This window comes from Nostoc sp. CALU 546, from assembly GCF_048836525.1.
The window spans coordinates 57,672-115,342 of the sequence record NZ_JAWJTF010000003.1 but is presented as its reverse complement, the minus strand read 5'-3'; the positions used below and the strand labels follow the sequence as shown (position 1 = coordinate 115,342).

Genomic DNA, 57,671 nt, shown 5'->3' with positions numbered 1-57,671 from the left:
ATTTAAATCTTAATGTAAATTCTCATGAGGCAAGTGCTGAAAATTTAGTTAAGAAGACAGAATCTTCTCTTGAAGAGATTGCTAAAAGGCTATCGAAGCTTCAAACAAATGATCCTCAGATTGTCATTGCAGTACATGGATTTAATAATAATTTTGAGAGTGTACAAGCTTGGTATAAAGATATTCAAAATTATATTAATGCTGATCCTACTATTATTGAGGAAAGGGATGTTATTTTTATTGGCTATCGTTGGCCTTCAGAGAACTTTATAGATGATTTAAAACTTAGTATAGCTCATGCATTTGAAGCTTTACCTATTTTGCCAAGAAATATTTTTTTTGCTGGTCTATTAATTAGTTTACTGTTGTTAACTCTTTTGATCATTTTTTTTCAAAATTTTCTAATTTTTGCCTTCGGATTAACTATTATTATAACCTCACTCATCCTTGCACTAATTATATTGAGGTTGGTAGTCTACTTCCGAGATTCTTATCGAGCGGCTTATTTTGGAACTCCTGACTTAGTAGAGCTAGTCAGGCAACTTGATCGTGTTATCTCACAGCATAACCCAAATAATAGAGTAAAATTGAGTTTTCTAGGGCATAGTCTAGGCTGCTCAGTAATAACTAATGCCATTCGCATTCTCTCCGATGCCTTTGACCCTCAATCAATTGGTACTCTTAACACTTATCAAACTGGGAAACGACCAACCAATCAGATTGGGCGGATTTTCCAACTTGAAAGGCTTGTTTTTGTTGCTCCCGACATTCCTGTAGAGTCAGTTATTCCTCGACGTTCAAACTTTTTGCGTTCAGCAATCCGACGTGTTGCAGAGGCGCACGTATTTACTAATGAAGGAGATCTTGCACTGAGACTAGCGTCTACTGCCGCGAACTACTTTAGTTTTCCAGCCAAGACTCGCTTTAGCGGCTATCGTCTCGGTAATTTGACAGTGAAACACTTCAGAGACTTTACAGATAAGTTAGGTTCCTCTCCACAATATGGAATCATCAATAACCCGGATTTAAGAAACAACCTTCCATTCAAGCATCTTGAAATCCGCTCTTCAAACGCTGAACATAGAAACTTAGAAGAGAAGCCTTTCTATCCTTGGGTTGCCAATAATCCAAGACATGTAACTAACCGCTTTAGCTACTATGACTGCACTGACTATTTTGACAGGAGGAACGGAATAAATAGGCATACAGGTATTGTTAGCCTAGCAGTTCGTAAACCTTCTCTCAACTTGCTTGATTATGGCAAACTTTTCTTTGCTTACGTCCTAAATACCTTTAATTCTAAGGTTGGTGTGGATACTCATGGTGGTTATTTTCAAGGGAGATTTGGTAAAGACCTAATCTATCGTCTTGCTTTTGCCGGATTTACTAAACTATGCACATCACTACAACCACAAACCCTTGATCAAGAATGTAACAACAACAGAATTCAAGTTGTCCTAGGGCAAACGCATCTAAATATTGAAGGCGAATGATCAAGATGGAATTCCTCAAAGTTTTACCACATAAGACTTCCAAAAAAGGAAGCGTCGATTAAATAATAATAATCTTTTTTATGAGGTAGATTTGTGGCAGCCGACGGCCAATACGGCAATACGGTTCGGTTAAGTTCTAAGCGGTGTTAAGTACAGAGAAAGTGAGTGTTTGTAATTTAGCTGTTTGGGTTCTATGTATGGGTTTTTTGGTCGGAAATTTGGCCCTAGTCTTTTTGACAACACGAGGATTGCTTCGACCTTCAGGCTCTGGGATCTGCTCATCCAAAATTTCGCGCTTCAGCCAAGGGAAAAAAAGGGAAATTCGTCAATTTGGAGCCGTTGGAATTTAGGAACAGCCCGACGAACAATATTCAGCGTGCCAGTAAAACTCAATCGTAAAGGGGAGATGTGAGCAGATTCGGCAACTTGAAACATGAGGGAACGTATGGCCCAATGCTTGAGGGGAGACAAAATACCCTGAAATAGATATATGGCAAGTAGTGTAGCAATTTATGGTAAAAGAAAAAGAGTATTAATTTGCATTAAGCCCTATTAATGATAATGTTACCAGAATTCTACGAAACAAACCTCAAGCGAGAATTGGGACGTGCAGAATATTTATTACTAAAGATCCTGATAAATTTATTACAATCTATTAAAACTGTTAGCATTGAAGCATTGGCTACTGCTTTACCTATCCCCATATTTTTTGAAAGTAGGAGAAAGAAAGTCCAAAGATTTTTGTCTTTAAATTACATAAATATTGAAGAAATTTGGTTCCCAATTATTAAAAGCTGGTTAGAGATATATTTCCCCTTAAATGAAGTTATTTATTTAGTAATTGACCGGACTAATTGGGGGTATATTAATCTGTTAATGATTAGTGTAGTTTGGGATAAAAGGTCTATCCCAATATATTTTAAGCTATTAGACAAATTAGGTTCAAGCAATTTTGATGAACAAGAAGCAGTATTCAAAAAAGCATTGCCGCTTTTTAATAATTATAAAACTGTAGTGTTAGGAGACCGTGAATTTTGCTCGATAAGGCTGGCTAACTGGCTAACAGAGCAGAAAGTATATTTCTGTTTACGCTTAAAAAAAGATGCATTTATAGAAATAGAACCGGAAATTTGGCTGCAATTAAGAGATTTAGGTTTAGCGCCTGGTCTTTCCTTCTTTTACCAAGGCATTAAATATACAAAATCCCTTGGGTTTGTTAGCTTTAATCTTGCTGCTAAATGGAAGCGTAAACGTTTGGGAGTTGCGCCGGAGGAGGGCTGGTTTATCCTTACCAACTTAGATGATTTAGATTCAGCGATTATTGCTTATAAACAACGTTTTGATATTGAAGAGATGTTTAGAGATTTTAAGAGCGGTGGTTATAACTTGGAAGATACTAATGTATCAGGACAAAGACTAATTTCCCTAATATTATTAATCTCACTTGCCTATACAGCTGCAACTATATCTGGTCAAAAAATTAAACGCATGGGTGTTCAAAAATATGTTGGACGAATTAAAGAATCCTTAAGGATTGTTCGACGACATAGTAGTTTTTATATTGGTCTTTATGGCGACAATTGGATCAATTTCATGGAAAATTCTTATGAGTTAGTCACTGAATTATTGAGATTAAGTCCTAATAAGCGTAAGTACTACCAACAAGGAGAGAGGGCTATGAGGCTTATTCTATCTGCATCCTAGCCCTTTTTGTAGCCCCGCAAGGGCCCAATGACCAAGTAGCCAGCCATATATTTCCTGAACAACTTCACGGGGATTGAGAGAACGAATCAGAGTTTTACGCCCTAAAAGATGGACTTTAAGTTCATCAATAGTACTCTCAACTTCCCAACGCCGATGGTATTCTGTAGCTAGCAATAAAGCGGGAAAGCACTCAACGTCAGTCAAACTGTTAATTAAACGGTAAGTTTGCCCTTGGGCATCAGTATCAATGGTGTACTCAATTACCCGAACCAGAATTTTTGTGCCACCTTTTTTCTTAGATTTACCGTCCGGGGCAATCCAAGACAGATAAGAACCATCGGGCAAGACTTTCTCTACGGTAAATTTGACATTCTTTGGTATTCTTCCCAAATAATCACATTTTTGTTTTAGGGTTGCCTGTACCATTTTGTAAGAATGTAGCCCTCTATCCCACATCAACAACATTCCTTTTTCTACAGAGCGTAAGAGCTTTTTTGCCCTGACTCGTTCGCCAATGCGGTACGGACACATCAGTGCGTCAACGATTAAATGTGTTCCGGCTTCAATCAACAGTACCAAACGAACCTTGGGGAAAGCAGCTACCGTACCGTATTGCGTGTTGCTGGGTAGCCAAATACTCTTGCATTTGCCACTGTATCTGGAACATCAAATACTGTCCCGTCTAGTGCCATCAACCGCAGTCCCCCCAAAAAAGCCCCTGGGGTTTGGACTGTGGCGCAAGGATGCACTACCAAATGAAATAAGCGGCTCATCACTCTACACCCTACACGCTGTCTGGCTTCAGTTATTGACGACTTGCTAGGTACGCGCCAATATAGGCATTGTAAGAGTGATAGGATATCGAACATGGGCGAATTGTAGCTTTTGAGTTGTCGTTGTGGTAGACAATAACTCTACTACAGAGCGCCCTATATCTTCACCGTCTTCTTTTGGCTAAGGTATTGCTTGCCTTAAAGCAATTTGCATCCTCAAGCAATCCACAAGAGAAGAAGCAGGCTGTCAGCGCTTTATCAGGCATTGCCATCTCAGGGGTAGAGCAAACTAAAGCTAGTGCCTTAGGTGCTTTAGGATCAATATTCGACGATTTCAAGTCTGCCGTAGTGAGAATCAGGAGCGTGTCGAATTCAGGGCAGACTGTGGTCGCCTCAGGAATTATTGTAACCAAAGAAGGTCATATACTAACAGCTGGGTACGTTGTTTCAGATGTTGGTAATGGTGACAAATATACATACTCGGTGGAGATGTGGGATGGCAGCACCAAAACAGCAATACTTCAAGATTTTAATTCTACTGACAATCTAGCAATACTGAAGATTGAAAGTGGCAACTATAGAAGTATTAATCTTGCTGCTAACATTCCGCCGAGCAACACAAGAGTTGTTACAATTGGCGCTATTTCAGGAGGACCCATTCAACCTGCTGTCGGAACTATAAGGGCTGTATCCGAGCAGTTTCTTGAAATTGAGTTTGACACTCCTGGAGGAATGGCTGGCATCGCCGGGGGACCCGTCCTCAATGCTTCTGGGGAAGTTGTTGGAATCTCATATTATTTCAAGCCACCTTTGAGGCAAAGTATACGAAGCGACATCGCTAAGAAATACTTACAATCTAAAGGTATAAGCGTATAGCAACATAACGCTATCCCTAATGCCCGACATCATCCGCGCCCCCCATTCAACTTGGATGATAACCCTGATTCCGCACCAAAAACTGTCACAAAAGAAATGACAGGGAATTTGGGAGTTAGTTTTTGATAAAAAACCAAAGTCATGAGGGATGGAAAGTTAAAAATTAAGCTGGAGTTGGAAAAAAATGGATGGTTATAAAAAAATACTGCATGAAAAAGTAGAGTTACTGAAAATAGAGTGAGTAACTCAAAAAAGTTGATAAAAGCAAAGCTTGAGTGAAATGACAATCAAACTAATAAATAGTAGCGACGACAAGCATTAGGGAAGAATTGTAATATCCCTAATCTTTCATCAGAGAGGTTTGATATTTGTGAAACACCATTAACAATTAATAAATGGATACCTTGGAAACATTGAAGTATCCATCTGAGAGTGGGGCGGGGTGTTAGTTTACCTAATTGATTTTTGATTTTTTGATTTTGAGCCAATAAAGTTTTACGTAATTGTCGTTGCCCTAAAGTATAAACTAACAAACATAAACCCATAATCATGGATAATGCTTCAATGCGCTCCGGTGATTTGAGAAATATGCTGTCTGTCAAGAATAAAGGGTCTTTGAGAAACGCAAATCCTCTTTCACATGATTGTTGAGCTTTATATTCTTTAATCATGTCTGAGTGGCTCAGTTGGAATTCATGAATAACATTAGTTGCTAAAATAAATTTTCCCGAAGCGCGATTTTCTTTTTCGATTGCCTCTTTATCCTGTTCTAGCTGCGCTGAAATCTGATAGCAATATTTCCAATCAGTCTGAGAGTTATTTTTGCTTTTACCCTCTGGCTTTAACTGTTTTTTAAATATTTTAATTTCAGTCAAACGATGATATTTTAATTGCTCTGATAGATGTAATGCCGCTTTTTTGGCATCTCGATGACAAGCAAATTCTTCAGTTTTAAATCTGGTCTATGATCTCTTGAATAACCATAGGTTATATTTATTGGTTGTGGTGCTAACTCTAGGAGCTTATCTTCATTCTCTGTGGGAGCATTTTTTTCAAATGCTACTTCGGGTAAGCCAGTTTTATATTCTCCGTGTAGGTGCAATGAAGAAGAATCTAAGTGTAGCAATGATAAATCCACTCCATATTTTTTTACTGCTGCTAATGCTATCAAAGTGAATATTCCACTTAATCCTTTTAAATATAATTGGTCTAATACTCTTTCTAGTCTGTCGTCATTTAAATGTTCTGGTAATACTCCTTCTCCTATCAAGTGTTCACAGGCATAGCTATCCATATATTTAGGAAACATATATAATGTTCCAGATACAAACCCTAACCCGTTTAGTATCATTGCTTTGACCGCCTGACCCGCGCTTACTTTGGACTGCGGGTGCTGTCCAAGTATTTTATTTATTTGGTCTACCAACCCTATTTCATCAATAATTCCTGCTATTATCCCCAGGTGATTTAGATTTTTTACTTCAATGCTCAAGGGCGAATTCATTTTCACACTATCTCCCATCAACTATTTTTAGCTTTTCATGATGGAAGCTTATAGAGTGCTAATTTTATTTATTTTTTGACTTTTAACCTAATTCTGGCTATTAACTTTAATTCTGTGGTTTTATTGTCTCAATTTTTACCAGTGTTCTTAATTTTCTTACTGCTTTCTCTGTGTGCCAGTTTTGGGTGCGGAATGTAGGTTGTATTACTATGTCACTTCAAGCATAATGTGGTTCTTGTCAGCTTTTGATACTGGTGGCGAAATATTGCTTAATCTAGCGACTGAGCCATAAGCTTTGCAAATTGCAAAGTTCGCGTGGTCGCTTGTGGGACACCGGACAGCCAGTGAAAGATGCGCTTGAAGTTAATTGCCGTTGCTATCATCAAATGTTGCAGATGAGTTTTCGCTAATCCAATGTATCGAGCATGGCGGAGTCCATGAGCGCGAATGCTTTCAGAGAGAGTTGCTTCAATTCCAGCCCGTCGAGCATAGTCTGCTTTATAGTCGTCGGTCGTTGCTTGTTTTCGTGCGGCTTGCAATGCTTTGTACTGTGCTTCTGGACGAAGTGTAACCAACCGTCGCTTTTCTTTGGTGCGAGTACATAGATGCAGGCTGGGACAAGTGGCGCAGTCAGCTCGTGCAAACTTAATTTTAATTACCTCATTGTCTCGACCATCAATTGCAGGTGTCCAAGATGTACTCGTCTTACCTTCGGGGCAAATGGCAACCTGTTGAAGCCAATCGACTTTGAAATCGCTCGCTGCAAATCCTTTACCTGCTCTGGATTGCCAGCGTAGGTCTCTTGCGGGTCGGTCCCAGCAATTGGATCTGATGCTGTTGTTGAGCAGTTACCAACAATTCGGCATCTAGATATCCCGTATCAACGATATGCTTACTGGGAAGCAAATCCTTCTTAGCAAGTGAAGTATGGATTGCTTCAGTCACATCACCATCGGCGATGGGTGCTGCCGTCGTTTCAACATTTGTAATCAGATGTAACGAATTGGGTTCGCAAGTCTCACTCAAATGAACTTTGTATCCTACCCATGATGTTGTATTCTTTTTTGAATAATGAGCATCTAAATCATAGGGTGAACTAATCATTAATGTAGCTGGCGGTATTCCTTGCTCTGTTCGCCAATAAATCTCGTTATTACATACATAGTATTGCTGTACCCATACTCGTCGTAGTGTTTCGACTGCTGGAACCTGTCGTAACCATTCTGGACTATGACCATCAAAGATGGCATCGAGCAGTTGTTTTCCATCTTCGCCATACACATGGGCTTGTTCCTCTCGCGCTGCTTTTGAAGTCGGTAGATGATAATCTTCCATGCGCTCGCTATAACGTTCTATCCATTCTGGCTGGCTTTGAGCTTGCAACCAAGTAGGTGCAACAACGGCCAGCACATTCAATGCAGCCCGCAGAGTTTCTCCAGCACACTCCAGTCGTGTCACTGCCCGAATAGTTGCGACAACATGAGTGGAGTCTGTCCGTTGGCGACCTCTTGCTTGCAGCCAGCCTTGTTGTTGACACCAGCTAAGGAGTTGAGCAAACACTATATTTTCAGCTTGTTGAGCGATCAAGCGAGTGCGAAATTCGCTCAAAACAGTATGGTCAAACCCCTTATCTGTTAGTTCTAAACACAGGAGGTACTTCCAATTCCCTTCGGCTTCGGACAGCATCAGCGGCTTGACGATCTGTGAGTCCTTCAATGTACTGCAATATTGTCACCAGAGCTAATCGCATCGGTGATACTCCAGGTTGTCCCTGGTGAGAAAACAATGTACTAAAATCTTGGTCACTCACAAAGGAGTCAAGGCGATCTGCCATCGTGATGCAGAGATTACCCTTTGGAAAAATGGCTTTGGCAACTTTAGCAGTTTCTGCTGGTACAGTATAGCCCGGTTGTGGATTCAGTGACATCGAACGATACCTCTTGCGATCGCTTTTTAGATCCTAAATAACTCTTGATGGCAGCAACTTATTTGTTAAGCAATATTTCGCCAGCAGTATCAAAAGTTGCCAAGAACCATTTTATCCTTACAGTGACAGGTGCTGACTTTTCACGGGATGTGGAAAGTCAGAAGCGTAGCCATGCCGTCAGGCTTATTGCCTAGCTCACAGGTCGCAAAATTTTTATCCCACCAGTCCAGCATTGTTTGTCACCTTTAACACCCAATTTCGATTACTGCACCGTATATGCTGTGCTTTTTCCTAAATCCTTTGTAGACAAGCTTTTCGAGACTTAACGGGAAAAGTCAGAACTTCAGAAAATCGCGTTGCTCCCCTGCGCTAATTGCACTCAGGCTAAATTTCAGATGCTAGAAGGCAAGCTGCCATCTGTCAGTTTTTGATAAAGTTAGAAGTTACGATATTTTTCAGGAAACTAATGCTGGGAGTAAAAAAGTATTCGCCGCCCTTCATGTTTACCCACAGCTTAAAGTTGTATTCTTTAGTTTCGGATTCGCCCCACTTTTTTGGCCATTTTTGAGTTCCCTCTGGTTGGCCAATAAGTGGATCTGATCCGACGTTTACTTGAACAAAGTTATTAGCATTTGCCCATCTGGATTGTAGAAAATTAAACTGATTTTCAATACTAGATTGAAAGCAGAGAAATAGCAATCCTGAGCCGGCTTCGGGTTCTTTTGTGGGATCATTATTCCCATAACTGACTGACCGACGGGCAATGCGATGTTTTTTCTCCACCTCTAAAGATTGGGTAAAATCGGGTGAAGACTCCACTCTGCCTGTATCTCCGCGGGGATTCATTTTGCGAATGTGGGAGTGAAATGGGCACTTAGTCGCTACTCTATCAGTGTCATAATTGAAGTTGTTGGTTGGGGTGACTGCGTAAGTCGGTATATCTGATAAAGTCAGTGGGGTTCCGTCGTAGAAGCGACCTACGATCATTGCCCCTGCTAAGTCATCTTTGACGTTTAGCACCTGAGCTAGTTGTCGCTGATCCTCACGAAATGCTTTGACATTTTGTTCGAGTTTTCGGTAAAGCAAATAACTGCCGTAGCTATCCTCAGTTTGCCCATTAGGGTCTTTGACTAAAATGATATCTAGAGAAGCTCTCGGATTCCATGTGTTGAAGTCACAGTTATTTGTCCGGGCGCTGATAACATCTCGTTTCAAAAATAGAGGCTGACTAATATTATCAACAAAGCCAAAATGTTCAATAATTTGTCCTGCTTTATTTCTGAGGATGAAGCCGTCTTCTCTGTGAACAATATCAGTTACTTGGCGCAGTAGTTGCATTATTCTATTGACCGCTTGCAATAAGTTTATAATGTCGTCATCTGCCATCAGCACTAAGGCGTGAATTTGGCTTTGAAATCTGTTTTCCCACTCGGTAACTAGTGGATCGTTTAAAGAACTTCTGACATCATCGTTTTTCATTCCAAGGCGGAATGGCTGATCTGACGGAATTTGAAACGGCTCAAATCCTAAATATTCATAACCCTTACAGGATAAAAAGAAATTAGCAAACAAACCACCTGAAACTCCTTCTTGTCGATAGCGTACTGCCTGATCAGACTGTTGTTTGGCGGATTTTAAATAGTCTTGGGCAAAGGTTTGAATCCACTGCTTGACTGCATCAGTTCTATCTGGTTTGAATTTTAAAAACAGATGCACGCTATAGTCCCGTCCATGGCCCTTAAGAATGTCACCTTGTAAATCTTCGAGTAAAGCCTGGTATTTGCCGGGATTTTCTGGGTCAATTCCATCTTCTGGTATGGTTTTCAAGTCTTCTGCTGTAAGAGCCATTAATTTACTCCTGTTCTAAGGTTAGGATTGAACCGTTGCCGCATCAAATAAAGACAAAAGTAAATCTGCTAAAGCAGCTTTGCGCTTTGTTTGTTGGTTTCGCTAACAGCATCTCAAATCTTTGATTTAGATGGGGTTAGCTGGGTGCCTAAGCCAGGAAGTCACCCTCCTGACTTAGGCACCCAGTTAGCAAGACATTTTATTCAACGCCCTACAATGTCTGAAGCCAAAGGTTTCAAACGCAAAATATAATAGGGCGGCACAGAAACATCTTTCCCTGCATTAAGGGGAGCAGAACGGTGTAATTGATTGCAATCTAAATATAGATAACCATCTGAACCAAAGCTAAACGAATCTGTCCAAGACAACTTCTCGTCAGTGATTAGCATTTGGTAGGAGCGATCTGGTGTAATTACCCCAATCCCGTTATTGGCTAAGTCTCCCAGGTAGATATTGTTGTCTTGGTCAATGGAAATGCCGTCACAAATTGGCTTTTCGCTGTATCGTTCAATTTTGCTGCCCAGTTCAGCTTCACTCAAATTAGCATTACTAAGGTCTGCACTGCGTATACGGTAAATACTGGTGCTGTGCATAGCGCCGAAGTAGACCCATTCATTTTCTGCATCTAAGGCGATGGGATTGGCACCCAAGTGGGGTCGAATTACAGTCTCATCAGGCTGCTTAATCCGCACCGGTACGCCGTCAATGACTAAATCAATGTCCTCTGGCACTACGCTTTGGTGTCCTTGTAAAATGCGAGAGGCCAATCCTGTGTTCAAATCAACCCTGATCAGAGCCGCCTTGTTTCCCTCAGTCGGATCAGAAATATAGACAACATTACGGGTCAAATCCACTGCCAAATCATTAACAAAGGAACTATCTAGCGTCACAGGCGGTGGTAAGTAAATTACCCGTGCCAATTGATTACTGTTGGTGTCCCATGCCACCAGTTTGGGGATTGACTCACCTCGATTGCCGTTGTCTAGCATCCAGACAGTCCCTTTGTCATCCGACTTGATGCCTAGCACAGTATCGAGGGTAATGATTCCCTCCCCAGACTGATTAGGAAACGGTACTATACCGTCTTGGGTAAGTTCCGCTACTGGAATTTCAGGGGTATAAAACTGGTGGAGGCTAAGAATGACCCGACCTTCTGGTGTCAGGGTGATGTTGCCAGGAGGGATGGACAATTTTGCCACAACCTCTAAGCGATTAGATAAATTTTCCATAATATTATCGATTTCACAAACAGTTGAGCAAATCCCAAAATCGGTAGTGATAAATGCGATTAAGAATTCAGCACTCAAAACTCAACTAGGCTGTTCGTTGTTTTCACTAAAAATCACTACATCTACACCACTACCCTATTTTTTTAAGCTCCAAGCTTGACAAGCTTGGCATAGGAAGGCTTGCCTAATTCATTGAGGTAAAACATCATGTAGTAGCCTGGTGGGTAAAGATTCGCGTTTTTTGGAGCTTTAAATTTGATGGAAGACTCATCCCCTAAAGCAACATTTTCTAAGGGCAAATCTGCCAGTCGTTGTCCATAATCGAAAGAATGAGTGACTGAACCCAGCTTAATCAAGACAACAGAACCTTCGTTAGTTGCATTCTTCACGAATATTGTTCCAAATTGACCGTATCCAATCTTTTCAGGAGCTTTTACAATTTCAGGGCGAGAACCAGGTTTGAATAAATAGGGCGGACTGAAAATCTCCGCTTGCCAAATTTCAGAGGGAACGAAGGGTTCAGGATCGCCCTCAGCAAAATAACTTTGAGGAGATTTGTAATACTCTTGAAGATCAAACTCTTTAGCCTGACCTGATTTGTCCTTCAGCTTGGCTAATTTATAATATTGCTTGGGATCTCGCAGAATATCAACATGAACTGTTCCATCTTCTTCTCGTGCTGTCCGGTTGGCATTGCCACCAATAATTAAAACACGAGCATCCGGTAACAGCAGCGCCCCATTATGATAGAGCCTGGGTAGTTTAGCGGGATTCATGGACTTGGTTTTATAGCCTCCAGGGGCATCTTGATCGGCAGTCATCAGCAGAGGCTCATAGACAGGCCTATATTCTGGATATTCACCGCCATTGATAATCAAAACTTCTTTGTTGGGCAGAATCACTGCTTGAACATTAGCCCGTGGCTTGTTGAGGAAATTCTTGATAGTTTCCCATTTGCCGTTCTTTTCTCCACTCTTTTCAGAAGACACCCAACGCTGTAGGCTAGAGACAACGCTAGCCCCTGAAATATTTTCTCTACCCCCTCGTCCAAAGTTGATGTCGTTAGTACCAATAAGACCGCCTATCAGCAAGACATCTTTAGAGTTAGGATCGGCCAGAGCAGTTCCGTAAGCTTTAGAAGTCTCCCCCCTTTCAGGCCCAACCTCAAAACTGACAGAAAATTTACCCTGTGCGTTCTCATGGATAGACATTAAATAGCTTTTTTTGCTGGCGTGCAGTACTAAAACGTTGCCAATACCAGCCTCATCCCCAGTAATCAAAAGTCTGCCATCAACAGTTGGAAAGACCCTAGGGTATAGGTCTATGCTATCGTAGGCATCAACATTTTGGAGTTTGGTGTTGAAAGGACTGTTCTTGATCCCTGTGAGGTCGATGTAGTGAAATTTTTGTGTTTTGGGGTCGTAGATTTCCAAGCTCGGATTAATCTGGTTGGGAGCTTCTAATTTTAGACCCGAAAAAATGACTATTTTTCCATCGGCTAGTGGAATTAAACTAGGATACCAACGTCCATCTTTGAGTTGGCCTGAAGTAGACCACTCGCCTGTTTGCCAGTTATAAAGGTTGACTTGCTTGGAGCCTGTAAATGCTCCTCCGGGGTAATAGCGTCCAGTCCCACCAACAAAAAGGACGTTACCATCGGCTAGTTGCAAATGACCGGAGCAAAATAAATCGTTGCTCTCTCCATATTGGAGTGCTCGTGGGGAAGCAATGCGCTCAAATTTCTCAGTTTTAGGATCGAAAAGGGAGGTATTGTTAACGACGTTATAGTCCGTAACTTTGACTCCCTCTATAAAGCTAATTTTCCCATTGTCATTAACTAAGGTGGAGCGAAAGCTACTACCGTTGAGGCTCAACACCTTTCCATTGGGAAGAAGTATGGTATGGATAGACTGCATCAGGTTTTCTTTAGAAGCCATAGGGATGGTTTCCCATGCTCCCATTTCTTCTTTTGTCCCAATTATTGGGCTGGCGATCGCCTGCTTCCAGCCACAGAGAGTAATAGCTAAAGTCAGGATAAAAGCCAGAAAAACTGAGACAGTTGCAATGCATTTTGATTTGTTAATTCTCATCTGCTTGTACTATTTACAGACGATTTTATTCAATTCTCTTCGAGTAGCCTCAATGGCCTTTTCGGCAATATCGTAAGCACTTAGGTAATGATTATTTTCAGGATCTTCCCCAGGAATCCAGAACTTACGTCGAGTCAGACGAAGTGAGTTGATAAAAGCAGGAATGGCATTGAAAATCTCTACCGCTATCGGGCCATGATAGACCTGTAGAATTGGTTCTAAAAAGGATTGCCAAGGAAGCCAACTCGTATGAACAGCCCCTCGATCTGGAGGAGAGACTTGGATGTAATGAAGTCGTCCTTGTTTAGCCAGGTTTTTCACTTGTGTTTGAAATATCTCCGGACCCTCTCCATCAAGAGTTTCATGGGCGCTATCGATAACCACCCCAACTTGTTTACTGGAAACTCCATCCAGAAATTCCATCAATTGTGACAATTTGTTTGGGCCAGAGGTTTCCCAGTGAGTTATCGGTTCAATAGCTAATTTGACCTTCTTGGACTCTGCATATTCACCTAACTCATTCAGGATAGGTTGGGCGTTAGCATAGCGGACTGCAAGATGTTCTTGGAGGCGATCGCTCCAGATAGGCTCGTTAAAGTCTGTAACAGGAAAAACACCGTAAGGGATAACAATCGGACCCATCATAATTTCACCCCTGAGAGCGGCGGTGATATCAACCCGTGACTTAAGATACTTTAAAGCTTCTTGCCGTTGTTCAAGATATGGAGAACTCGGATCAAATGTTCGAGTCGCCCCGACATTGGTGGTAATTTTTACCTCTTGTAATCCTGCTTTGTCTATATCACGTCGGAGGTTCGTATAATCATCAAGGTCTTTGGCGTAATTTTGAGTTTCTTCTGGTGTGATCGGAAACTCAAAGCCAGTGTAGCCAAAATTTTTTAGCTCTTTAATGTGCTTGATGATAATTTTACGATAGTCTAAGTCATTAGGTCTCAGATTAGTAGTGAACATGAAAAAGCTTAAGTAGATATCACGCGAAATTGACTGATTACTCATGTTATGATTTTTTCCTATTATTTATATTTAATCAATTAAATAATCAGGGCAAAAGTCAGACAAGAATCGGTTATTTAACTTTTCCTGTGAGAAATTCGGGTAAAAGGAGAGGATTGGCAATCAGAGGCTTTGGGTCGAAGCAGGGCCAAATCAGAGCAATGCCTTCTTCATCAAACCGAAAATAATCGAGAAGGGTCAGTACATCCCCTTTATTTGTCGTAAATTCAAACAGGCTACAAGCCATAGGATAATCGATAATATGTTCGATAATATTTACAGATTCAACGCGAGTTGAAACATCGCTAAGAAACCCAATGATTATGTCGTTTCCTACAATAGGTTCTTCACGAAGGGGACTAATAAAATTTAGCTGAGACGAAAACTGTACTTGAGAAAAATCTCCGGAATTGAAAGCACATAAATATTCATCAATAATTTCAATAATCTCTGCTTTGTTCATATTAAATTATTCCAAATTACAGCTTTACACGGGCTTGGAATTCCAAATCTGGCGATCAATCTTCCAGATGCCTTGCTCTTTTTTCATTAACCATAACGCCCGAAAATTGGCCTGTCTAGGTGTCGTGCCATCTTTTGGGCGAATCGTAGCCTGAGACATCCCAATCACATAACCGAAATCGCCAATGACTTTGATTTCTTCAGCCGTGAAAATGGGATCGATATCTTGCTGTGCGATCTGAGCCGCAAATCCTTCAACGATGTCAGCAGTCCCGCGCCGATCAGGGACTCCTGGTGGCATCCAGAGCGCATTTTCTGTGTACATACTTGCATAACCCTGTAGATTACCTGACCTAACATTCGCTGCGTAGACTTCTTCAAAGACCTTTCTGATCTCGTCTTGATCGCTAGATTTCATCTCTAAACTCTGATTTAGCAAATGTATATTTTCACGACTTAGACTACTGGCGATCGCTTATAGTCCTTATCCAATGACAGAAAAATCGAAGTTTAATTAGGGAGTAGAGAATCGGGAATCAGGAAAATGCTCAAAACTTTGACTTTTACTTACTCCCTCTCTTCGCCAAAAGCTGAGTGCATAAGTCCTAGCTGAAAGAGGCTACAAACCAGTCACTTGGCGTAGATAAGTACGAACCATGAGCGCATATACAAAGGATTAGCTTTTTTAGGGTTTCGCTATCTATCACAAAGTATCAGTTCGGGTGATGCTGCCGTTGGCTGGTGTTGTGAAGTTACGTTTAGTTCCCTCTTGGATAGAGTTACCGCTGCTATTACGTTTGACAAACTTATATTCAAAGGACGTTGAAACTGGCAGTGAAACGGTTGCAGTCCAGGTTGAATTCGCAGTGGGTAATAACTTGATACCCGAAGTTTGCACCCCATTACCTAGCAGTGGATTGTTCCCGACGAGATAAACATTCTCTCCCCGGTTGCTTGTGGCATTAACCTTAAAAGTGACAGTTGTTTGTGGTTTATTACAAGAATAACGCTGGCAAACTACTGCTGGTGCATCACTTCGCCCCTGATTCATCGCTGCGACTAAATTAATGTACTCACCCATTGCCCAGCTTAGGGGCTGCATTGAGCGGGTTGCAGTTCCTGGTATATAGGGATTGGGGGTTATTGTTTGCCAGTCGGTGATTGAGGCCGTATTGTTCCAGATCTGCTCTGGGATAAATCCAGCTTGAGAGGAGAACGCCTTCAGGAACTGCAAATAGGGTCGCCCACTCGAACCATTGCCAGTCTTCACAATTTCGTAAATCCCTCGTTCAGCAGTAAAAATTGGCCACAAACGACCTCGGCCAGTTCCGTTGTAGCTAAGACCATCATTATGCTCACCGTACCCATCGTAATTGTAACGGAACCAGGCATCCCCCTTATTTGCAATCGTTTGTTTTAAAATCGCGTCGTACTCTGGAATGGTTTCCAAGATCGTCCAATCATTCGGACTCATCACTCCCATACGAACCAGTTCCAAGAAACCCCCATCAATGATATACCGCTCACCATGCCGACCCGCTCCATTACCGAATTCCAATGTCACGTCATCATTGGGATCTTGATTAGCAGTAATGCGAATGTAGTATTTGCGGTTGCCATGAAAGCCTGTGGTTGTGAAAGTCCAATTGGCAATATTGTTACGCCACTCGTCTGCTTTTTGCAGGTAGTAGTTCGCAGCACCCGTATCCCCCGCTTTGTTTGCCAGGTCAGCAGCACATACCAGCCCAGCAATCTCGGCGGCGATCGTCGAAGGCGAATAACCTGCCATTTCTTCCCAGCGTTCTTGGTCTGTTCTTGGTCCATTTTTAGCCAAAAATTCAGCTGCAAGCTTGATTTTTGGCCACAGGTCGATGCGATTCAGCTTCCATGCCAGGATGATCGGCATGGCAGTCTCATCCATCTGGGTGGCATTCCAAAAGGGTTGACCATTTACCCAGCTATTCTGTGGGAAACGACCAGGACGCGAGAAGGGGTTCTCGCTTGTCGTTGTTTGCATTTGCACGTTGAATAAATATTCAACCGCTCTATTTGCAGAAGCTGTATCACCTGCCGCCATCAAGGCGCTGGCGAATTTGAATAGATCACGTGCCCAGATTAAGTGGTAGCCGCCTCTATTGCTATCTCCATTGGTGTCACCCCAAGGTGTGCCAGAACCAGCAATCATGGCTCCATTACTTTTGTCTTGGATGCTCTTTAGGGTCATGGCTGCGAGATAGTACTGATCATCAGCCAATCCGTTTTGATTTTTGAGATTGTTTGTGTAAGCAATCCATTCGTTGGTGTACGTGTTTTCTAAAGTAGCAAGATCGCTATTGAGGGTACCGTTGGCAGCACTCCCTGCTTCGGCTTCATTGCGACCAAAAGCCAGTACAACATCGAAAGAAATAGTGCTGGCGTTGCTGTTACCAAAATCAACCCAGCCCATTTGAGCAACATTACCACCATAAGCTCCGGTATAGTGCCAGTCCATATTCCTGTCACCTTGCCCACCAAATAGATCCGTGAAGCCATCGTTTTGACCGACAAACCCATTCGAGACCATTGTGTTACCGTTGACCACTTTCCACGGGCGAGAAATGCCGATCGCGGATGAGGTAGAATTAGGTTCAGAGGCGATTAAAAGGGTGCGACCATCAGCAACAAGTGTACGAGAGTTATCGGCCCCTCGTTGGTTGTCGCTTCCACCTCCTGAGTTGTTGATTGCTGGATTATTCAAAAGATAGAGGTTGTAGTCTTTAACCGTCTTACCTGGCTCAAGCGTCTGAAACGTTACACGCTGAATCACAGTATTGCGACTAGGATCGGTAAAAATCTTTTTGGTAATTTTCCATCTGTCATCACCATCTTTTGTCACCACTTGCCAGATGAGCGATCGCGGATTGATTAAGGTAATATCATGCTTTAGTTGCTTGCGTTCTTCGTCTCCCCAAGTTTTGCTAGCATCGGTTATCAGAAATTGCAAATCCACATTCTGCACAGTGTCAAGGGTTGGATAGAAAACTTCAGTCAAAACACCCTCTGCACCCGTGAAATAGACTCTGGAGGTATTGCTGGCAGAAGTGCCAATAAAATCTTTGGCACTAAGTGCCCAGACGGAAGGAGCGCCAGGTTTACCAGGAGCATCAAGAGCAAATGCCAGACCGACAACTTTCAGTCCAGACACAATGCCAAAGGAGAGAATAGCGGTAGATGTAAAAACCTTCCAAAAATTGGCTTGCTTCACAGATTACCCCCTCAAAATTTTTCAAACAATCGTTAAATAAATTACAAACCAGTAACTTCTCGTAAGTAAGCGCGAGCCATTTTGGCATATTTCAAAGGATTAGCCTTCACAGGGTCTTGCTCAGCCTCAACAACAAGCCATCCTTCATACTTGTGCTTGGAGAGTTCTTCTAAAATCGGTTTAAAGTTAATTGCGCCTTCTTTGTCACCCGGAACGGTAAAAACACCAGCCAAAATTGAATCTAAAAAGCTGCGTCCTAGCTTAATTGATTCCTCCAAAACGAACTTGCGAACATTTTTTAAATGGACATGCTTAATGCGAGAAGAGTAAGTCTTAGTAACCTCCAGTGGATCTTCTTGTGCATAGTACAAATGACCAGTATCAAGCAGTAGATTCACATATTGCGGATCGGTGTAAGCCATCAGCCGATCAATCTCGCTTCGCTGTTGGACACCAGTACCGACATGGGGGTGATAACACAATTTCATTCCGTTATCAACAGCCAACAGACCAAGCTTATTAAGACCTTTAACCAACACATCCCACTGAGTATCAGTAAATTCAGGTTTGTTGGGTAAAACATTAACTGGTTGTTGATGAACAGCATGACCTAGTTCTGCAACAACAACGCTAGTACCTCCCATTTCCTTAATAAAATTCATTTGTTTGATAAAATTATCAATTGTTTGTTGCTCCATCTTATTGACTGTGAAATATGTACTTGTCCACGGTTCAGAAATTCTCAAACCACGCATTTCTAGCTCTGTTTTCAGAACTTCAGTATCAGTTGGATATTTATGCCCAACACTCGAACCTTGAAACCCAGCTAGTGCTATTTCGCTAATTGTTTGCTGGAAAGGAATATCATTTCCTAGCAGTGGCATATCATCATTAGTCCAACCTGTTGGAGTGATTCCTATATATACATTGTCTTGATCAAAAATAGGCATTTTTTCTTCCTTATTTTTCTCTAAGCAGTATTGTCAAATTAACTTGGTTTTGAAAGTGAAAGCAGGATTGGTGGTACTAAGTACAGCCCACCAGAAATAAAGTACGGAATTCACTTTTTGAATCAACTGTGTTTAGGTCTATCACTATTTTGACTTTCGACCCCTTTTTACGGTGGCGTGTACTAAATTTATAGACACAAAAAATTAAACAAATACAGCCCACCTGTGAGTAAAAGCCATATATGCAATGATTTAAGTCTTTTAGTTATGCCAACAATTTTTCCAGGTTAACGCTCTATTTGTTCTTGCATCTCTTTGGTTATTATCTACTTCCAATCCTATATCCTATTGCAAAATTGTTGTCAATACAGAGACTATATCTTTGCTAACGAAACTGAGAGATAATATGATTGGCTGATTGAATCGCTATAGCAATGCTTGTTAAGGTTGGATTACTTGCATTCGCCACTGGATGTAGCGCGTTACCACCTAAATACAGATTGTCATAACCCCAAACTTTTGAATTTTCATTGACAACACTATCCTCTGGATTAGTTCCCATACGGGTGTTTCCGTGAATGTGCAAGGTTAACCCAGGGGTCATAAATTGTGGTAGTGAAGGGGGTAAGAATCCACCTAATGCTCCCGCCGCTCGCAGCATGTCTTCCATCATTGTATGCTGCTGATTTCGTTCCTTTATATTGTTATAGGAAAAGTGGAAAGTAGGCTGAGGCATTCCAAAAGTATCATTGTAGTCTTTTTCAAATTTAACGGAATTTTCCTTGGTCTGTTCGACGATGCCAAACCAACGTAAATCTACAATTACACGACTATCAACATTGGGAGGCAAGTCCCCATATTGAAAAGCATCACGATGAATCTGGCAGTGCCAAGGACGATTTTCTGATACAGGAATCCAAACTTGGGGTTCTGCACCTAATGGCGCTTTCATGGGAATGGGTATGGGATCTTCTGGATGGTCTTTTTTATAATTTTCAACTTCGTTTTTGGCTTTTGAATCTAAATATGGGCTATCGGTTAGATTGTCCATGATCTCTTGTTTCAGTACAATTTGACAGAACGCCATTGGCTGTTCTGACAGATAACATCCCATTGGCTCTGGACGGATACCAGAGTTAAATAAAATTTGTTGAGTCAGTACAGTACCGCCACATATGATATAAACTTTGGCGCGAATTATCAGGGTTTTCCATTCTTTTGAATTCTGTACAATTGCACCTTGAATCGTTTTTCCACTAGGGTCAAGAACTAACTCCTTACAGCGGTGTTCTTCTAGGATTTGGAACTTATCAGCGTATTGGTCAGGATTATCTAGTAGTGGCAGTAGTGGCTTTAGTACTGTATCAGCTGCACTCCAAGTGACAAATTCAGGGTTGTCCTGGCGACGCTCACAGGCTAAAGGCAGATTTTGCACATGGTATGGAGAAGAAAGCTCTTGAAATTCTTCCTGTAAGATACCGAGTACTATTTGGTGGCGAATGGATTTTTCAAAGGGATGTGTATTGCAATTTTTGCGTGGATGGACATTCAAAAATTCCTCAGCTTCGTCATATAGAGCATCCCAGTTCTTAATAAATTTCCAACGCTCAATTTCTGGATGCTGTCGCGGAGTGGCGCAAGTCCAGTGAGTTGCCATACCCCCTACAGCATAGGTAGCGGCCGCAGCAGAGAGGTTAAATTGTGGATCTTGGTGTGGATTCTGACCGTTGCGAATAAATCCTTTCTCAGGTTGAAACCCGCCTGGGTCGAGAGTTAGGTTAGGTCGTGTATCTACAGGTATGGATAGGGTATTCAGGTGTCCTCTAATGACAGAGGCAAACAAATCCACATTGCGCTGGTATAAAAATGCATTTTTCAGATGTCCTCCAGGGTGTTGAGAAAGTTGAGCTCCAGCATCTATCATTAAAACCTTCAAACCAGCTTGAACTAATTTTCGAGCAAATGTACAGCCTACTGGACCTGAGCCAATAACCAGTGCATCTACCTCATAAATATTAGGTGGATAGGGAGAAGAATAAGCTTTAGCCTTCTCCTGTAATGCTTGTGTTATATCTGTCATATTTTTTCCATTTTTAGGGCAACTTTTTGTTTTACACCTATAGATTAGACCTCTTACATAAATATTTGTTTGCCTCACACAAAGGTGCAAATAAGAGCAAGAAAAAAAGTACTTTTACAAGAAGTCTATTGATGTTCAAAATTCTGTTATTTGTAACCTTATGCCTGTTATATTTTTTAAAAAATATAATTCTTTCTATCTAAAGAAATACTTACTAGTGTATCCTTTGATAGACTTTATCAGTAAGCGTTCAGGGGGTAGCAGGTAGGGCGAACGCATCTATTAACAATTACCCATTACGAAACAACTATTGAGATCGTTGTTAAACAGACTTGCGATTAGGATGCTAATCTGCAATACTTGGCTAAATTATCCTTAACCTTTACCGAAAAGCCTTTTTAGCCGTTTTTTCATGACCTAAATCCTTATGTTGCTTATACGCATCACGCTGCCTCTCGACCTCCCGCAATACTTTTTTGGTTACATTTCTACTGGAGAGGGTTTGTAATAATTCATCTTGAACATTAGCAGCGTCTGATATATCTCCTTGTTTCTGCAACCAACTGCTATAGCAGTCTGCATAATACTTGTAGTCAATATGACCAAGGGACGCAGCAGCTTTTTCTGGTTTATCAGTCAACGCCTTGGCAAACTCATTACGAGCTTCCTGAACCTGGGGAGAAATCACCTTAATTTTGGGATGTGTGGGATCGTCTAAGTCTAATAATTTGTATTCTTTTGCCATTGCGCTGGCTAAAGCTACCTTGGCATGGAAAGCAACTGAGCGATCGCTCAATTTTGCTGATACTTCCCTGAGGGTATCGTTGCCGTTAGCCAGCACCTGAGTTCCATCAAACGTCAGAATACGTCCAACATCTTCAGAAAAAAAGTCCTGCGCTAGAAATTCTTCGTCGTAACCCCGTGGCGGCGCAATACGCAACCTCAGTGGGTTGGAAACCAAGTCTTCTTCGGTATCCTCTTGGTGTAAGGCTACTTGAATAGTATAGTAACCCGGTTCGGCAATTTCCCAACCACCCTTACCCACAGAAGCAAACAGGGACTCATATGTTGATTCTCCAGGCATCAAGATACGGACTTGGGTTTTCCAGCAATACTGAGCATAGGGAGAGAACTGACGAGCGGGTTGACCATCTTTCTTGATAATCACAATCATGTGGTCAAGTTCGGACAGGAGTTTGTCACTGATGAGCTTAGGCTGGGATGAAATATTGGTTAGCTTCAACTCCAAGACCACTGGCTCCAGGAACTCGAACAGAGCTTGCTGACGGTTAACACGCAATTCCAACTTAAGTGATGGTTCAGGAGACAGGTTAAGCTGCTCAAAAGCGTGATCGTCAAACCAATCAGCATTTCCATGCTGCACAAATCGGAAAGGAGCGTGCCGCATGAACAGCAGTTCTGCATCGCTGAACCGAAACTCAAATTTGCTGAAAAATTGCAATTCTTGTGCTCTGCCGTCGCCCTGCTGTACGCCTCGGGGATAACGGAAGGGATAGTTCATGAAACTCAATGCTTCTGGCTCGGCAGCCAAGGGAATCCAGCTTGCACCAAAAGCCTTGTCCCAAGAGTGAGCTAGGTTAAATGCGTGCCCCATTTCATGAACAGCAGTCCAAAAACACATCCGATTCACCCATGCATCTCGAGCAGATTCGCCTCCTGGTGGCTGCGAAATAAAAGAATTGTAAAAGAGTGCCGTTCCCTGTCTGTGATTGGAACCAATGTCATCAAACATGATCCCACCTAAGCCTTCCCCCCTTTCATGGATAGATGCAAACAGAACCCACATTGACCATTGAGGTCTATTTGCAAATCGCGACCAGTGAATTTGCATGGCATCATGCATTTCATTGTCGCTCCACCTCGCATCTAGTCCCGGTGGAAGCCCAATGGGTGTATCCCCCCCTGACTTAGTGACGGCAAAACCAGTGCGCTGATACACCGTTTCAATGGAGAGCGTTTCCGGAAGCAGTGTTGCAGGTCGGTTAGGATGAGCGTGAGTGTCAATTGCAGTTAGTGGCGTGATGCCTTCCTCAAAGTCGAATTCAAACTCCACCTCGTGGAAGTAGGGTGATTTGTACTTGTAAGCAAAGGTGCGATTGGATGCTCCTGCCACTGAAAAAGTGACTGCGGCACTGCGTTGGTCAGGAAACTGACTGCGTTGCACCTCAATATTGACGTTTGTGTAGGGGAAAGAAGTCGTGTTTCCGTTCTTGTACCAAATGTCACCAGTCCAGGAATTTAAGCCAGTATTGGTAAGATTAGCAATCCAATGGGTTCTAGAGGCGCTCGAAAAAAAGAATGTACCACTTGCTCTCATAAGTGGGTAGCGTCCATCCACATCCAATCGCAACTCTTCGGAAGATTCTGGTTGCGGGATGGAAGTGGGATTGGGAAGATTTATCTCATTCCTGAATTCATAGAGACCACTAACTAATTCGTCCATTTGAACTAACTCCTGTAAATTTCATAAGTATCTAAATCGCTCGTTTGATACATGGAAGACGATCTTGTCATCAGCAGTTATCGAAACCCCCAAAGAGGTCGGAGCAGAGATTTCTAGAACAGTAGATTGCGCTAGCTTTTTCTTTGGCAGTGTCACTTTCACATTGACCAAACCTTCTGGAACATTCGTTTCAAAAGAAGCTGCCAGTCCAATTTGAAATCTCGTTTTCACTTGCGATTCATGAAATACTTCTTTAGCATTGACTTGAACGATGACCTCATCATTTAAAAAACCATCTTGCAAAGCAATATGAAGTAAAATCATTAGAGCAATATGCAGTAATATCATTGGATCTCTAGCTACTCAAGAAATGATATGAAACGAGGCTGTGGAAGAATTAAGGCTCTTGTTTCTGTTTTAGCAATAGCAGCGTCTAGTCTCATAGACATATTAATTTTCCTCCTTATGCCTTATGAGTTTTACTAAAAATAAAAAGTAATTAGCTGCTAAATAAGTGTCAGATTCAGCACGCGATTGGTTTCTCAAAAACCTGAAAACATACTGCTTTAGCAAAGTATCTTTACGTGGCATTCCACCCAAACAATACACACTTATTACGCATACTATGCTGATTGACAACCAGCTAAGAGCGAATGTGTTTGGTAGAAGTTTATTGGTGGAAAGCTTTGACAATTTTGTCGGCTACAGCTTTGCTAATTGTCTCACCGCCAGTCGCATCAAATATCCAATGCACACCAAGATAAATGCGACTGATTATGCTTATGCGCGAAATTTAGACTTCTAAACTGGATTTTAAAGTCAAGTTCTACTGCTCAATTAAAGATTCAGCATAACAGGTACAGAAGAGCCACAATCTTTTCAATGTAATTTATACCTTTCCCAAAATCTTTTATATTCAAATTTATAAGATGATTCTTTTATTAAAATCATCCTATAGAAAGGGAGCATAACAGGGTAGGTTGAGTTTACCATGTAGCAGGTAAGGTGCTTGTAGAGTAAGGGTTTGAAGAATTTAACAGGTATAATAGAGTTAAATTGAAAGTATATAGGAACGTTTTTGGGAGCCAAAAGGAATAGGAGAGATATTTTTATAAGGAGATTAGGTAATGTCAAGTGTCCGGTTATGGCGGCTATTTAAGGACACTCCTCATTCCCTACTCATCTCTGCCCTGCTTTAACCAAATACCATACCGCAGAGGAATTTTACCTGCAAGCGATACCTTCTCTTCTCTTTCAGAGACGCACTCGCGTTCGAGAGGCAATGCCTTTCCTGCGGAACGCTACGCGAACGGCACGTCTTCTCTACCAGACGCACTCGCGTTCGACGAACGCTACCAGTTCATGGCGGGTATGCCATCGCAGAGTAAAAAGATATCCAAATCTTTTGACTTTATTAAATGACTACCCAGGTAAAACAGGTAAAAAATGGGTAGTTCTCCGCTATCTTTAATCAAGCGATTCAGGGATGATTAATTCTATAGAAAAGCGCTGGCACAAATTTTCGGCTGGCATTTAATAAACCGCATATAAAGCAAAGCCCTGAACTTTTATCGGGGCTTTTTAAATTTAATCTCATCAATTGCAACAAGTATTGAGTTCTATTCTTTCATTGAAGCGATAGGCCATTCCGGCATGGCAACTTTTGGAGACGCTCCGCGAACGCGTTACTGCTTTCATGCAATGAGGTAATTTTTGAATTATTGCATTAACGATCAAGTTTACTTTGGCTATCTTCACACAAGGTTGTACTCCCTTTCAACAGCTGCCAGCAGCAAAGCGTGCAAGGATGACAGATAAGGTTTGGTTTGCTTTGCTTCCCCAATCCTTGCTACTACAAAATACTTGAAACCCTTGATTTATTGTTACAATAGTATTAGTAGTTAATAATCCCCAGAGGGTTAATCTGAGCGTCAGAAGATAAGGAATCTTCTTCGTCATCCTTGTCAAAATTTGTATTGCTGAGGGGGACTTATGGGTGAATCGAAACGCCGAAAGGCAATATTAGGCAATCACTATGGTTTGCCTAATATTTTCAATGAAGTCCAATCAATGTGGAGGCAGATTAATTTCTCGCTCAAGCGAGTCAAAGATTCTGATAATGCATGTTTACTTGTTCAGTGTTCTAACAACGACCGAGGATTCCATCAAGACACTATTGCCCAACTTCAAAAAGAAATAGAAAATTGGAAATGTGATTTGGATATTCCTATCTTGATCCAAGTTCTCCCAAGGGGAGTTCAAAATTCAGAAACTAAACTTTTTGATGGGTTCGTTACCATTTGGTGCAATTGTCCGGAATTTGAATTGTGGCGAGAAATATTTGAAACTAAACTCGATAAGTGAACTTTGTTGGATTAACCTCTTGTTTCCTAGCTGCGCCATCATTTCTGTTGCCTCCACTCGATTTTGTACTCCCGTTCCACAGCCGCCAGCAATTTTGCCTGCAACGAAGATAAATAAGGTTTAGCTTGTTTCCCCAACCCCTGCAACAGCCAATCCACAGAAGAGTCACGGCTAGCCAGTTGATGCAACTGCCGTAACCTCACACATAGCTGCTGCATAAATCTAACATCTTCATCAAGCAATTCCAGTAACTTCAGGTGTTCAAACTTCACGGTGTAGTCGCCGTCCCATATCTGAAGTGTACAACTGTATTCGCCAACATGAGTTACCACGCCCCAATAACCTGCTTTACCTCTCAAGTCTGGGTCATCTTTGGGCAGAAGAATGCATATTTCCCCGATGTGGTAAGGATTGGGTACTTTCGTTCTTTCGCGTATCCTATCCACTACATCTTTCACGATCCGACCGGATGGAATCTTATTCCCAGCTTGCTCTACTGCCTGCTGCCAGACATCCGCTTGTACAGCCGGTTCCAACTCGGCTTTCGCCAAAAACCGCAGTTGTCGTTCGTTGGTCGGCATTGGAATTTGCCGACCAATGGTCGGCAAAAACTTTTGAAGATTCTCATAAACTACAGTCGCCGAAATCTTCAAGTAAGCCGCGTCACGACTATAATTGAAGCGATCTCGGCAATACTCCTCAAAAGTACGGTGCGTGGAACGATACAATCTGCGATCCCGCAACTCCATCAACGCCTGACCTGCTGACAAAAATGCCCTTTCTACCTGACGTTCCAATTGCAAGCGTAAGCTTTGTTCTTCTTCGGTCAACTCTGTAACTTCAACAGCAGTAACCGTAATCGTTACTGAGGCTGGGTTGTCTTGCTCAAAAGTATTTTCCTTTACAGAGTCGGCGGCTGGCTTTGCTTCACCAGATGCCCCAGGGATAACTTTCTTGCGTCTGGATGGTGGTTTGTTCATTATTCCACCCCCAGGCTGACAGCAGTCGAACAAATATTGAGTTGTGTCATCATGGAAATATAGAGTTTTTATTTATGCCCCCATCCTTTAAACAGGTTGGGGTTTTTCATTGCTTTCTATATTTTGCACCGATGAAAGAATACTTTAACGAAAATCAGCCGAATACCACAGTTAATAAGAAAAACTTCAGTTGTCAAAAGCCTGAATTCAATTCTGACAACTGAATTAAATTTCAGCTTATTCTAGAAATACCCTCTTCAACACAGGGGTAAAACAACGGCTAATGCTTGATTATTTGACCGTGAGTATTGCAAAATGTATGACTTTATTTGGAGTACAAGAGTCGTTGTTAGAATTTCGCCTGGGTTATCTTGACACTGAGAGTCTTTGCACTGATCAATATACGACCCCTTGCAGATATCTTGAAGCGTTCGCCCATCTTCAAGTTAGTAGTTATTGGTTGCTCCTTTGTTACATATTGGGACAGGTTGGCATATCATCTCCAACGAGTAGCCTTGCAAGACTGGGCAATGCCTCACCGTAAGTTGGGTGAATGTGAACCGATTGTTCAAGTACCTGCCACGTTGCTTTCGCTTCCATAAGTGACAAAAAGACATGCACCAGTTCAGCCGTTTCGTAACCAACCAGCGTTGCTCCTAAAATCAAATTCGTCTGGGTGTCGATGACCATGCGGTAGAAACCCAGATCGTGCCCCCACTCAATGCTACGGGCAATGTGAGCCATTGGCAGGGTGACTTCGCTCGCAGTAATGCCCTGTTTGTGAGCCTGCTCTAACGTCATACCCACTCGACCCACTTGTGGCTCTGTGTAGACGGCATAGCCTAATACCCGATCGTTGCGTGTCCGGTGTTCGCCACACAGAATAGCTTTCAAGCGACGATAGTCTTCCCAAGAAACATGCGTAAAAGCAGGCTGTTTGGCAGCGTCTCCGATCGCATAAATCCCAGCGCAAGTTGTTTGAAATTGCTCGTCGATTTTAATAAAACCCTGTGCATCTAATTCAACACCTGTCACCGCAGAATTTAATGCCTGGGTATTCGGTTTGCGCCCAGTCGCAATCAGCAATGCTTCTCCATCTAGTACTTCACCATTGTTCAGCGTTAGGGTAAACACACGATTGGTATAAGCAACCTGCTGAACCGTCACATTGAAATGCAGTCCAATTCCGTCTTGCTCAAAAGCATCAGCAAGCACAGCACTGACATCGGATTCTTCTTGAGCCAGCAGCCGTTCACCCCGCACAATCAATTCGGTTTGGCTCCCTAAACGTGCCATTCCCTGCCCTAGCTCCAAGGCAATATAGCCACCGCCAACCACCAGCAAGCGGGGCGGAATCTGCTGCAAATCAAAGAAATTTCGGTTGGTCAGATAAGGCGTTCCAGCTAAACCCGAAAAGTCAGGAATGGTGGAGGATGTCCCTGTATTGATGACGATGAGCGGAGCCTGCACAGTCACACCTCCTCCACTCACAGTTCGCTCTCCGGTGAAAGCAGCTTCAGCGCAGACGACTCGAACCCCTGCACTGTCTAGTCGCCGTTTGACACCCTGGTTAAACTGGCTGCGAATACTACGCACACGCTCCATCACCGCAGAAAAATCGACCTCGACCTGCGCGTGTATGCCTAACTTTGTCGCTTGCCTTGCGCGACCTGCGGCATGGGCAGAGGCTAAAAAGGCTTTAGAAGGAGTACAGCCATAGTTTATGCAACTGCCGCCCAACGCATCACGCTCAAATAGAACCACGTTTCGACCTGATGATGCAAAGTCAGCTGCAAGTGGAATTCCGCCCTGACCGCTTCCAATCACAATTACATCTGCTGTTTCCATTGTTACCTCTGTTGATAGTTGGTTATTACAATTTGTCACCGGATGGCAGGTGTCTGATGTGTGGCGCGAATTGAGGTCGATGATTTTTCTAATTAATAATCTATCTTAGGATAGTTGTAATAATTAACGCATATATCATATATGCGTCTCAGATGAGGATGAATAAACAATTGTGCATCACTTATCTCTAAAGAGATATTTCATAGGTTGACTCTTCCCATGATAATAAAAAAATTGTTGGTGATATGCAGTAAAATTCTTTTGGATGTCTTAGTCTAATTGTGTCATTTTTTATCTTTTAATCTATTAAAAAATATTAAGTTATAAATAAATATTATCTTTAATCACAATCAAATTTAAAGTCAGTAACTTATCTTGCTATTTACTTGTAAATATGCAAATCTTTTTTTATAGCTTTAATGATAAAGTTATAACTTTTACTTAAAGTTAACTTAATTTTTCAGTTCTCTAAAGCTAAACTTGGTCTATAGTTTTTCAAAATTTGATGAAAATTAGCACTAGTGCATTATTAGTAGTCTTCCCTTTACTTATGAGTTCACTTCCAGCTAACGCACAAATTTCTCCCGATCTAACTTTACCTAACAACACAAATATTCAAATAAATGAAAATCTTAGAACCATTGAAGGTGGTACTCAAGTAGGAAACAATTTATTTCACAGTTTCAAGGACTTTTCCGTTCCTACAGATACTAGCGTCCATTTCAACAACGGGCTGGATGTTTACAACATTATCGCTAGAGTTACTGGTGGTTTCGTCTCTAATCTTGATGGGCTGATTAGCGCCAATGGTACAGCTAACTTGTTCTTGATCAATCCCAGTGGCATTGTCTTTGGCCCTAATGCTCGATTAGATATCGGTGGTTCTTTATTTGCAACTACGGCTGACTCTCTAGAATTTGCCAATGGTTCTGAGTTTAGTGCTATTAACCCACAACAACCACTGCTGACTGTGGATATTCCTATTGGTTTGCAGTTTAATGGTAATTCTGGAAGTGTTACTGTCCAAGGAAAAGGACACACAATTGAGCAGAGTGATTTTTTTACCCCTCTTAACCCTAGCAAGTTAGCAAACAGCCTGGAAGTTAAACCTAATAATATTCTTGCTTTGATCGGCAATAACATTGCCTTAGATGGAGCTATTCTTAAAAACACTAATGGTCGGCTCGAATTAGTTAGCCTTGAGAAGGGAGTAATAAATTTAAGCAACCAAAATAATCAATGGTTAGTCTCTCCTGGAAATAGCTTAGTTTATAAAGACATAAGAATATCAAATAATTCTTTACTTTATGATGGTAGCTCTAATGGCTCAGGAAATTCTATAGAGATTTATGGAGATAATATATTTTTAGATAAAGGCTCTTTAATTATTGGACAAAGTTTTAAGGATAGACAATCTGGTAATATATTTATTAATGCTGTAGAATCATTAAATATACAAAATGAATCTCAAACAACTGCTACAGGTATTTTTAATATTAATTTTAGCGAAAATACAGGTGGTAATATTGAATTTAATAGTGGGAAAATCTCTTTAAAGGCTTCTCAAGTTGCCACGACAACTTTTAGCAGTGCTGCGGGTGGCAATGTCATTGTAAATGCTGAACAATTAAATTTTGAAGGCTTAACTCTTGAAAGTATTTCTCAAGGGTCTGGAATTAATACATTTACTTACAATGCTGGGAAAGGCGGCGACATTATTGCAAATGTCGCACAAATTGTTGCAAATAATGGAGGATTGCTTACAACAACTTTTGGCAGTGGAGATTCTGGAGTTTTAAGACTAAATTCTAACTTTATCTCTTTACGGGCAGGGAGTAGTATAGGCTCTGCAACTTTTGGTCAAGGTAAAAGTGGTAGTGTTTCAGTTAATTCAAACTCTATAGAAATAATTGGCACATCTACTGGTTTAGGTAACGCAAGTAACATTCAATCATCTACTTATAAAGATGGCAATGCTGGTAATTTAGAAATTAATAGTTCAAATTTATTATTACAAGATGGAGGTACTATTAGTACTAGTACTTTCGCTTCCGGCGATGCTGGTAATTTATTTATTAGATCCTCAGAAGCAATTACAATATCAGGAAAATACTTAGACACATTAAGTGCTATATCTTCTTCAGCACCTATACTAAATGAACGCCTCAGAACCGGATTAAGATTACCTCCAGAGCCAACAGGTAGAGCGGGAAGTTTAACTATTGATACTCAAAAGTTAACTATTTCTAATTTTGGACAGCTTAGTGTAATAAATCAAGGCTCCGGTGACGCTGGTACTATTAATATCAATACAGACAAAATCGATATTACAAATCAAGGGGGAATTACAGCGACAACTGCTGTTGGAGAAGGTGGGAACATCAATTTGAAAGCAGAAAATGTTCAACTGAATAATAGCTTTATATCTGCAACCGCAGGTACAAACGGCAGTACGGGCAATGGGGGCAATATTGGTATTGAAACAGGTGCGTTAATATTGCAAAGTAACAGCCAAATTACAGCCAATGCCTTTGAGGGTAGGGGTGGGAACATCAAAATCAATACCCCAGGTTTATTTGCCTCGCCAGATAGCCAAATAAAAGCTACTTCAGAAAGAGGAGTTAACGGCTCAGTACAGATTAACACTACTCAAATAGATATTGCTAACTCTGGGATTAGAAATACTGTCTTTCAGTCTCCACAACCGTTTAACACTTGCTCGCCAGAACCTCCTAACTTGCCGAGTGAACTAACTATCTCTGCTAAAGGAGGGCTTCCCGCTAGTCTTGATGATTTATCTAGCACTACACTGGGGTGGACAGACTCATCAGTACCCATCTCTTCTCAACAATTACCCCAATCTACTCAAACTGATAATACGGAAAATATAGTGGTAGCCCAAGGGTGGCGCAATAACGGGGATGGGACTGTTAACTTTGTGATTACCCCAGATCCAAGTAACGATATGGGTGCGTACAGTTCGCCATTGAAATCTTCTTGCATCAAGAGAGTACCAGATGTAGGGGGTTAAATATTGAGTTTACATTTACTAGCGTATTTAACGGCAAGTCATTTTTCCTTGGCAGAACTTGAGTCAGGTGGCCTTCATCAAAAAAATCCGCCAACCATACAACAAACACCCCTGTCACCCACTCCTTTACCTCCAGCACCGCCACCATTAACGCTTCCAGCATCCTCTACTCCTTTGATTCCTCAAAGAACCCTTAAACCAAACAATTTCGTTAAAATCAAAGTTCAAGGTTTTCGATTTCAAGGAAATACAGTCTTTAATAATCAGGAGTTAGAGAAAGTATTATCAGAATTCATTAGTCAGGAAATCACTTTTACTGATTTATCAAAAATTAGTGATAAGGTTACTGATTATTATGTAGAGCAAGGGTATATCAACTCTGGTGCATACATTGGTGTTGCCCAAAATCAATCTCTCAAGGTTGACAATGCTATAGTTACTGTCTCAATTGTTGAGGGACGAATAGAAAAAATCAATATTGTCGGCGGCAACAGACTACACAACTATATCCGCGCACGTATTCCACAACCGATTCTCAACAGTAAACGCTTATTGCCAGCACTACAATTACTTCAACAAGACCCATTAATTGAGAAAATTACTGCTTCATTGAAAGAGGGAAGCAAACCAAGCCAAGCTATTTTGGATATTAATGTACAGCCCCAACAGGAATTTAAGGTTAATATTGGTCTAGACAACTACCGATCTCCAGTCATCGGAACTTTCCAGCGTCGCATTGATATCTCGCACAATAACATCCTGGGATTGGGAGACGGACTAAGCATTGGTTACAGAAATACAGATGGCAGTAATGCTATCACCCTTGGTTATTCTGTACCTATCAACCCAAACAATGGTACTATCAGCCTTGTTTACGCAAATATTTCCAACAATATCATTGAGCGACCGCTTAACGCCCTTGATATAGTAGCCGATGCAGGGGTCTATGAAATGACTTTGCGCCAACCTCTGATTCGGCAGGCATCGGCTAACTCGGCACAAGAATTGGCATTGGGGCTGACTGTTTCGCGGCTAGAAAGCGAATCATCATTGCAAAATACTCCTTTTCCTATCTCGGCGGGCGCAGATGCTTCGGGGCGCACAAGGATTTTTGCACTCAGGTTTTTCCAAGATTGGGCAAATCGCAGCCTTAATCAGTCTTTTTACGCTCGTTCAACTTTTAGTTTAGGTTTAGATGCACTAGATGCTACCATCAATGCCAACCCTCCTGATGGGCGATTTTTTAGTTGGGTAGGCGAGGCTTTATGGTTGAAGCGTTTAGGAAATAGTAACACTTCTGTTGCTATCCGCTCACGCCTCCAATGGGCGGATAGACCTTTACCCGCTTTCGAGCAAATTAGTCTTGGAGGCATCAGCAATGTCAGAGGTTACAGGCAGGATACTTTTATATCTGACAATGGATTTCTCTTATCTACAGAACTACGCATTCCGGCCTGGAAAACGACTACGCAAGAATTACAGGTTGCTCCCTTCATTGACTTTGGCACAAGCTGGAACAATAGTTCTGATACTTTTAGCCCTGATGGTAGTTTAACCTCTATTGGTCTAGCTCTCCAATATCGAAGCGATCGCTTCAATGCCCGTCTTGATTGGGGCATTCCTCTAAATGAAACTAACTCAAACTCAAACACATGGCAAGAAAATGGAGTTTATTTTTCACTTAACTATCAACTATTTTAAAAGAATTAAGTACCTATTTTTAAGTTTAACATTTACGCTAATAGTAGTGTTTAACAATGGAGCAATATTAGCAACTCCCCCAAACTTAGAAATAGCGCAATCTCTCACACAGCAAGGATTTTTACAATTAGACAACGGACAGTCCGAAGCTGCTTTGAAAGCATGGCAATCAGCTTATCGAGCTTATGAACAATTAAATAACAAGCAGGGGATGAATGGCAGTTTAATTAACCAGAGTTTGGCACTTCAAGCACTAGGCTCTTATGCTAACGCTTGCCAAGTTCTTACTCAGGCTTTAGCACTAGAAAATAGAATTTGCCCTCATGCGTTAAAAGAACAAACTAATTCTTCTCAAATCTTATCTGATTTAAAAGAAATATTTCAAAAACAACCTATCCAAAATTTACAAATTATTGGTTTTTCTAATTTAGCTAATGTTTTGCGAGCTATGGGCGAACCGGAAGTTTCTTATACTATTCTGCAATACTGTTTAACCTTCGCTGCACAATTACAAAAGAAAGAGATTCAAGATAACTTATTACTCAATTTAGCTAATACAGAAGTAATACTTTACAATCAAGCCAAGAGTAAATATCAACTCACTGATGACTTTACTGCTCAAAAGAAAGCACTTATTTTAGCCAAGTCTAAATTCGATGCTGCCCAGAAAGTATACGAAAAACTCAGTAATAGCCCAAGTACAGTTTCTCTACAAGCTAAACTAAACTGGTTAAAGTTACTCATAGATAATACATCAATACAATTGTCACAATACTTACCTTTAAGTAATTCTGTTTCTAGACTAATAAATGATATTCTCACCAATTTGAAACAAATTGAAACGTTATCCAAGGTTGATTCAATTTATAGCAAACTTAAATTATCTCATAACTTACTAAAAATCACCCAAAGTAATAACTTGAAAGTGAAACAATTCACAGATAACAATTTACAATCTATAGCCTTATCCTTATCACAGGAAGCATTAGCTAGTGCCAAGAAGTTAAATAATTTTAGAGCAATTGCTTATGCTAATAGTACTTTAGGTGAAATTTACGCTGCTGGTGGAGAATTATCAAAAGCTGAGAGTTCGTATCATGATGGGATGTTCTACGCTCAATCAGTACAGGCTTGGGATATCGTTTATCAATGGCAATGGGAACTAGCTCGGCTTTATAAAACATCTGGTAAAATCGAGCAAGCTAATAAATTTTATTCTACTGCTATAAAAAATCTTGATAAAGTACGTGGTGATGTTTTACTGTTTAACTCTGATATTCAATTTGCTTTTACAGAAAAAGTAGAGCCACTTTACCGCGAATACATATCATTATTACTTAACAAGAATAATTCTAATAAAAACTACAATAGACAAGCTATTAAAATTCAAGAACAACTTAAATTTGCTGAAGTAGAGAATTTCTTGCGTTGTGGTAAATTTGCTGAAAATGCCCTAGATGCAAGATTGGATAGCGGATTAAAAGATTTGGATTATATTGTTTACCTCATTAAATTAGATGACCGAGTAGAGGTGCTTGTTAAAACTTCTCAAAATATCTATCGTCACACAATAGATTTAGATATAATTGGTGAACCTCTGACTAATTTCTTCAATATTATCCAGAATTTAGAATTCGTTGATACTAAAGGTTATAATTTTCTCACTTATTCGCAAGCAGTTTATCAGCTTTTGATTCAACCTATCAAACAATATTTACCCTCATCAGGCAAAATAGGTTTCGTCCTAGATAGTTATTTTCAAAATCTGCCCCTAAATATGTTATATGATGGGCAACAATATTTATTAGAAACATACATTATTTCTGTAGGTTCTAGTGCTAAACAATTGCGGCAATCGCTGCTCAAACCAGCTGCAACGTTAGCTAGTGGCGTTTCTCAGATTGGCCCTAGTTTTAGTAATCCTATCGTCCCTAGAGATTTACGTCCTTTACCTCAAGTCAGGTTAGAGATTGAGAATATTAAGAAAGCTAATCCCTCTGCCATTACATTACTTGATAGCGAATTTACCCATGAACGATTTAGTAAAGATATTGAAAACAATTCTTTTTGGGCTATTCATTTAAGTAGCCATGCTCAATTTAGCTCGGACATTGAACAAACCTTTGTCTTAGCATGGGATACTCCCCTGATGGTTAATGATTTAAAAGCTTTACTACAAAATAAAAGCAACCTTGATTTACTGGTGTTGAGTGCTTGCCAAACTGCCAAAGGTGATAGACGCTCCTTTTTGGGTATTGCTGGTATAGCTGCACAAGCTGGAGCGCGTAGTGTTTTAGCCAGTCTATGGCTAGTTGATGCTGATTCTACTGCTCAACTGATGACTAAATTTTATGAAGGACTGAAATCTGGACTTACCAAAGCCGAAGCATTAAGATCAGCACAACTCAGTTTATTAAAAAGTGACAAATATTTTCACCCATATTATTGGAGCGCATTTATTCTCGTTGGCGGATAACTCGTTTGCTCCTTGACCTTTGTGTGTGCTGCAATCTTTATACCAGCTTCTGCTAAAGCTAACTCTACAGTATTATTTGCTTGTTGGGCTAATTTCTTAGCTGTTAAATACGCTTCATTAGCTTGTTGAGGAAAATTAGCTATTAAGTAGCGATCGCCTAATAATCTATAAATCGTTGGGTTCGTTGAACCTGCTTTAGCTCTAGCGTCTAACACTTTTATCGATTCGTTGACTAAATTGTATGACTCATATACTGCATCCATATCAATCGCCAATTCATCAAGCGGCTGTTGAAGGTTCTTGAGAACGTTAATTGTCTTTTCTACTTCTTGTATATTGTCTGTGGCTAACAGCAATAACAACGAGTTACTGCCATCTATTACTCTATCGCCCCGCATGGCAACTATATCTAAAGTGTATGCTTGACCTGCTTTCAATGCTGGCTCTTGGGGCGGATAGGTTAAACTTTCTCCTTTGACTGCCACCTCCCAGCTAATGCCTCCATTTCCTCGCATACGCACAATGTAATCAGTCGCTCCCTTTGGTTTAGACCAAGATATTGTCGGGCGCTCTTGATTGATTACTGCTCCATAAGGTGTCATCTTTGTAGGTTTGTTCTCTTCATCCGGCCCTTTAGGGATGACACAGCTTCTTCCTTGTAAAACGTTGCATCCTCTACCTTCGTTCACTTTTAATGGCAAGCATTGTTTCCCGACAACATCACTAGGAATGTCTAGGATTTTTCCTCTTGGGTAACAGAAGATTTTTACTTTTCCACCATTAGCTGCAACAACTCTATCCTCACTACATAATTTTTTTGAAGGTTGATAACGACTATCTCCACTTATCACTTTCGCTATAGGTTCGCAAGAGACTTTAGATTGCCGATTTGCCCTCACTACCTTCTGTCCCCACACACGACTTTCAGTGACGTTAACTAATATTAATCCTAATATAATGGCTCCAATCTGAATTCTCTTGAACATGGGATTTATATACTTGTTCTTCTACAAACTGTTTTTCAAAGTCCTAAAATTTATTTCTTTTTAAATATCCTCTCTATTAATTCCCCTCGCCATTTTTGTACTTCTGGCAACCACGTATCCATCCTTGCCAATAAACATATTTCACCGTAACCACTTGCAGAATTTATATCTCCTAACGCTTCTTTCGCTTTCGATAACAAGCAATACACATCAACTCTTTGTGAATCTAACTTAAATGCTGTTTGCAAATCTTTATCCGCTCCTTGATAATCTTTTTGCGTCAGTTTCGCCCAGGCTAAATTTTTATACAATGCTGCTCTTAACTGTTTATCACTAGATGGGGCTTTATTCAATCCTTCTATTGCTAGTTTTTGAGCTTGAGTATAATTTCCTTGCAAATTATTCAACCTAGACAAATTATTCACAGCAATTAACGCCTGCTCCTGACCAGATTTAATTGCTAAGTTATATTGTTCTTGAGCTAAATCATATTTTTCTTGAGTTTCATAAAAGTTAGCTAAATTGTAGTGTCCTGTCCAGGAGTTAGGCTCTAGCCTAAAAAGCTGTTGGTAACTTTTATTTACACAATCTATATCTCTCAAAAATTGACAAGTCAATGCTAGATTATTATATGAATCTATATCATTCGGATTATATTTAGCCGCTAAATTATAATATTTCTTTTCTAATTCTAAATCTTCTTTAACTCTTCCTGCTATATCAAAGTAGAATTTGGAAATTTGATTACTTAATTCCGGGCGAATTTTTACTGCTTGGTCAAATAGCTTTTGCGCTTGTTCTGTATTATTTTCTTGCTCTAACTTTTGCCCTTGTGCTACTAAATTATTTGCATAAACTGGGAATCCAAGTGTATAAGCTAGTAATCCTATGAAACTAACGCTGGCGATCGCTGCACTGAACATGAAGGGTTTCGACCTTGTTAGTCTATAAATCTTATTTTGCTCAGGCAGTTTTTTGAGTCGCCACAAAATAATTCCCGTTGTTTGCGGTCTATGTGCTGGGTTTGGATCTATCAACTCATCAATAAAATCCGCCAATGGCTTATCTATCTGTGGTGCTTTATGTCTCCAGATCAATCTCCCCGTATCATGATTTGTCTGCAATTCTCTTAATTTTACCCCCGTCACCAAGCGAACCATAGTCCGACCTAAAGCATAAAAATCTGACTGTGGAACCGCATGACCATGCGCTTGTTCTAGCGGACTGTAATAATGGGAAATTACTTTAGTGATTTCGTAATTACTGATAGTTCTGTCCGTTCCTCCAGTCGAGCTTACTTTGGCTAAATATGTATCTGTTATCTGGCGCACAGCCCCAAAATCTATTAAATATAATTGTCCATCCGGATCTAGAATTATATTGCTTGGTTTGATGTCTCTATGAAAAAATTCTGTATGATGTACTAAATCTAGTATTGCTACTATTTGTTCCAACCAATCTAGTGCTAACTCTTGTGAAACTGAATGATGAGTTTCTATCCAATCTTCTAAATTTTCCCCTTCAATTTTATCCATGATTAAGCATCGGAATTTGAAGGGGCTGTTCTCTAATTCGACGGTAAAGTAGTCATCATCTCCGTTTGTCTGCGGAATATTTGGATGATTTATTAATTGCAAGGCTAAAACCTCGCGCTCAAATCGCTCCACAGATTGAGGCGAATTCCATTTTAATATCTTCATGACTCGTCGTTTACGCCCAGGACTCCACTGCGTCCCAGAATCCTCTATTTCAAAAATCTCATTTGCCGTGAACGGGTTGCGATCTAATTCTCTTAATGGTTTAACTAGACGCACACGTTCATTGATCACTAAAGATGTACCGCAAGAAGCGCATTTGTCGGCATCATCAAGATTCTGCCGTCGTTCACACAGAGGGTTTATACAGTAATTCACAGTTGTACAATCCTTGTTGCGACTGATGAATAACTATCGTCTGACGATTTTGAGTCATCATCAAACTACTGAAAGAAAAAATGAGTTGCTTTGACAGTTTGTTTTTTAAATCCATTTCTGAAAAATGTATTAAGTATTATCACTTAGAAGTATCTTCATCTGTTTTCAGATGCTCTAAAAATATACATCATAATTAAATAAACAACTGTACTCTATATTAAAGAGACAACTCTACTGTTCCATATCAAGGTTATTAATTATACGTTTAACTCAAAAAGAGGAAAGTATAGCTTGTTAAACTTGAACTTTTATTTACATTAGAAGGAAGTAAAACAACTAAGTCATACCACAAAGTAAAGCTGAAAGATACCCATCCATACTAATTTTCACTTTTGGTCGGGTTTTAACGGCTCAGTTACTAAAATCTTTATACAGCAAGGATTTCACTTAATTATATATACGTTTCAATAAAAATCACTTACGTTATTTTACCTGGGTTTAGCAATAAATCTTACTTTAGATGTAATATCGTAAATAACCTAGCTAAAAATAAATCAATACAGTATTATTATGTGTAACCTGACAACCTTGACATCAACTCTATTTTTTAGAGATATTCAAGATTATGCAGATATGCCTTCTAGCTTACATCTTTAGATATATCTGTAAACTCAGTCTGTCATCACCCTGCTGCATCTAAATTAGAGGAGCGCAAAAGAGAGTAACTCCATGACAGTTTCTTTTGATGAAACTTTAAACATAGTGAATGAATTAGTGTTTGCCAAAAGATGCAAACACTTAAATGAGCCTGAAGTTACTGTTCTTAAGGGAGCTTGGGATGACTGGGATTACGATCAGATGGCCAAGCATTCCCGTTTCTCCACTAATTACTTACAACGGGGTGTGGCCTCTAGGTTGTTTGACGTACTTACTAAGACCATTGGTAATGGTGAGCGCATTACTAAAAGAAATGTCAAATTTTTCCTAGAGCAAGCGACCAAACATTATTATTCTAAATTGGCATCAAAGGAGGAAATATATAATCTTTCTTCAGGGCAAGTTTTAGGAGGTCAGCCTCCTGAGTTATCCGTTTTTTATGGACGTACTTACGAACTAATGCTTTTAAAGCAATTAGTAAATACAAACCGATGCGTAGCAATAGTAGGAGTAGCCGGGGTTGGCAAAACTATGTTAGCTGCAAAATTAATATCGGAGTTTACTACTAAAAAACAGTCTCCTTTTGATTGCTTCATTTGGAAATCGCTTGCTTATGCCCCATTGCTTAACGATTTACTAGATGAACTACTAGAGCTAGTTTGTCCTGAAGAATATAGCTCTAATCCACCTGAATATACCCAAGCCAAGATTACCTTACTACTAAAACAATTACAAACTTACCGATGTTTGATTGTTTTAGATGAAGTAGAAGGTTTGTTTCAATCAAATAATTTATCACAACGGTTGGATTATAGACTTTTCTTCCGTCGTTTAGTAGAAGAAAAACACAAAAGCTGTTTGCTCCTTACTAGTCAAATCTTACTTAGTGAGTTAAATGATCTGCAATCATCAAAACGTCCCCTTCATTTTTTCAATCTTGAGGGTCTAGATCCAGATTCTGCTTTGCAGCTTTTACGTCATAAAGGACTTACAGATAAAGAAGATTGCCTCCTTTTGATTGAAAATTATCGAGGCAACCCTTCAGAACTTGAGTCATTAGTAGACAAAATTAATCACTACTTTGCTGGTAGCACTCAAAAATTTTTAGAATATAAAACTACTTTTATTAGTAGTAAGCTTGAAGCTACTCTCAATCATCTTTTTAGTCAAGTTTTGACAGAAATTGAGCGAACAATTATCATCTATATCGCACAAACAATGATATTAAATTCTCAACCCATCACTTTTTTATCTATATTAGAGAATCTTAAAGATAAAAATAAAGCATCTTTCTCAACATCAGAGCTAGTCAAAGCACTAGAAAAACTAGAAATGCAATCATTAATTGAAGGTGTTAAAGACCCAAATACTAAAGAAATAAGTTTTACTCTCCAGCCTGTAATCAAAAAATATATTACAACAGACCCTTTAGGCTTGGTACAGATTACCGATGCTTTACCAATATTATCGACTATCTCTTAGGCAAAATATTTATGAATACCATTAAAGAACTTTATCCATCCATCACTATAGAAAATGGTTGGCAAGAAATTAAGATTAATTGTGACAGCTACATTAGTTCTTGCACATTTAGACCCACCCTTTATCAACAACTGACTCACTTAGCCAGCCATTATTCAAAGACTGTACTAGCGATAGCCCTCCACATGAGTCAGTTCATTGTGTGTTTCTTCAACAAGAACCAATCTAAGTTTCCCGCACTACCTTACCCCCAGGGGATACTATCTTACCAAGGGTGACGACAAGAAAGCCCTAGTTCAGATAGAGCAGATTTACCAAGATTAACAAGGAGAGGAGGCAAACCATTAAAGAATCAAATTTTGCTAGGTGCGAAAAGCCCCGAAGTTCTGTAAGATCAAGCTTGTCAATATTTCGCAAGGAGGGAGAACACAGAAAATACATAAAAATTTAGGCAAAACCTACTGAGGAGTAGTGCTTTGCCTGGAAATCAAACAATCAAATAATTTCGGAGCGGGGTTGATCTCGGCTGACAAAGAAAGTGGCGCTTAAAGTTTGCCGACTTAAAACCACTGACTTGTCAAAAAGATACCACGCTGCTTTACTTTGCCAATTATAGCGATAAAGGGGTAGGTAAAGACAACTTTTGCTGCCCCTTTTTTAATGAATTGGTGAAAAATTTATATTTTACTTAAGTAAATTTTTGTAAAGTAGCGATATCAACAGCAATTTAGTCTGAGAATCTAGTAAAGAAAGCCTTTTCCAGCGTATAGGACAGGCAGGTGGAAATAATTCCACCCACCACAAGTGCGTTCGCCGCAACAGAACAGTAAGGAAGCGATCGCTGTAGCGCTGTTTGGACTATGGAAAAATGACACACTAGGCTTTGCGGCTGGATTAGCGCAACAACGCAGGAAATGTGGCACTTTAAATTCGTGCTGCATCTAAATTGCCAGTTGCGAAAAGCAGCGAATTGCGAACTGATACAACCCCCTCTGAACTTGTCAACCAAGTTATCAGGGGAAAATATCATGACAAACAGGGAACGCCCCAAGAGCGCAGTGTTAGAGCGCATGGGGTCGAGTGCAGCTTTTGCATGGCAATTTTGTGCTGTGACGAAGGGAAATTTTCGGAATATCCAGGCTAGTAGTCTGGCAAGTCAACTTTGCATGGTGGTTAGCAGAGGGGCAGAGGGGCAGAGGGGCAGAGGGGAAAGAACTTGTATAAGCCTCTCCCCTGCTCTCCTGCTCCCCTGCACAAGCGCCGACCTCCACCCAGTAATTTTAGGTTGGCGAACTGCTAGAGCAAGAGTTTCGCAGCTTGAAAGAGTTCTCTCCAAGGGATTCCGAGGAGAGAACCGATGAATTCAGCGACAACTGAATATCCAAACAATCTCACGGCTGCGGAATACCATGAGTTGTTAGCTGGTAGCGCCATTCATCCGGCGTTGATTGAGCGCAACTTTTTCCATGTAGAGGGAGAATCAGTTTATGATTTCCTGTTCATATCTGATAAGATCCCACGTAAGAATGCGGGTCGGGTAACAGATGGATACATCAAAATGTATCAGCATCTATTACTAGGTGGGACGTGGATTCAGTCACTTGACCCATTCAAAAACTGGCAACCGATGGAATGGGGGCGGATTAAGCCCAACTTCCCGCGCATTGATTGGCAAAAAGGCAAGCCAGTTAAGTACGAGTCGCCCCCCAAAACTCCCAACCGCGTTACCTACTTTGATGTCGCTAACCCCATCTGGGACAAAGTTGCAAAGCGTTATTTAATTAAGCGCTATCATTCACTTTTAGCATTGCGCTTACTGGATCAACTCAATCCACTAATATTTTGGGAGTGGATAAAGCAACACCCAGAGATTCCAATTATCTTATGCGAAGGCGAAAAAAAGGCTGCTTGCTTGCTTTCGTTGGGGTTTGTAGCGATCGCACTTCCGGGAATTTGGAACGGGCGCGTGGGCAAACAGGATTTTGATGAACGGTTGCATCCTGACTTAGTACCAATGGCTCAGGCGGGGCGCAAGTTCATTATATTATTTGACCACGAAACTTCTTCTAAAACCAGGTGGTCAGTTTACCAAGCCACTGTTCGCACTGCAAAAGCAATCGAATCAGCTGGTTGTGAATGTGAAGTTGCATTACTGCCGGGGCCAGAGAAAGGCGTTGATGATTTTGTAGTTGGTCGAGGTGTTGATGCCAATGCCCTGCTAACTGCAATTATAGACGATGCCAAATCACTAAAAGATTACCAGCGCTCATATCGGGCTAAGAAATGGGGACTTAGCAAATACAAACCAGATGTCACTGTTAATATCAAGTATCTCTCTGAGGCTTTGTGCATTCCTGAACTTGAAGAAAAATGCTTGACAGTGCCTGAGCTTTATGAACTTGAAAAGGAACAACTTTTCACGCCATCAATTAAAGGACATCCTCCAAAGAAGGAGTCTACCGATTCTGGCGGAGTTGATTCATCTAAATCGAAGAAATCCCCTACTTTCAATTTCCCCAAATCAGGACTGGTCGTACTCTGGAGCGACATGGGCACTGGTAAAACTGAACTTATGCGCTGGTGGCGTGACCAAAACCCCGACGCGCGGTTCCTCAACAATGGACATCGGGTTAACTTGCTGAAAAATCTTGCCGAACGCTTGCGGACGGCGATGTATTCCGACTTGGGTTACACAGGTTTAGCCCAGGCCCAAGCCCTTAGTATTACTATCGACAGCTTGCACAAACTCAATACCCAGTCTCTCACCTACGGCTGCATATTTATAGATGAAGCCTGCCAATACCTCACCCACCTGCTGCACAGTAATACTTGCAAACAGCACCGTGCCGCCATTTTGGAGGTACTGGAATATATAGTATACAATGCGCCACTGGTCGTCATCGCTGATGCACACATGGACGATTTAACGGTAAACTTCTTTCTTGCAATGCGACCAAAAGGTGAAGTACCTTACATCATTAAAAACGAATGGCGAAACGGTTCACGCACAATTTATTGGTACGAGGGGGATAATTCAAGCGCCATAGTCGCCCAAATCTCGGCAGCGCTGATGCTTGGAGAAAAAGTTATGGTTGCCAGCGACAGTAAGCGTTTTATCAAAAAACTCGACAAATCCTTTACTATCAAATACGAAGAATCTAACTCCGAAAAATCACATACACAAAAAAAATACCGTATCTGGTCTGTTCACTCTGACAATTCTGGCAGTGATGAGAATGTCGCTTTCATCAAAGATATCACCAACGCCGTCAAAAACTTTGATGCCTTGTTCGCCTCTCCCAGTCTCGGTACTGGTGTCGATATTTCTGAGTATCATTTTGACTTAGTATTTGGTGTGTTTCACGGCGTTTCCCAAACTGCTACTGAATGCGCCCAACAGCTTTACCGTTATCGTCCAAAAGTCCCGTTTCATATTTGGGTGGCAAAGCGTCCTCCCTTTGGTTACAAGGATACAAACGCATCCAAGATTAAAGAGCGCTTGCTCCAAACCAATGAAATGACCGCTTTTCTGTTGCGAATTGACAGAGAAACGGGTAAGCGGGGAGCGGAGAAAGATTGGGCGCTTGAGGCTTACTGCCAAATTATGGCTAACCGCCACTATTCTCTGAATAATCTGCGCGATGATTTGCGATCGCTTCTCACCGAAATGGGCAATACATTTATATATGTGGGCAGTGATTCAGATCCTCAATCCCTTGAAAGTCTAAAAGCAGCAGCACAAGCTTTGGATAGTGCCCACAATTCGGCTGTTGCCAAGGCCAAGAATATTACTTTGAGCGAGTACCGTGCCCGTCAGAGCAAAGATTACCTTGACCCTAATGAAATTTTTGAATGTGAAAAGTTTCGCATTTCTGATTCTTACGGCATCGAAGTAACCGAATCGCTCGTAGAAATGGATAAAGGTGGTCGCTTAATTAGAGCCTTAGCTGGACTTGAAGCCATTTTAGCCCCACCCGAAGAATCGTTTACTGACCCCAAAACTGGGCAAAGTTATCCTACCCCACCAACAATTGTCACCCAAAAAGACCGCACCGAGCGCGACAATCTACCTTTGTGCATCGACTGGGGCAATTATTCCGCACGGTGGCTGGCTAGATTTAACCTGGGACTGCATCAAATTCTCACTTCTTTAATGAAGGGTGATGAAGTTACCGCCGATGACCCCACTTTGCTCAAGATGACGGAGATCGCTATACATTGTGCTGCTCACGTCAAAGCAATTCTTGGGTTTACTATTCCCAGTGACTGTAAACCTATTTGGTTGCTAGGCACTCTTATAGAACAGCTGGGGCTAAAGCTGACTTTCCGCAAGCAAGGTAAACGGGGTCAACAGGTGAAACTTTTCTCTTTATCTAAAGAGGAATTAGAATTTGCTCAAGAGGTAATTGCTCATCGCGTGGAAAAGCGTAATCAAAAAGAAAATCGAACCTATTATGCCCCCAAAACCTCTGCTGTGTATAGTGTAAGCCCCAATCAGCAGCCCGTATCCACACCCCCCCCTGATGCTATAGGGAACTCCCATTGCCAGGGGGAGGATACTACAGATGAGAGCAGGGGAGCGGAGGAGCAGAGGAGCAGAGGAGTTGAGGAGTTGAGAAACAAAGAAGAAATTTGTACAAGTTCTTTCCCCTCTGCCCCCCTGCCCCCCTGCCCCTCTGCTCTTTTCACTGATCGCGTTACGCTACTCCACTGTGTAGAAATACTTCGCTCTGGTATTTCTCGTGGAGTGGACGCAATCAAAGGCATTCTTAAACGATGGACTGGGGATTTGCGCTGGGAGACAGTACTGGAACTTGAGGCGATCGCAGCGAGTGAACTGCGACTTGTGGAATCTCTTGTCCCGGAATTTTATGCCTTGCTAAGTGAAGAGGTGTTGCCGATGGAGTTCTCCTAAACTTTCGTCATAACTCACCGCATCATTGAAGCAATTTCTACTTTTGCTTTCAGCAATTGTGCTGATGCTGCTTTGCTAAATCGATTTTTTGGTAAAATGGGGTCAATGCCTTTTCCTTACTGAATTATCGGTCACTTCGACTAAATCGGGTTTCCCGAAGTCGTCTGACGAAACCGGAGCAAGTAGCGCTAAAGATGATACCGCTCCCAATACTTGATCTTCTCTCACCTCCAGGTACTTGTACAGCTCGTCCAACGTGCGATGCCCAGAAATTTCTTGAATCACTCTTAAGGGAATTCCGGCATTACTCATGGAGGTGAGTGCTGTGCGCCGAAAGCTGTGAGAGCTTATGCCTTCAACTCCTACCTTTTTGCAAGCGACTCGCAATATCCACAATGCCGAATCCCGGTGCAGGTGGTTATTCGCTCTTGAGTGGTCAGCATTTCCAGGGAACAGCCAAGGAGAATCATCACGCGGTTTATATGCTTGCAACCTGACTCGCAATTCTTGAATTACCGGGATGGCACGGGTAGCCAGTTTCCCTTTCGTGTTACCTTTGCGAAAGATGATTTTGGCTCTGACTTTTCCTTTGGCATCATATACGTCCCGCTTAAGCAACGTCACTGCTTCGTTCACCCGACACGCTGTGTAAAGCATCACCGCAAACAGCGCTTTGTCTCGCAGTGAATCTACCCCCTCCGAGAACAGAAGTTGGATTTCCTGCAAAGACAGAATCTTTGCTCGACCATGCCTATCAATTTTCAAGGTTGCTGCCCCATCAACACCCCGCCCTGTTCTTATTATCCCAGTCCACGGGGACAGGAATTGCTACGGGGTGCAATTTCCGCAGCTATGCAGATGAGCTTGAGTGGATAATGAGGGCCTTTGTTGTAAGTGAAAGGGACATTAATTTTAAAAAACTGGATTTACAGAGCTAGACCATCATTTAAATTGCACAGAGCTAAAAAATCGAGCGTTTGGACACTAATTATTTAAAACTGACAAATAATTCTTTAATGGACAGTTGCGCTCCGTGCAATCGCCGCAGCTTTCACCTGAAAGCACCAGTTGTTGTAGTTAGCCAATATCAATATTGATTGATAACAATGCAGAAACGGCCGTTGGGACTTTACCGAAGGGCAAGTTAGTTTTTGATGTCTGAAATTACAATGTGTTTTCAACGTGTAGGTACCTACCTAAGTAAGTGATCGGTTCGTCTTCGTCAATTTTCCCAATTTGGGTGGTAAGGCACTTACCCGCTCATAACCCTGTTTTGTCACTCTCGGAAAACAATAATCTTAGCCAAGTTCTGAGGTTTTGATTTCATCAACATTTGAGGCTTTATTTCCTAATAGAAACTAAAATTTATAGCCAAAAGCTGGAAACTAAAGCTTCATAACCCTTTGGGCTATTGCATTCTCCCAACGTGACAAAACAGGGATAAAGATACGAAAGTACGATCCAGATCCACGCCACACAACGAGCAATTAAGAACAAGGCTGGTATCTTTTTTTGTGGTTCCCCCTAAAAATACACCTTTAAAAGAAAAACCTAAAAATCGGTGAAAAAATAAACTGAAAATGACTTTATAGTTAATAAGTAATACAACAGGTTAAAGAGCATACTCCTAACAGTTAACTACACAAATATTACAGGTGTAGGTTTGGGTTAAAGAAAACGGGCAAAGGTGCTTATTTTAAGAAACTTGTACAAAATTTCCCCCTGCTTCAGTGCCAAATGAAGCCTTATCCGAATAGCCCGCTATTTAATCGCTATCACGCCATAAAACTATAGAGTCATTTTTAGTTTATTTTTTGAGAGTGGCTTGATTCCTCTATAAAAAATTCTTCAAGAAACGGGTAAAACTTGCGTGCCAAAAACTCAAACTTTTCTGCAATTGATTCCGAACTTGTCCTGAATCAATTCTCAGGGTGAGGGAGATCCAAATAATAAAATGCCCAGCCGTCTCCAAAAGAGACGCTAGCGCGAACGATGAAAGCCCCGAACGCGAGTGCGTGACATGATGCGGCCGCCCTACCCTGATGGGCGAAGAGACTTTAGCTGATTGCGAGTTAATTTATGATGTCGTAAATTACACAGTTAAAAATATAACTTTAACATCGAACAAAACCCCCGTGCTGTATCATGATACTTGTCTAGGTAAACAAATAAGTTGATATTAGGTTCATTTAGCCTATTTACCTAGATGAGTATAATGCAGGAAATTTTACTGCATAGCGATGCTTGCAGTAATTATAATTGCGTAAAGCAAGGTATTTTATATTACAAAATATTTATACACAGGGCATAAGGGAAGGCACAGACATTGTTTGGCATGGTGGTCTGCAAATTCCCGCTCCTTTTAACACCCTCGATCTTGGCTCATATAAAGGATTAGTTTTTCAGAATCATAATTAAGTTTTTGCCGACCAATGGTCGGCAAATTGCGATGCCGATCAACCAATTAGTTGGTTGTGCTGGAGATGGAGGAAGTCGCCGCGACAGAACTGCGATCCAAGGAAGCGACTATGCCTGATTTTTACGATTGCGTCTTCTTCCATTCTTCAAGAGTCAAGCAAGTTTTCCCAGTGGGTATTAATCCTGTGGTTGCTGACACACCGAAATTTTTCAGCGCATAATTTTCTGTTTCTGCGTCCTTGAAGGCAAGTTCTACTACTGTTTGCTTTTCCTGCTTTGACAGAGGTTCAATCTTCACGTTTGCTGCGGTAGGAACAGGATTCGTTTTATCTCTGGTGAAATTTTTTACATTATAAAATTGCTCTTGTTCTGGCTTACCTGAGTTCAAGCATCCTTTAGACTTGACAAACAATCCTGTAGCCCAATAGCTATTAACAAAGTGTTGCTTATTAACAAACTGCACCCCATTAGCTGCCCAGACGTAAACGGGATCAACATATCCTTTAGTTTTGGGAATTTTCGTTTCGCTACATCTTACTCCATCCCGCTTCCTACTTCTATAATCTCCGCATACCTTCCAAGTTATTCTATATAAATTAGGTGTCTCTTCTACATATTGCCTTATTTGCTCCTGTACTTCCTTATCCTTTTGGCTTTGCACATCAGTTAACTTAGCCCCAGAATCATTCTCTGCCTGAGCCACCAAGTCTTTTTCAGACTGGCAAGCCCCAGTACCCGCACCTATCAAAACAAGGGCTATTAGTAAACCTATTTTATTCATAAAAAACTCCAACAATTAATACGCGAAATTAATTAGCGATTTTCTTGTTTAACAAGAAAGAATTCAGGAGTCAGTCGCCAGAATGGGCTAAACCTTAGCTATCCGCTAACAGAGTTGAATTTTGAATCGATTTAGCGTCTGAATAAACGGGTTTAAGTCCCCCACAAAACAAGAAACTTTGGTGGTCAACTTTCGTAGTGGCGGATCAGAATCCTCCACTAATTTATTCTGACTCCTTCTTTAAGCAATATCTACTTCTAAGAATGCTTGATTACAAGCTGCAAATATTATACATATTTGTTGCATATATGCAATCAAGTTTTAACAGTTTTTAGTTATAGTTCTACCCTTCCACAGCCATCGGCAACTGAAATCACATAGAGGCAATGGCGCACAGAGCGTCCAGATATATCGTCGCACTACTGTTTGATACAGTTCACAGCCCTAATGGTAGGTGAGGTGATAGCGACCTCTGGATCTTCCTATAGCGCAGGATGATTTTGTGTTACTACGTTTTGTAAAAAAGCAAATAAAAAATAGTACAACAATTATGAAGAAAGAACAAGTCACTTGAGTACGGAAAAAAACAGTACTAAAGTTTCTTCATCTTTTTAGTCGGAATATGTCATAGATAAAAGAGCAAAGTTGAGAAATAATTTGTGCGTGAGCATAATTGGCGTAAGTAACATCTAAATCAGCAATGAAAAAAATATGGACATTTTGGGAATTTGACCATACTTTGGGTAGCGCGGTTCGAGTAATATCAACCCCATTAGGGCTAGAGATATTTGCTGAAGATGTATTTCAGATTATTGCACCAGAATTAAATAATGAAAAAGTAGTGCCTCTGCATATCCAAAGTCGAGAACGTCATGTGGTTATTGGTGAGCAAGTAACAATAGTAAAAACTTTAAATTCGGGAGATATATATAATTTAAAAGGCATAGTGGAAGAACAAATGATTAATAATTTCACGCAATGGATAAGGAGTAATGTCTTACCGATATTTCAAAAAGATTTTTTTTTAGAGAATTGAGAACAAATCTGAATTATGAGGAGAAGAAGAAGAATGAGACAAACTATCAATAACAGTCAAAATGGAAATATTAATGGCAAAGCTGATATCTCGGCAATTGAAGCAGAAGAAATAAAGCTAAATGATTTAACACCAGAGCAGCAGTTAGAGTTAGAGAAACTAAAGTTAGACCTTGATATAGCCTCAAATGCAGATAAAGAGGCAGAAGAAATTAATAGAAAAACAGAAGAGGTAACTAAAACTCCCCCAAGAAGATTAGTAATAGTAGACGGGGGGAAAGGTGGAGTTGGTAAATCGATGTGGACGAGAGGATTTTTACAAACTTGTATAGATGAGAAAAGAAGAATTGTGGCAGTAGATGCAGATAATTCTAATCCAGATTTGTTGAGATATTATGGTGAGAACAGTGAGCATTGTCAAATACAGCAGTTAAATATTTTTAAAGATGGAAGTATAGATAGATTTTTTGATCAGGTAAAGAGAATGATGGAGCCAGAGCCAGATACATATAATCAACTGCCACCACCAGAATCGCTGTTTTTATTAGAATTGCCACCGCAATCAAGACAAATATTTAAAAGATTTATAGAACAAGAGTTTTTGGAAACAGCCGCCAATGATTATGACATTAGAGTAACAATGGTCGTGCTAATTAGTCGAGTATCAGATTCGGTAAAGCAATTAATAGATTTATACAGCTTTTGCGGAAATAAAGTAGATTACATAGTCGTTAGAAATTTATTTTATGGTGAAGAGTCAGAATTTTTTAGATATAGCAACTCATCAATAGTTCAAGAGATAAAGCAAGAGCTATTAAAAGCAGGAATCCCTTTATTTGATATTACAATGCCGAATTTGCTTGAATATGCCTATGATTATTTAGATGAAAAGTCACTAACTTTTTCTGAAGGAATAAAGCAAAAAGAACTACCAGGAGTGAAAATGCGGGTGAAGAGTTGGCTAAAAACTTTTAAACAGCAAATTTGTCCAGTTAAGCATCTCTTAGGGCTGGAGAGTATAAATGTTGAAATCTTCTAAAAGAATGGTAATGACTGTAGGTGACTCTCGTGTAGGAAAGTCTACAGTTATGAAACTGTTGCTGGAAATTTATCAACTTCAAGGTAAAAGATTGAAAGTTTATGATCATGATAATCGTGATAGACTTTTGGCTTACAAAGATTTAGTGTGTATTGAAAAGATAGATTTTTTCAATAAACAAACTGACAGGATGTTTATTGATCTGGTAGCTGCTGATATAGATATCATTTTAGTGGATATGCCGGGGCAGCACATAGACAAAATTTGTCAGTATATTGTTGAGTCTGAACTATTAGAAGCTTTAGCTGAATATGGATGGAAGCTAACGTTCCTGCAACCGATATCACATAGAACGGACTGCATAGACTACTTAACTCAAATCATCCAAACTGCTACTAACAATGCTAACTATGTGATAGTGAAGAATTATCATTTTGCGCCAGAGTTTAGGGAATATGACGAAAAAATGCAGAAAATTCTGTTAACAATAGGAGGAACAGAAATAAATTTGATGGCTTTACATCGAAATCACTATCAAGCGATGGAGAAAGCTGTCAAGCCATATTCACAAGTTTGCCAGGATTTCTCAATAATTTTATTTTGGAGAAGCTTCATTTTCCAGTGGATTAAAAATTTCCGTAATTCAGTGATGAATAACAATTTGGCTATTAAATATCTAGGGCTTGATTGATGACCAAAAGTAGGGTGTTGAGTGTGGGGTGTAGAGAATTAAGAAGATGTGGAACTCCTTGACGCAACTAAAATTTAATTGTCTTAAAACGAACCTGCAACTCTATCCCCTGCCCTGACCCGGTTTCAGCTTAACAAGCGTGCCATTCACCCTACCCCCTATACCCTACCTTATGACACTACAAGACACATTACAAGGCTACTCCCCATCAGAACAAAAACGCATAGTTGAAGGGGCATATCAACTAGGAATTACACCAGATGATCCAGTTTTTAGGATGATGGCGACACTAGGCAGATATGAAGAAACGATCATAGACCTCCAGGCAAGAATGGAGGCAATGATAGAAGCATGGGCAACATTAATAGACCAAAAACTGGAGAAGACAAGTAAATCCGCCGAGTCAATGCACTATACGGTTGTCTCCAGTGCTGTGCGTGATGAGATGAAAAAAATTAAGCCCACCGACGCAGGTATGAAAGTGCAGGCAGGCTGGGGATTGGGGACAGTATCTCTGGTGTGTGGATTAGTAGCGGCTGGCAGTACCTTGCTGGGTTCGCTGACAACGTGGAATCTGGTGCAGAATGTAGGAACGAATCAGTCAGTAGTAGTCTCACGTAACGAGATAAAGATTCTGCAATGGGCAAAATCCCAAGAGGGAAAGCAGATGTATCAAATAATCTTGAAGAATCAAGCAGCAATTGAAGCCTGTCAAACACAGCAGAGTAAAACCCAGGGCTATTGTTTAATTCAAGTAGGTAAGTGAAAAGCACTTAACCCGGATTTCTCACCACACCTCTCAAAGCCTGCGCTTGTGCAGGGGAGCAGGTTCGCTAGTGGGAGAGAACAAAAATACCAAGTTCTTTCTTTCCCCTCTGCCCCTCCGCCCCTCTGCCCCTCTGCCCCTCCGCCCCTCTGCTCCATCAAAGCAGGGAAGCTTGTGAGAAATACGGGTTAACTAACTTGGGTAACAGTGTTTGAGATATAGCCGAGTTCAGAGGCTTTTAGAATAGCATTGATGCGATTATCAACACCTAATTTAGAATAAATATTCCTAGCATGATTTTTGACCGTGTTTTCACCAATGAACAGCTTGTGACCTATCTCCTTATTAGATAATCCGGCAGCGATTAATGACAAAACATTAATTTCTCGCTCGGTTAAGTGGTCATCAAAGATTTTCCCTTTGATTTTGGGCTTGTGAAGAAGATTTAACAAACCTCTTTTAATAATTTCGGAATCAAATAAACTTTTATTATTATGAGTGGTTCTGATCGCCTCTAAAATCAAAGAAATGTTATTTTTTTTGAGAATATAAGAATCAGCGCCACTGCCGATAGCAGCATTGACAATTTCTTGAGAAGAATTGCAGGAAAGGACAACAACTTTAGTGTTACTGCGATAAATCTTGATTTGCTTAATGACCTCGACTCCAGAAATGTCGGGTAAACCAATATCCACAAGGACAACATCAGGCTCCCACTGTTTGACGATATTAATACCCTGCTCACCAGTAGAAGCATTAGCGACCATCTCCATATCTGGTTGCTGTTGAATAGCAGTAGTGATGCCGAGTCTGAATACCTCTTCATCCTCAATAAGTACTAATCGAATCATATAAAGTTTTGATTGTTAGATACTAAAATATTTATATCACAGTTATTGATGTTAAGTGTTTTAAATTATATATACAAACGTAAAATGAGAACAGTTACTTTAGAAAAGTATGGCAGTCCAAATTAAGTAAAAGTATTAGTACTAAAGTCTGAGTGAATAAAAATTTTTTCAGTCTAAAATAAAAATATTCGAGATGAAAGAAAATTTAATTAGCATTCATAAAAGTAGCAAAAACAACAATCTATCTTGGGAAGCATATATGCAGCAAGAATCTCTAAGCAAGCAATTGGATTTCTCATCTCTGTTACATGATGTATCAAGCAGTTTTAGAGCCACATCATTAGTGCTGAATCAGATAATTGATGGTGCTTATGGACAGTCTTTAGAAGAAATCAGACCTCTTTTGATAGGTTTGCAAGAAATGAATGAGCGAGGACTGGGCTTGGTTGATAGAAGAACGCCTTATTTAGAACCTAGTCTAGCAACGTTAGGGCAGTTTGATATGTTAGATTTTTTACAAAAGCTATATTTTCAATACAAGGTAATAGCACAGTATCATTCCTTGAATCTCCACTATGAAACGCAAGTAATATACAAGCATGAAACGCAAGTACGGGGTGACAGTATAAGTATTGACAGAATGTTATGCAATATCATAACTAATGCTATTAAGTACACCTTGCGAGGAGATATATTTATAAGACTGCTCAATCAAGATGATGATTTAATTGTTGAGATTGAAGATACCGGCTGTGGGATTGCCGCCGAACAGCTATCAAATATATTTATTCCGCTTTGGAGAGCGCCCCAAAGTAAGTTATCTGATAAGCCGGGCAGAGGAATGGGGTTGTATATTGCCTGGATGGTGGCTTCTGCTCACGGACTGAGTATGAGGGTAGATTCGGTAGCCAAACAAGGAACCAAATTCACCATTATATTTCCTTACAAAGATGACGAGATATATGGGGTTGATGATAGGATGTTGTCCAAATCACCAAAACAAGTCGGAAGTGGGAGTTCGGAAGTCGGAAGTTTTGAGTTTAAAAAGGTTTGAAGCTCCTAATTTTAATCATGGAGAAAGATCAGAATTATGGTGAGACAAGAATAAGTATGAAGTGTGAGATCGAAAGTCGGAAGTTTTGAGTTTAATTTCTGACTTCCGACTTCTGACTTCCGACTTCCGACTTCTAAAAGAGGTGAGTTGATGCGTTACTTATATGATGTGAAACTTTGGGACAGGATTGAAACAGGAGTGGAATTTCTAATTTTTGCGGCTTTGATGATTGCCGCTATCATCAAACTGGGGCACAACGATTTTTTACAAGCATTGTATTACATAGTATTAGCTGTCATCATCTCGCCCTGGTCACAATTCGAGCGGGTGACTAAGCGATATGTCTTAGTAAGTGCGTACATTCTTGGGTTGTTTGTCGGGTATTTTAGTTAGTCTAACTCTGGGCCGTCAGGAGAACGCTCGTTTTGTTGTTGCTGTGGCTGTTGCTGTTGTTGTTGCACTCTTATATCAAAGTTGATCAGCTTTTGTGTTTCTTGTGGTGAAAGGTGATTGTGTATTACTTTGTATTCTTCGTTATCATCTACTTTATAAGCACTAAAAGCCGATTGATTATCACTTTTGCGCCAAACAGTCAGACGCTGCATACCTTCTCTCATCAACAAATTTAATTGATAAGCCATGCCTTCATAGACCCGACCACCAATAGTATCTTGTCCCTTTGTAACGATAATATTCATTAGTGCAGGAATGAGAGACTTTTTAACAACCTGATTATTTTCAGTCTCAACCAATTTTGACTGTTGGCTGTCAACAAAAGGCAGTTTGCGCCCTTTAGTTTCTAATATCTGCTGCAAGAATGTCTTTTTCTTTTCATTGATCAAATCTTCAACTCTTGTTGACTTATCTATATCAGGTGTTTCCTCGAATTTATTTAAACCAAATTTTTGAGCGTACTCTTGGTAGTATTTTTCCTTAAGGGATTGCCTGTAATCTTCAGTACTTTGAGCATTTTGGGACAGGTCTAAAGTATTTCTCACCTCACCAATAATATTTTCGCGCTGTGTGGGGTCTAGTGCGGGGGTTATTGACGGTGAAGGTGGGTGTTTCTCCATCATCAGCGCCAGTCTGTAGGCCATTTGGTTGTCAGAAAAGCCACTGTTGCGGTTGATGATAGTGATGGTTTGGGCCACTGAGCTAGATTGCATAGGTATTACCAAAGAAGAATTCAGGAGTCAGGAGCCAGAATTCAGAATTGAATTCTGAATCGATTTAGTAGATAGTGCCGGCGGCAAGCGAGTGCGTGTACCCCTACGGGGATCTTGCTACGCTTTTAGCGTCTTTTAGATAGCGTCTGAATCATGGTCTAAAGCCCCCGACAAACTCTTGGAGACGCTGCGCGAACAGACATGGAGTATTCTGACTCCTGAATTCTGACTTCTGACTCCTTTTCATAATTCTAATTCCTGTGAATTAGTAGTAGGTTGTTGTGGAATGTGAGATTTTTGGGAATGTACTTCAACCTTGGGCGTATAGGTATTGTTAATAATCTGGCTACGAGTATTGAGCAAATCCTGAATCACATCACTCAAAGGAGGAAGTGAGATATTCGTTTGGCCAATGTTCTGCTGCTCGAATTGACTTTGAAGGAGAATTTTTTGGTAAAGTTCACGTTGCTCCCCAATAGTCAGCTTGCCAGTTAAGACAAGTTTTTCACGTTTTGGGTTGTTGTACTGATTGGCAACACTAGACCAAGTTTTATTAGTTTCTAAACCTTGCCAATGAGAGGCAATGTCAGGGTGAAGAGGCACGGGTGTATCACGTTTTGGGTCAGAATAAAACTGTGGCTGTGCTTCTGTAAGAACCTGCTCTCGCAAATCATTAACAATGTGGGCTAATGGTGGAAGCACAATATCAGTACGCCCTTTGTGATTTATCTCGCTCCAGGCAAGATTTTGAATCTGCTGGTAGAGTTCACGCTGTTCACCAACAGTTAATTTTCCAGTTTCCTGAATTTTAGATTGAAATTCTAAATGTCCTTGCGCTACAGTCTCATCACTTGAACCATCTTTTTCTAACTGCTCCCAATATTGTTTTAAAACTGGATGTAGTGGTAGCACAGCGTTATCTAAGTTAGAAGAAAGATTGGATCGTTTTGTTGGTTGTGATGGTGTTGTAGTATTAGGTGTAGTTGAGTGTGATACAGCGTTCTGTTGTTTTGGAGAATTAGAGCTTACTCCTTGTGGGTTTGATTGTGTCTTGCGATCTGGTGCGTTGGGCGTAGATTGAGTAGATTGGTGTGACTGATCATCGTTTAAATTACGGTTAATTTCGGGGTGAACGGGCAAGTCGATGTCACGGGTGTCTGTCGGGTTGCCAAATAATGCTTTGTAATTAATATGCAGTTTTTGAGCCAACAGTCTTAACTTCTCCAAATCAGCTTCAGTGATAGCCATCGCTTGGACTTGATGAGTCATACCAGTGTCAGTTTTCTCAAACTGAAAGCGAACAGCTTCCCGATTTGTACCCTTGTGTTCAGTTTTGAGTAATTGCAGAGTAGATGTATTGTCACTAGTTTGCCGAAAAATAATCCGGTAATTGCCCAAGGTTAAGTCGTCTTTCTCGAAGCTAGTAATACTTTGTGTGAGAATTTTTAATACCTCGTTTTCTTTGAAACTTTCTAAAATATTGTGTGTGCCTTTAGGAGAGACTGAACCAACGACAGAAGCTATTTTGCGAGGGTCTTCATCAACGGAGGGCAATTCTTTACCAGCTTTGAGGTAGTCAGCCACTAACAAAAACTCCTGCCTTTCAATAGGCAGAATGTTAATTTGTCTTTCTCTCCAAATTTTTGGCTCATCATCTATTTCTGTGTAAGAAAGTTTAATATTGCCTACGTGTCCCCATTTATCAGCTTGAAAAGTCATTAACTCTACATCATCATGACGACGATAGATACTGTATTTATCAGCGCCATGATTCTTAATTACAAAAGCATCAGCATGGTAGATTTTGCCACTGGTCTGCTGTTGTTCATCTTTCGCCTCAACACCATATTTTTTTAACA

Annotated in this window: 39 protein-coding genes and 4 pseudogenes (2 of these 43 cut by a window edge); 19 read left to right on the top strand and 24 right to left on the bottom strand. The window is 40.7% G+C overall.

Annotated elements, in window-relative coordinates; translation table 11 throughout:
• Window positions 1-1,493 carry the 3' portion of a hypothetical protein gene (locus tag RRG12_RS02615; protein WP_420758241.1) on the top strand. It extends 181 nt beyond the left edge of the window, so only the last 1,493 of its 1,674 coding nucleotides appear in the window; the start codon falls outside the window, past its left edge; it ends in the stop codon at window positions 1,491-1,493.
• Between the two features lie 297 nt (window positions 1,494-1,790).
• On the opposite strand, the pseudogene RRG12_RS02610 reads toward RRG12_RS02615, so the two are convergent.
• Window positions 1,791-1,955, bottom strand: a pseudogene (locus tag RRG12_RS02610) (IS4 family transposase); the annotation flags it as partial.
• Window positions 1,956-2,054: 99 nt separating this feature from the next.
• Between RRG12_RS02610 and RRG12_RS02605 the strand changes: the two are divergent.
• Complete coding sequence (locus tag RRG12_RS02605) at window positions 2,055-3,197, top strand: IS4 family transposase (RefSeq protein WP_420758240.1); 1,143 nt, start codon at window positions 2,055-2,057, stop codon at window positions 3,195-3,197.
• Window positions 3,198-3,215: 18 nt separating this feature from the next.
• On the opposite strand, the pseudogene RRG12_RS02600 reads toward RRG12_RS02605, so the two are convergent.
• Window positions 3,216-4,033: pseudogene (locus tag RRG12_RS02600) on the bottom strand (IS4 family transposase); the annotation flags it as partial.
• Between the two features lie 114 nt (window positions 4,034-4,147).
• Here RRG12_RS02600 and RRG12_RS02595 point away from each other — a divergent pair.
• The gene (locus RRG12_RS02595; protein WP_420758239.1) at window positions 4,148-4,846 is read left to right on the top strand and encodes a S1 family peptidase; all 699 of its coding nucleotides are present in this window, start codon (window positions 4,148-4,150) and stop codon (window positions 4,844-4,846) included.
• Between the two features lie 287 nt (window positions 4,847-5,133).
• On the opposite strand, the pseudogene RRG12_RS02590 reads toward RRG12_RS02595, so the two are convergent.
• Window positions 5,134-6,350, bottom strand: a pseudogene (locus tag RRG12_RS02590) (IS1634 family transposase).
• 269 nt (window positions 6,351-6,619) lie between these two features.
• Window positions 6,620-8,277: pseudogene (locus RRG12_RS02585) on the bottom strand (IS1182 family transposase).
• 47 nt (window positions 8,278-8,324) lie between these two features.
• On the opposite strand from RRG12_RS02585, the gene RRG12_RS02580 reads away from it, so the two are divergent.
• The gene (locus RRG12_RS02580) at window positions 8,325-8,471 is read left to right on the top strand and encodes a hypothetical protein (protein WP_420758238.1); all 147 of its coding nucleotides are present in this window, start codon (window positions 8,325-8,327) and stop codon (window positions 8,469-8,471) included.
• A gap of 226 nt (window positions 8,472-8,697) precedes the next feature.
• On the opposite strand, the gene RRG12_RS02575 is transcribed toward RRG12_RS02580, so the two are convergent.
• The 11 genes from RRG12_RS02575 to RRG12_RS02525 form a co-directional block, all read right to left on the bottom strand.
• On the bottom strand, window positions 8,698-10,125 hold the full coding sequence (locus tag RRG12_RS02575; protein ID WP_420758237.1) for a Dyp-type peroxidase: 1,428 nt from the start codon (window positions 10,123-10,125) through the stop codon (window positions 8,698-8,700).
• A gap of 203 nt (window positions 10,126-10,328) precedes the next feature.
• On the bottom strand, window positions 10,329-11,354 hold the full coding sequence (locus tag RRG12_RS02570; RefSeq protein WP_420758236.1) for an L-dopachrome tautomerase-related protein: 1,026 nt from the start codon (window positions 11,352-11,354) through the stop codon (window positions 10,329-10,331).
• A 143-nt stretch (window positions 11,355-11,497) separates the two neighbouring features.
• Window positions 11,498-13,444, bottom strand: a complete 1,947-nt coding sequence (locus RRG12_RS02565) for a galactose oxidase-like domain-containing protein (protein WP_420758235.1) — start codon at window positions 13,442-13,444, stop codon at window positions 11,498-11,500.
• A gap of 9 nt (window positions 13,445-13,453) precedes the next feature.
• Complete coding sequence (locus tag RRG12_RS02560) at window positions 13,454-14,461, bottom strand: sugar phosphate isomerase/epimerase family protein (RefSeq protein WP_420758234.1); 1,008 nt, start codon at window positions 14,459-14,461, stop codon at window positions 13,454-13,456.
• 70 nt (window positions 14,462-14,531) lie between these two features.
• Window positions 14,532-14,921: a DUF4904 domain-containing protein gene (locus RRG12_RS02555; RefSeq protein WP_420758233.1), complete on the bottom strand. Its 390-nt coding sequence runs from the start codon at window positions 14,919-14,921 to the stop codon at window positions 14,532-14,534.
• 24 nt (window positions 14,922-14,945) lie between these two features.
• Window positions 14,946-15,338, bottom strand: a complete 393-nt coding sequence (locus RRG12_RS02550; RefSeq protein WP_420758232.1) for a YybH family protein — start codon at window positions 15,336-15,338, stop codon at window positions 14,946-14,948.
• Window positions 15,339-15,623: 285 nt separating this feature from the next.
• Window positions 15,624-18,164, bottom strand: coding sequence for a glycoside hydrolase family 15 protein (locus tag RRG12_RS02545; protein ID WP_420758231.1), 2,541 nt, complete (start codon window positions 18,162-18,164; stop codon window positions 15,624-15,626).
• Between the two features lie 41 nt (window positions 18,165-18,205).
• On the bottom strand, window positions 18,206-19,114 hold the full coding sequence (gene iolE, locus RRG12_RS02540) for a myo-inosose-2 dehydratase (protein ID WP_420758230.1): 909 nt from the start codon (window positions 19,112-19,114) through the stop codon (window positions 18,206-18,208).
• A 385-nt stretch (window positions 19,115-19,499) separates the two neighbouring features.
• Window positions 19,500-21,194 (bottom strand): pyranose oxidase, encoded by a 1,695-nt coding sequence (locus RRG12_RS02535; protein WP_420758229.1) that lies wholly within the window; start codon window positions 21,192-21,194, stop codon window positions 19,500-19,502.
• 382 nt (window positions 21,195-21,576) lie between these two features.
• The gene (locus RRG12_RS02530; RefSeq protein WP_420758228.1) at window positions 21,577-23,658 is read right to left on the bottom strand and encodes a hypothetical protein; all 2,082 of its coding nucleotides are present in this window, start codon (window positions 23,656-23,658) and stop codon (window positions 21,577-21,579) included.
• A 21-nt stretch (window positions 23,659-23,679) separates the two neighbouring features.
• Window positions 23,680-24,006 (bottom strand): hypothetical protein, encoded by a 327-nt coding sequence (locus RRG12_RS02525; RefSeq protein ID WP_420758227.1) that lies wholly within the window; start codon window positions 24,004-24,006, stop codon window positions 23,680-23,682.
• 166 nt (window positions 24,007-24,172) lie between these two features.
• Here RRG12_RS02525 and RRG12_RS02520 point away from each other — a divergent pair, with 166 nt between their 5' ends.
• On the top strand, window positions 24,173-24,463 hold the full coding sequence (locus RRG12_RS02520; RefSeq protein ID WP_420758226.1) for a hypothetical protein: 291 nt from the start codon (window positions 24,173-24,175) through the stop codon (window positions 24,461-24,463).
• 1,187 nt (window positions 24,464-25,650) lie between these two features.
• Window positions 25,651-26,022, top strand: coding sequence for a hypothetical protein (locus RRG12_RS02515; protein WP_420758225.1), 372 nt, complete (start codon window positions 25,651-25,653; stop codon window positions 26,020-26,022).
• Between the two features lie 38 nt (window positions 26,023-26,060).
• On the opposite strand, the gene RRG12_RS02510 is transcribed toward RRG12_RS02515, so the two are convergent.
• On the bottom strand, window positions 26,061-27,002 hold the full coding sequence (locus RRG12_RS02510) for a hypothetical protein (protein ID WP_420758224.1): 942 nt from the start codon (window positions 27,000-27,002) through the stop codon (window positions 26,061-26,063).
• 471 nt (window positions 27,003-27,473) lie between these two features.
• Window positions 27,474-28,850, bottom strand: a complete 1,377-nt coding sequence (locus RRG12_RS02505; protein WP_420758223.1) for a dihydrolipoyl dehydrogenase family protein — start codon at window positions 28,848-28,850, stop codon at window positions 27,474-27,476.
• A 550-nt stretch (window positions 28,851-29,400) separates the two neighbouring features.
• Between RRG12_RS02505 and RRG12_RS02500 the strand changes: the two genes are divergently transcribed.
• The 3 genes from RRG12_RS02500 (at window position 29,401) to RRG12_RS02490 (ending at window position 36,058) form a co-directional block, all read left to right on the top strand.
• Window positions 29,401-31,881, top strand: a complete 2,481-nt coding sequence (locus tag RRG12_RS02500; protein ID WP_334844605.1) for a filamentous hemagglutinin N-terminal domain-containing protein — start codon at window positions 29,401-29,403, stop codon at window positions 31,879-31,881.
• A gap of 3 nt (window positions 31,882-31,884) precedes the next feature.
• The gene (locus RRG12_RS02495) at window positions 31,885-33,582 is read left to right on the top strand and encodes a ShlB/FhaC/HecB family hemolysin secretion/activation protein (RefSeq protein WP_420758222.1); all 1,698 of its coding nucleotides are present in this window, start codon (window positions 31,885-31,887) and stop codon (window positions 33,580-33,582) included.
• A 238-nt stretch (window positions 33,583-33,820) separates the two neighbouring features.
• Window positions 33,821-36,058, top strand: a complete 2,238-nt coding sequence (locus tag RRG12_RS02490; RefSeq protein WP_420758221.1) for a CHAT domain-containing protein — start codon at window positions 33,821-33,823, stop codon at window positions 36,056-36,058.
• On the opposite strand, the gene RRG12_RS02485 is transcribed toward RRG12_RS02490, so the two are convergent.
• On the bottom strand, window positions 36,025-37,044 hold the full coding sequence (locus RRG12_RS02485) for a hypothetical protein (RefSeq protein ID WP_420758220.1): 1,020 nt from the start codon (window positions 37,042-37,044) through the stop codon (window positions 36,025-36,027). The genes RRG12_RS02490 and RRG12_RS02485 overlap by 34 nt on opposite strands.
• A gap of 50 nt (window positions 37,045-37,094) precedes the next feature.
• Window positions 37,095-38,957 (bottom strand): protein kinase domain-containing protein, encoded by a 1,863-nt coding sequence (locus RRG12_RS02480; RefSeq protein ID WP_420758219.1) that lies wholly within the window; start codon window positions 38,955-38,957, stop codon window positions 37,095-37,097.
• A gap of 729 nt (window positions 38,958-39,686) precedes the next feature.
• Between RRG12_RS02480 and RRG12_RS02475 the strand changes: the two genes are divergently transcribed.
• From RRG12_RS02475 to RRG12_RS02460, 4 genes are all read left to right on the top strand, one after another.
• Entirely contained in the window at window positions 39,687-41,096 is a 1,410-nt protein-coding gene (locus RRG12_RS02475; RefSeq protein WP_420758218.1) for an NACHT domain-containing protein, read from the top strand.
• An 11-nt stretch (window positions 41,097-41,107) separates the two neighbouring features.
• On the top strand, window positions 41,108-41,374 hold the full coding sequence (locus tag RRG12_RS02470) for a hypothetical protein (RefSeq protein WP_420758217.1): 267 nt from the start codon (window positions 41,108-41,110) through the stop codon (window positions 41,372-41,374).
• A gap of 526 nt (window positions 41,375-41,900) precedes the next feature.
• Window positions 41,901-42,041, top strand: a complete 141-nt coding sequence (locus RRG12_RS02465) for a hypothetical protein (protein ID WP_420758216.1) — start codon at window positions 41,901-41,903, stop codon at window positions 42,039-42,041.
• A gap of 412 nt (window positions 42,042-42,453) precedes the next feature.
• Window positions 42,454-46,011, top strand: a complete 3,558-nt coding sequence (locus RRG12_RS02460) for a plasmid replication protein, CyRepA1 family (protein ID WP_420758215.1) — start codon at window positions 42,454-42,456, stop codon at window positions 46,009-46,011.
• A 102-nt stretch (window positions 46,012-46,113) separates the two neighbouring features.
• Here RRG12_RS02460 and RRG12_RS02455 read toward each other — a convergent pair whose 3' ends face one another.
• Both RRG12_RS02455 and RRG12_RS02450 read right to left on the bottom strand, forming a co-directional pair.
• Window positions 46,114-46,776 carry a tyrosine-type recombinase/integrase gene (locus RRG12_RS02455; RefSeq protein WP_420758214.1) on the bottom strand — a complete coding sequence of 221 codons (663 nt, stop codon included), beginning with the start codon at window positions 46,774-46,776 and terminating at the stop codon, window positions 46,114-46,116.
• Between the two features lie 1,774 nt (window positions 46,777-48,550).
• Window positions 48,551-49,210, bottom strand: coding sequence for a hypothetical protein (locus RRG12_RS02450; protein ID WP_420758213.1), 660 nt, complete (start codon window positions 49,208-49,210; stop codon window positions 48,551-48,553).
• Between the two features lie 700 nt (window positions 49,211-49,910).
• Between RRG12_RS02450 and RRG12_RS02445 the strand changes: the two genes are divergently transcribed.
• The 4 genes from RRG12_RS02445 (at window position 49,911) to RRG12_RS02430 (ending at window position 52,741) form a co-directional block, all read left to right on the top strand.
• The gene (locus RRG12_RS02445) at window positions 49,911-50,246 is read left to right on the top strand and encodes a hypothetical protein (RefSeq protein WP_420758212.1); all 336 of its coding nucleotides are present in this window, start codon (window positions 49,911-49,913) and stop codon (window positions 50,244-50,246) included.
• 33 nt (window positions 50,247-50,279) lie between these two features.
• Window positions 50,280-51,284 carry a hypothetical protein gene (locus RRG12_RS02440; RefSeq protein WP_420758211.1) on the top strand — a complete coding sequence of 335 codons (1,005 nt, stop codon included), beginning with the start codon at window positions 50,280-50,282 and terminating at the stop codon, window positions 51,282-51,284.
• Window positions 51,268-51,975, top strand: coding sequence for an ATP-binding protein (locus tag RRG12_RS02435; RefSeq protein WP_420758210.1), 708 nt, complete (start codon window positions 51,268-51,270; stop codon window positions 51,973-51,975). Before RRG12_RS02440 ends, RRG12_RS02435 begins: the two co-directional genes overlap by 17 nt.
• A gap of 172 nt (window positions 51,976-52,147) precedes the next feature.
• The gene (locus RRG12_RS02430; protein WP_420758209.1) at window positions 52,148-52,741 is read left to right on the top strand and encodes a DUF6753 family protein; all 594 of its coding nucleotides are present in this window, start codon (window positions 52,148-52,150) and stop codon (window positions 52,739-52,741) included.
• Window positions 52,742-52,929: 188 nt separating this feature from the next.
• On the opposite strand, the gene RRG12_RS02425 is transcribed toward RRG12_RS02430, so the two are convergent.
• Window positions 52,930-53,592, bottom strand: coding sequence for a response regulator (locus tag RRG12_RS02425; RefSeq protein ID WP_114083221.1), 663 nt, complete (start codon window positions 53,590-53,592; stop codon window positions 52,930-52,932).
• A 193-nt stretch (window positions 53,593-53,785) separates the two neighbouring features.
• Between RRG12_RS02425 and RRG12_RS02420 the strand changes: the two genes are divergently transcribed.
• Together RRG12_RS02420 and RRG12_RS02415 are read left to right on the top strand one after the other, a co-directional pair.
• Window positions 53,786-54,646 (top strand): sensor histidine kinase, encoded by an 861-nt coding sequence (locus tag RRG12_RS02420; RefSeq protein WP_420758208.1) that lies wholly within the window; start codon window positions 53,786-53,788, stop codon window positions 54,644-54,646.
• Window positions 54,647-54,796: 150 nt separating this feature from the next.
• Window positions 54,797-55,039 carry a hypothetical protein gene (locus tag RRG12_RS02415; protein WP_420758207.1) on the top strand — a complete coding sequence of 81 codons (243 nt, stop codon included), beginning with the start codon at window positions 54,797-54,799 and terminating at the stop codon, window positions 55,037-55,039.
• On the opposite strand, the gene RRG12_RS02410 is transcribed toward RRG12_RS02415, so the two are convergent.
• Together RRG12_RS02410 and RRG12_RS02405 are read right to left on the bottom strand one after the other, a co-directional pair.
• Complete coding sequence (locus tag RRG12_RS02410; protein ID WP_420758206.1) at window positions 55,036-55,812, bottom strand: hypothetical protein; 777 nt, start codon at window positions 55,810-55,812, stop codon at window positions 55,036-55,038. The two genes, RRG12_RS02415 and RRG12_RS02410, sit on opposite strands and share 4 nt — an antisense overlap.
• A gap of 243 nt (window positions 55,813-56,055) precedes the next feature.
• Window positions 56,056-57,671, bottom strand: partial view of a DUF3854 domain-containing protein gene (locus RRG12_RS02405; protein ID WP_420758205.1) — the 3' portion only. 2,224 nt of this gene lie beyond the right edge of the window; the window shows 1,616 of its 3,840 coding nt (coding positions 2,225-3,840); the start codon falls outside the window, past its right edge; it ends in the stop codon at window positions 56,056-56,058.

Coding starts and splice junctions, on each gene's coding strand:
- RRG12_RS02560 (WP_420758234.1), bottom strand. CDS start 14,461: ATGAGTAATCAGTCAATTTCGCGTGATATCTACTTAAGCTTTTTCATG.
- RRG12_RS02575 (WP_420758237.1), bottom strand. CDS start 10,125: ATGGCTCTTACAGCAGAAGACTTGAAAACCATACCAGAAGATGGAATT.
- RRG12_RS02440 (WP_420758211.1), top strand. CDS start 50,280: ATGAGACAAACTATCAATAACAGTCAAAATGGAAATATTAATGGCAAA.
- RRG12_RS02500 (WP_334844605.1), top strand. CDS start 29,401: ATGAGTTCACTTCCAGCTAACGCACAAATTTCTCCCGATCTAACTTTA.
- RRG12_RS02605 (WP_420758240.1), top strand. CDS start 2,055: ATGTTACCAGAATTCTACGAAACAAACCTCAAGCGAGAATTGGGACGT.
- RRG12_RS02445 (WP_420758212.1), top strand. CDS start 49,911: ATGAAAAAAATATGGACATTTTGGGAATTTGACCATACTTTGGGTAGC.
- RRG12_RS02565 (WP_420758235.1), bottom strand. CDS start 13,444: ATGAGAATTAACAAATCAAAATGCATTGCAACTGTCTCAGTTTTTCTG.
- RRG12_RS02485 (WP_420758220.1), bottom strand. CDS start 37,044: ATGTTCAAGAGAATTCAGATTGGAGCCATTATATTAGGATTAATATTA.
- iolE (WP_420758230.1), bottom strand. CDS start 19,114: ATGCCTATTTTTGATCAAGACAATGTATATATAGGAATCACTCCAACA.
- RRG12_RS02430 (WP_420758209.1), top strand. CDS start 52,148: ATGACACTACAAGACACATTACAAGGCTACTCCCCATCAGAACAAAAA.
- RRG12_RS02450 (WP_420758213.1), bottom strand. CDS start 49,210: ATGAATAAAATAGGTTTACTAATAGCCCTTGTTTTGATAGGTGCGGGT.
- RRG12_RS02475 (WP_420758218.1), top strand. CDS start 39,687: ATGACAGTTTCTTTTGATGAAACTTTAAACATAGTGAATGAATTAGTG.
- RRG12_RS02435 (WP_420758210.1), top strand. CDS start 51,268: ATGTTGAAATCTTCTAAAAGAATGGTAATGACTGTAGGTGACTCTCGT.
- RRG12_RS02460 (WP_420758215.1), top strand. CDS start 42,454: ATGAATTCAGCGACAACTGAATATCCAAACAATCTCACGGCTGCGGAA.
- RRG12_RS02415 (WP_420758207.1), top strand. CDS start 54,797: ATGCGTTACTTATATGATGTGAAACTTTGGGACAGGATTGAAACAGGA.
- RRG12_RS02550 (WP_420758232.1), bottom strand. CDS start 15,338: ATGAAATCTAGCGATCAAGACGAGATCAGAAAGGTCTTTGAAGAAGTC.
- RRG12_RS02420 (WP_420758208.1), top strand. CDS start 53,786: ATGAAAGAAAATTTAATTAGCATTCATAAAAGTAGCAAAAACAACAAT.
- RRG12_RS02555 (WP_420758233.1), bottom strand. CDS start 14,921: ATGAACAAAGCAGAGATTATTGAAATTATTGATGAATATTTATGTGCT.
- RRG12_RS02580 (WP_420758238.1), top strand. CDS start 8,325: ATGGCAGCAACTTATTTGTTAAGCAATATTTCGCCAGCAGTATCAAAA.
- RRG12_RS02535 (WP_420758229.1), bottom strand. CDS start 21,194: ATGACAGATATAACACAAGCATTACAGGAGAAGGCTAAAGCTTATTCT.
- RRG12_RS02425 (WP_114083221.1), bottom strand. CDS start 53,592: ATGATTCGATTAGTACTTATTGAGGATGAAGAGGTATTCAGACTCGGC.
- RRG12_RS02505 (WP_420758223.1), bottom strand. CDS start 28,850: ATGGAAACAGCAGATGTAATTGTGATTGGAAGCGGTCAGGGCGGAATT.
- RRG12_RS02530 (WP_420758228.1), bottom strand. CDS start 23,658: ATGGACGAATTAGTTAGTGGTCTCTATGAATTCAGGAATGAGATAAAT.
- RRG12_RS02470 (WP_420758217.1), top strand. CDS start 41,108: ATGAATACCATTAAAGAACTTTATCCATCCATCACTATAGAAAATGGT.
- RRG12_RS02410 (WP_420758206.1), bottom strand. CDS start 55,812: ATGCAATCTAGCTCAGTGGCCCAAACCATCACTATCATCAACCGCAAC.
- RRG12_RS02525 (WP_420758227.1), bottom strand. CDS start 24,006: ATGATATTACTGCATATTGCTCTAATGATTTTACTTCATATTGCTTTG.
- RRG12_RS02515 (WP_420758225.1), top strand. CDS start 25,651: ATGGGTGAATCGAAACGCCGAAAGGCAATATTAGGCAATCACTATGGT.
- RRG12_RS02570 (WP_420758236.1), bottom strand. CDS start 11,354: ATGGAAAATTTATCTAATCGCTTAGAGGTTGTGGCAAAATTGTCCATC.
- RRG12_RS02510 (WP_420758224.1), bottom strand. CDS start 27,002: ATGAACAAACCACCATCCAGACGCAAGAAAGTTATCCCTGGGGCATCT.